Origin of the sequence: Bacillus sp. NTK071 (genome assembly GCF_017303315.1) — a bacterium.
GTDB lineage: Bacteria > Bacillota > Bacilli > Bacillales > Guptibacillaceae > Guptibacillus.
This window is the reverse complement of sequence record NZ_JAFKOI010000012.1, coordinates 1-57671: the sequence shown is the minus strand read 5'-3', so window position 1 is coordinate 57671 and position 57671 is coordinate 1. Positions and strand designations below refer to the sequence as shown.

General features: G+C 40.3%; 56 protein-coding genes and 1 riboswitch (1 of these 57 running past the window's edge). Of the genes, 43 read left to right on the top strand and 13 right to left on the bottom strand.

Features of this window, described 5'->3' with window-relative positions; all coding sequences use genetic code 11:
• From gvpN to sat, 10 genes are all read right to left on the bottom strand, one after another.
• On the bottom strand, positions 1 to 497 hold the 5' portion of the coding sequence (gvpN, locus tag JI666_RS16165; RefSeq protein ID WP_206893729.1) for a gas vesicle protein GvpN. Its footprint begins 418 nt before the window's first position; 497 of the gene's 915 nt are visible here — the first part of the coding sequence; it begins with the start codon at positions 495 to 497; its stop codon lies beyond the left edge, outside the window.
• 21 nt (positions 498 to 518) lie between these two features.
• The gene (gene gvpO / locus JI666_RS16160; RefSeq protein WP_206893727.1) at positions 519 to 785 is read right to left on the bottom strand and encodes a gas vesicle protein GvpO; all 267 of its coding nucleotides are present in this window, start codon (positions 783 to 785) and stop codon (positions 519 to 521) included.
• 63 nt (positions 786 to 848) lie between these two features.
• Positions 849 to 1109, bottom strand: a complete 261-nt coding sequence (gvpJ, locus tag JI666_RS16155) for a gas vesicle protein GvpJ (RefSeq protein ID WP_206893725.1) — start codon at positions 1107 to 1109, stop codon at positions 849 to 851.
• A gap of 18 nt (positions 1110 to 1127) precedes the next feature.
• Positions 1128 to 1589 carry a gas vesicle protein GvpQ gene (gene gvpQ / locus JI666_RS16150; protein ID WP_206893716.1) on the bottom strand — a complete coding sequence of 154 codons (462 nt, stop codon included), beginning with the start codon at positions 1587 to 1589 and terminating at the stop codon, positions 1128 to 1130.
• Positions 1590 to 1623: 34 nt separating this feature from the next.
• Positions 1624 to 2097, bottom strand: a complete 474-nt coding sequence (gvpT, locus tag JI666_RS16145; RefSeq protein WP_286170890.1) for a GvpT/GvpP family gas vesicle accessory protein — start codon at positions 2095 to 2097, stop codon at positions 1624 to 1626.
• Between the two features lie 37 nt (positions 2098 to 2134).
• Positions 2135 to 2395 carry a gas vesicle protein GvpJ gene (gvpJ, locus tag JI666_RS16140; RefSeq protein WP_206893715.1) on the bottom strand — a complete coding sequence of 87 codons (261 nt, stop codon included), beginning with the start codon at positions 2393 to 2395 and terminating at the stop codon, positions 2135 to 2137.
• 572 nt (positions 2396 to 2967) lie between these two features.
• The gene (locus JI666_RS16135) at positions 2968 to 3678 is read right to left on the bottom strand and encodes a TspO-related membrane protein (RefSeq protein WP_524535772.1); all 711 of its coding nucleotides are present in this window, start codon (positions 3676 to 3678) and stop codon (positions 2968 to 2970) included.
• A 137-nt stretch (positions 3679 to 3815) separates the two neighbouring features.
• Positions 3816 to 4418: an adenylyl-sulfate kinase gene (gene cysC, locus JI666_RS16130; protein WP_206893798.1), complete on the bottom strand. Its 603-nt coding sequence runs from the start codon at positions 4416 to 4418 to the stop codon at positions 3816 to 3818.
• 26 nt (positions 4419 to 4444) lie between these two features.
• Positions 4445 to 6205 carry an SLC13 family permease gene (locus tag JI666_RS16125; RefSeq protein ID WP_206893708.1) on the bottom strand — a complete coding sequence of 587 codons (1761 nt, stop codon included), beginning with the start codon at positions 6203 to 6205 and terminating at the stop codon, positions 4445 to 4447.
• Between the two features lie 20 nt (positions 6206 to 6225).
• Complete coding sequence (gene sat, locus JI666_RS16120; protein WP_206893706.1) at positions 6226 to 7383, bottom strand: sulfate adenylyltransferase; 1158 nt, start codon at positions 7381 to 7383, stop codon at positions 6226 to 6228.
• A gap of 203 nt (positions 7384 to 7586) precedes the next feature.
• On the opposite strand from sat, the gene JI666_RS16115 reads away from it, so the two are divergent.
• From JI666_RS16115 to JI666_RS16095, 5 genes are all read left to right on the top strand, one after another.
• The gene (locus JI666_RS16115) at positions 7587 to 7997 is read left to right on the top strand and encodes a ferritin-like domain-containing protein (protein ID WP_206893703.1); all 411 of its coding nucleotides are present in this window, start codon (positions 7587 to 7589) and stop codon (positions 7995 to 7997) included.
• Positions 7998 to 8077: 80 nt separating this feature from the next.
• Positions 8078 to 8261: riboswitch (cobalamin riboswitch) on the top strand.
• A 310-nt stretch (positions 8262 to 8571) separates the two neighbouring features.
• On the top strand, positions 8572 to 9555 hold the full coding sequence (locus tag JI666_RS16110; RefSeq protein WP_206893702.1) for an ABC transporter substrate-binding protein: 984 nt from the start codon (positions 8572 to 8574) through the stop codon (positions 9553 to 9555).
• Entirely contained in the window at positions 9518 to 10579 is a 1062-nt protein-coding gene (locus JI666_RS16105) for a FecCD family ABC transporter permease (protein WP_206893701.1), read from the top strand. Before JI666_RS16110 ends, JI666_RS16105 begins: the two co-directional genes overlap by 38 nt.
• 2 nt (positions 10580 to 10581) lie before the next feature.
• Positions 10582 to 12057 (top strand): bifunctional ABC transporter ATP-binding protein/adenosylcobinamide amidohydrolase, encoded by a 1476-nt coding sequence (locus tag JI666_RS16100; protein ID WP_206893695.1) that lies wholly within the window; start codon positions 10582 to 10584, stop codon positions 12055 to 12057.
• 246 nt (positions 12058 to 12303) lie between these two features.
• On the top strand, positions 12304 to 13365 hold the full coding sequence (locus JI666_RS16095) for an NAD(P)H-dependent flavin oxidoreductase (RefSeq protein ID WP_206893692.1): 1062 nt from the start codon (positions 12304 to 12306) through the stop codon (positions 13363 to 13365).
• 108 nt (positions 13366 to 13473) lie between these two features.
• Here JI666_RS16095 and JI666_RS16090 read toward each other — a convergent pair whose 3' ends face one another.
• Complete coding sequence (locus tag JI666_RS16090; protein WP_206893689.1) at positions 13474 to 13638, bottom strand: Fur-regulated basic protein FbpA; 165 nt, start codon at positions 13636 to 13638, stop codon at positions 13474 to 13476.
• Between the two features lie 310 nt (positions 13639 to 13948).
• On the opposite strand from JI666_RS16090, the gene JI666_RS16085 reads away from it, so the two are divergent.
• From JI666_RS16085 to JI666_RS16075, 3 genes are all read left to right on the top strand, one after another.
• Positions 13949 to 14383: a bifunctional adenosylcobinamide kinase/adenosylcobinamide-phosphate guanylyltransferase gene (locus JI666_RS16085; RefSeq protein ID WP_206893688.1), complete on the top strand. Its 435-nt coding sequence runs from the start codon at positions 13949 to 13951 to the stop codon at positions 14381 to 14383.
• Positions 14384 to 14555: 172 nt separating this feature from the next.
• Complete coding sequence (locus JI666_RS16080; protein WP_206893687.1) at positions 14556 to 15764, top strand: M20 metallopeptidase family protein; 1209 nt, start codon at positions 14556 to 14558, stop codon at positions 15762 to 15764.
• 20 nt (positions 15765 to 15784) lie between these two features.
• Positions 15785 to 17374 (top strand): ABC transporter substrate-binding protein, encoded by a 1590-nt coding sequence (locus JI666_RS16075; protein ID WP_206893686.1) that lies wholly within the window; start codon positions 15785 to 15787, stop codon positions 17372 to 17374.
• A gap of 111 nt (positions 17375 to 17485) precedes the next feature.
• Here JI666_RS16075 and JI666_RS16070 read toward each other — a convergent pair whose 3' ends face one another.
• Positions 17486 to 17653: a hypothetical protein gene (locus JI666_RS16070; protein WP_206893685.1), complete on the bottom strand. Its 168-nt coding sequence runs from the start codon at positions 17651 to 17653 to the stop codon at positions 17486 to 17488.
• 310 nt (positions 17654 to 17963) lie between these two features.
• On the opposite strand from JI666_RS16070, the gene JI666_RS16065 reads away from it, so the two are divergent.
• The 14 genes from JI666_RS16065 to JI666_RS16000 all read left to right on the top strand — a co-directional run bounded on the left by JI666_RS16065 (position 17964) and on the right by JI666_RS16000 (position 35473).
• Positions 17964 to 19076: a YARHG domain-containing protein gene (locus JI666_RS16065; protein ID WP_206893684.1), complete on the top strand. Its 1113-nt coding sequence runs from the start codon at positions 17964 to 17966 to the stop codon at positions 19074 to 19076.
• Positions 19073 to 19915 carry an N-acetylmuramoyl-L-alanine amidase family protein gene (locus JI666_RS16060; protein ID WP_206893682.1) on the top strand — a complete coding sequence of 281 codons (843 nt, stop codon included), beginning with the start codon at positions 19073 to 19075 and terminating at the stop codon, positions 19913 to 19915. The genes JI666_RS16065 and JI666_RS16060 overlap by 4 nt, the downstream gene beginning before the upstream one ends.
• 386 nt (positions 19916 to 20301) lie before the next feature.
• Entirely contained in the window at positions 20302 to 22050 is a 1749-nt protein-coding gene (locus JI666_RS16055) for a solute:sodium symporter family transporter (RefSeq protein ID WP_136946784.1), read from the top strand.
• 18 nt (positions 22051 to 22068) lie between these two features.
• Positions 22069 to 23088 (top strand): inositol 2-dehydrogenase, encoded by a 1020-nt coding sequence (gene iolG / locus JI666_RS16050; protein ID WP_206893680.1) that lies wholly within the window; start codon positions 22069 to 22071, stop codon positions 23086 to 23088.
• Between the two features lie 81 nt (positions 23089 to 23169).
• A complete protein-coding gene (gene iolB / locus JI666_RS16045) occupies positions 23170 to 23982 on the top strand; it encodes a 5-deoxy-glucuronate isomerase (RefSeq protein WP_206893679.1) in 813 nt (270 codons plus the stop codon).
• A gap of 48 nt (positions 23983 to 24030) precedes the next feature.
• A complete protein-coding gene (gene iolC / locus JI666_RS16040; protein WP_206893797.1) occupies positions 24031 to 25029 on the top strand; it encodes a 5-dehydro-2-deoxygluconokinase in 999 nt (332 codons plus the stop codon).
• A gap of 18 nt (positions 25030 to 25047) precedes the next feature.
• Positions 25048 to 26508 (top strand): CoA-acylating methylmalonate-semialdehyde dehydrogenase, encoded by a 1461-nt coding sequence (locus tag JI666_RS16035; RefSeq protein WP_206893677.1) that lies wholly within the window; start codon positions 25048 to 25050, stop codon positions 26506 to 26508.
• A 55-nt stretch (positions 26509 to 26563) separates the two neighbouring features.
• Entirely contained in the window at positions 26564 to 28483 is a 1920-nt protein-coding gene (gene iolD, locus JI666_RS16030; protein WP_206893675.1) for a 3D-(3,5/4)-trihydroxycyclohexane-1,2-dione acylhydrolase (decyclizing), read from the top strand.
• Positions 28484 to 28495: 12 nt separating this feature from the next.
• Positions 28496 to 29389, top strand: a complete 894-nt coding sequence (gene iolE / locus JI666_RS16025) for a myo-inosose-2 dehydratase (protein ID WP_136946790.1) — start codon at positions 28496 to 28498, stop codon at positions 29387 to 29389.
• A gap of 11 nt (positions 29390 to 29400) precedes the next feature.
• Positions 29401 to 30441 carry a Gfo/Idh/MocA family oxidoreductase gene (locus JI666_RS16020; protein WP_206893658.1) on the top strand — a complete coding sequence of 347 codons (1041 nt, stop codon included), beginning with the start codon at positions 29401 to 29403 and terminating at the stop codon, positions 30439 to 30441.
• A 120-nt stretch (positions 30442 to 30561) separates the two neighbouring features.
• Entirely contained in the window at positions 30562 to 31557 is a 996-nt protein-coding gene (locus JI666_RS16015; protein WP_206893653.1) for a LacI family DNA-binding transcriptional regulator, read from the top strand.
• Between the two features lie 213 nt (positions 31558 to 31770).
• Positions 31771 to 33168 (top strand): cell wall-binding repeat-containing protein, encoded by a 1398-nt coding sequence (locus JI666_RS16010; RefSeq protein ID WP_206893652.1) that lies wholly within the window; start codon positions 31771 to 31773, stop codon positions 33166 to 33168.
• 63 nt (positions 33169 to 33231) lie between these two features.
• Complete coding sequence (locus JI666_RS16005) at positions 33232 to 34590, top strand: cell wall-binding repeat-containing protein (RefSeq protein WP_206893637.1); 1359 nt, start codon at positions 33232 to 33234, stop codon at positions 34588 to 34590.
• A gap of 715 nt (positions 34591 to 35305) precedes the next feature.
• A complete protein-coding gene (locus JI666_RS16000; protein WP_206893632.1) occupies positions 35306 to 35473 on the top strand; it encodes a hypothetical protein in 168 nt (55 codons plus the stop codon).
• Positions 35474 to 35519: 46 nt separating this feature from the next.
• Here the strand turns inward: JI666_RS16000 and JI666_RS15995 are convergent, their stop codons facing one another.
• A complete protein-coding gene (locus JI666_RS15995; protein WP_206893631.1) occupies positions 35520 to 36425 on the bottom strand; it encodes an LCP family glycopolymer transferase in 906 nt (301 codons plus the stop codon).
• Between the two features lie 227 nt (positions 36426 to 36652).
• Here JI666_RS15995 and JI666_RS15990 point away from each other — a divergent pair, with 227 nt between their 5' ends.
• The 21 genes from JI666_RS15990 (at position 36653) to JI666_RS15890 (ending at position 57240) form a co-directional block, all read left to right on the top strand.
• A complete protein-coding gene (locus tag JI666_RS15990; RefSeq protein ID WP_206893630.1) occupies positions 36653 to 37417 on the top strand; it encodes a tyrosine-protein phosphatase in 765 nt (254 codons plus the stop codon).
• 242 nt (positions 37418 to 37659) lie between these two features.
• Entirely contained in the window at positions 37660 to 38400 is a 741-nt protein-coding gene (locus JI666_RS15985) for a YveK family protein (protein WP_206893628.1), read from the top strand.
• A complete protein-coding gene (locus tag JI666_RS15980; protein WP_206893627.1) occupies positions 38390 to 39091 on the top strand; it encodes a CpsD/CapB family tyrosine-protein kinase in 702 nt (233 codons plus the stop codon). Before JI666_RS15985 ends, JI666_RS15980 begins: the two co-directional genes overlap by 11 nt.
• Before the next feature lie 107 nt (positions 39092 to 39198).
• Complete coding sequence (locus JI666_RS15975; RefSeq protein WP_169525286.1) at positions 39199 to 39351, top strand: hypothetical protein; 153 nt, start codon at positions 39199 to 39201, stop codon at positions 39349 to 39351.
• Positions 39352 to 41175 (top strand): polysaccharide biosynthesis protein, encoded by a 1824-nt coding sequence (locus JI666_RS15970; RefSeq protein ID WP_206893626.1) that lies wholly within the window; start codon positions 39352 to 39354, stop codon positions 41173 to 41175. It begins immediately after the preceding gene.
• Positions 41176 to 41381: 206 nt separating this feature from the next.
• Positions 41382 to 42002 (top strand): sugar transferase, encoded by a 621-nt coding sequence (locus JI666_RS15965; protein ID WP_206893624.1) that lies wholly within the window; start codon positions 41382 to 41384, stop codon positions 42000 to 42002.
• Positions 41999 to 42868: an NAD-dependent epimerase/dehydratase family protein gene (locus JI666_RS15960; RefSeq protein WP_206893622.1), complete on the top strand. Its 870-nt coding sequence runs from the start codon at positions 41999 to 42001 to the stop codon at positions 42866 to 42868. The genes JI666_RS15965 and JI666_RS15960 overlap by 4 nt, the downstream gene beginning before the upstream one ends.
• Positions 42865 to 43335, top strand: a complete 471-nt coding sequence (pssD, locus tag JI666_RS15955) for a PssD/Cps14F family polysaccharide biosynthesis glycosyltransferase (protein ID WP_206893614.1) — start codon at positions 42865 to 42867, stop codon at positions 43333 to 43335. The genes JI666_RS15960 and pssD overlap by 4 nt, the downstream gene beginning before the upstream one ends.
• Positions 43332 to 43814 (top strand): PssE/Cps14G family polysaccharide biosynthesis glycosyltransferase, encoded by a 483-nt coding sequence (gene pssE, locus JI666_RS15950; RefSeq protein ID WP_206893613.1) that lies wholly within the window; start codon positions 43332 to 43334, stop codon positions 43812 to 43814. Before pssD ends, pssE begins: the two co-directional genes overlap by 4 nt.
• 116 nt (positions 43815 to 43930) lie before the next feature.
• Positions 43931 to 45082, top strand: a complete 1152-nt coding sequence (locus JI666_RS15945) for a glycosyltransferase family 1 protein (protein WP_206893612.1) — start codon at positions 43931 to 43933, stop codon at positions 45080 to 45082.
• Positions 45069 to 45641 carry an acyltransferase gene (locus JI666_RS15940; RefSeq protein ID WP_206893611.1) on the top strand — a complete coding sequence of 191 codons (573 nt, stop codon included), beginning with the start codon at positions 45069 to 45071 and terminating at the stop codon, positions 45639 to 45641. The genes JI666_RS15945 and JI666_RS15940 overlap by 14 nt, the downstream gene beginning before the upstream one ends.
• The gene (locus JI666_RS15935; protein ID WP_206893610.1) at positions 45595 to 46725 is read left to right on the top strand and encodes a glycosyltransferase family 4 protein; all 1131 of its coding nucleotides are present in this window, start codon (positions 45595 to 45597) and stop codon (positions 46723 to 46725) included. Before JI666_RS15940 ends, JI666_RS15935 begins: the two co-directional genes overlap by 47 nt.
• The gene (locus JI666_RS15930; RefSeq protein ID WP_206893609.1) at positions 46700 to 47923 is read left to right on the top strand and encodes an O-antigen ligase family protein; all 1224 of its coding nucleotides are present in this window, start codon (positions 46700 to 46702) and stop codon (positions 47921 to 47923) included. Before JI666_RS15935 ends, JI666_RS15930 begins: the two co-directional genes overlap by 26 nt.
• Positions 47898 to 48779 carry an ATP-grasp fold amidoligase family protein gene (locus JI666_RS15925; RefSeq protein ID WP_206893608.1) on the top strand — a complete coding sequence of 294 codons (882 nt, stop codon included), beginning with the start codon at positions 47898 to 47900 and terminating at the stop codon, positions 48777 to 48779. Before JI666_RS15930 ends, JI666_RS15925 begins: the two co-directional genes overlap by 26 nt.
• Positions 48780 to 48815: 36 nt before the next feature.
• Positions 48816 to 49379 carry an acyltransferase gene (locus tag JI666_RS15920; protein WP_206893607.1) on the top strand — a complete coding sequence of 188 codons (564 nt, stop codon included), beginning with the start codon at positions 48816 to 48818 and terminating at the stop codon, positions 49377 to 49379.
• A gap of 2 nt (positions 49380 to 49381) precedes the next feature.
• The gene (locus JI666_RS15915; RefSeq protein ID WP_206893605.1) at positions 49382 to 50830 is read left to right on the top strand and encodes a lipopolysaccharide biosynthesis protein; all 1449 of its coding nucleotides are present in this window, start codon (positions 49382 to 49384) and stop codon (positions 50828 to 50830) included.
• Positions 50831 to 50879: 49 nt separating this feature from the next.
• Positions 50880 to 51977: a glycosyltransferase family 4 protein gene (locus tag JI666_RS15910; RefSeq protein WP_206893603.1), complete on the top strand. Its 1098-nt coding sequence runs from the start codon at positions 50880 to 50882 to the stop codon at positions 51975 to 51977.
• Between the two features lie 425 nt (positions 51978 to 52402).
• Positions 52403 to 53779: a UDP-glucose dehydrogenase family protein gene (locus tag JI666_RS15905; RefSeq protein ID WP_206893602.1), complete on the top strand. Its 1377-nt coding sequence runs from the start codon at positions 52403 to 52405 to the stop codon at positions 53777 to 53779.
• Positions 53754 to 54779: a GDP-mannose 4,6-dehydratase gene (locus JI666_RS15900; RefSeq protein WP_206893600.1), complete on the top strand. Its 1026-nt coding sequence runs from the start codon at positions 53754 to 53756 to the stop codon at positions 54777 to 54779. Before JI666_RS15905 ends, JI666_RS15900 begins: the two co-directional genes overlap by 26 nt.
• A gap of 269 nt (positions 54780 to 55048) precedes the next feature.
• Positions 55049 to 55936, top strand: coding sequence for a UTP--glucose-1-phosphate uridylyltransferase GalU (galU, locus tag JI666_RS15895; RefSeq protein WP_206893598.1), 888 nt, complete (start codon positions 55049 to 55051; stop codon positions 55934 to 55936).
• Between the two features lie 224 nt (positions 55937 to 56160).
• Entirely contained in the window at positions 56161 to 57240 is a 1080-nt protein-coding gene (locus JI666_RS15890) for an acyltransferase (RefSeq protein WP_206893597.1), read from the top strand.
• Positions 57241 to 57671: the final 431 nt, after the last annotated feature.

Below are 57671 nucleotides of genomic sequence, written 5' to 3'. Positions count from 1 at the left end.
GAAAAAGCGGGATGAACCTTAATAAAAGGTTCCGTTAACTTCGATCCATAAAGAGGAAGAATGCCTTCTTCAATAATGGAGAGAAAAAGATTATTCGTTGTAGGCTGTGACCTGGTGAACTCATCATAGACTAGCGTGTAGCCGTTTTTGACAGCTTCTAATAGCCGACCATCTCGCCACGTTTCAGTCACACTTTCATCTTTCTTATAAACAGACCTTACATACTGATCGATCACTTTTTTACTCGTATAGCCTGTGAAATCACCAATTAAATCCTTGTTATTTAATTCGTGATTACCATGCATCAGCATAACCGGTCGCTTCCTTTTCTTCGCTAAAGCAAGAGCAAGAGAGGTTTTACCGGCCCCAGAAGGACCAATGAAATGGACAGGATAACCTGATTTCAAATATTTAAGAGAGCGAGAGAGCAACTCCTTCGTTTCCTTATCCTGTATTAGCTCACGAGAGTTCTTGATCCTATTCGTTAAGACCGTCACGTCAGATACCTCCTGCTCTTCCTACATTTCCTGTCCAATGGCACTTCTGTATCGAATATCTTTTCTTGAGAAGGACGTTACTTCTTTCTCCTTATTTAGAAGAACTTCATACGTTCCGAGCATTTCATCTTTGGCATATTTCTTCATATATTCTTTTTCTTCGATAACCTCTGCAATGACTCTCCAGCCTTCGTTTTCATTGACTTCAACCGAAGTAATCTTATGGAGAGGGGCGATATGATTATTGAAAAAATCGGCTACATTCGTCATGATTTCTTTAATTTCCATCGTGTCCTCCTGATTAAATAGGGGAGATGACCACAGGGGCCACTCCGCTATCTACTTTTTAACTTAAATACTGAACTGAGCACTTCGTTCATTCTTCTGATTCGCAAGGCCTTCTTCCTGAACGTCGTCACGAAGTAGTCCAACTGCCTCCGCATAGCGTAACCACGTATCCACACTTGCGATAACCACCCGTGCTTCAATGGTTAGAATTTCAATACCGACAACCGATACGCGAGCAAACGCGTCAATGACAATCCCCTTATCAAGAATGCGGTCAATCACCTCTGCAAGGCTTGAACTATCTGAACTTTTTTGAATAGCCATGTTCATTCTCCTTTCGTATTAAGAAGTCATGCTCTTAATGTCTTTAGATGATTTGATATTTTCAGAACTTTTTATTTCAGTAGAGCTCTTAATGTTCATAGAACTCTTTAGATTGGTCGCACTTTTGATACTTCCAACACCTTTGATTTTGTTTCGACTCTTATTGGATGAAGAAACTTGTTCTTGGAACGCTTCTCCGGCCTCTTTCGCATTGCCTAGTTTTTCACGAACCAATAGAAGGACGTCTTGTACTTTCTCTTTGGCATCTTCTGCTTTCGAATGAACCTTATCAGCATTTTCTTCCTTTGTTTGCTCTAATTTCTCAGCAGCATCGGTAACTTTCGTTTGAATGCCTTCTTGGACATTGTCCTGAAAATCATCGACAACTTTTTCTTTCACTTTTTCCTTCACCTTATCTTTCACAGGTTCAGGTGCATGTTCCATTACTTTTTTGGCGATTTTCTTGCCCGGATTACTCATCCAATGCCTCCTTTAGGGAAGGGAAAGACGTCGCTTACTTTGAATCCACAAGACTCGATAACATGTTCTCAATGCGATCAAGTCGCTCATTTAAGTTTTTATTCTCTTCCTTAATTTCTTCAATTTCTTCGTTCGATTGGGAAGAAGGTTGTTCCGTTTCCTCGCTTTTCTTTCTTGGTGATAAACGACCTTCGTACTTGCTCATGTATCCTGTCGCTGTTTGCCTTAACGTAATAAGAGCTTGTTCCGTAATGAATTCCTGAGCCGTTCTTCTAATCTCCTGGCCAGCGTTTCGAACCGCTTCCGACTTGCCGATGCTATCAACAACCTTCTTGCTCGCACCAGGACTCGATAATAAACCGATCCCTGCACCAACCACGCCACCAAGAATGGCGTAATTAACAGAAGGTCGTTCGCCGTTGTCTCCCTGAGTTTGTTGTTCGCCTTCCGCTGGTTGCGAAAGGATTTTGCTGTTTGTGTTTTTATCTTCGTTTTCAGTCATGGTCATGATTCACCCTCGTCTCTTTTAAAATGTAGAACTTTCTTTAAATGCTGAATTGTGGTGATCGCTCATTTTCCTGTTTCGCTAGACCTTCTTCCTCAACCTCATCACGAAGAAGTCCAACAGCCTCGGCATAACGTAACCACGTATCCACACTTGCAATAACCACCCGAGCTTCAATGGTTAGAATCTCAATCCCAACAAGAGAAACTCTTGCAAAGGCGTCAATGACGATGCCTTTATCTAAAATGCGATCAATCACTTCCGCAAGACTTGAGCTATCTGAACTTTTTTGAATACTCATCCTTTCACTCCAATCTGTTCATTTGTTCATGAATGTGTGTTCTAAGCCTTTTGACCCGTTTTTTCTCAGTTGCTTGGGCTGTGAATTAAACGGAATATACCTTGTTCTATAACCGCTCAAACCACCTCAAAATCAAAATTGGAAGAAAGAAGCATTTATTATCCATCTTTTAAAGAGAGGGGATCACTTTTGTAATAAAACTTTCCTTATAACACCTGGGTTTAAGCAAGAAATGGGACGTGCATAATGTCAAATATTACGAATTCTTTACAAGTGAAAGTGAATTCATTTGATAAATTCCATTCATGCCTGGATATAGTAAATAAGGCTCTATGGTGGGGGTCGAAGCTAAAAAAGAGGGGAGGAGTAGTCTTCTTTTCTTTAAGTGGGGTCAGGCTCGGGCCTGACCCCACTAAAAGACAAAAACACAAAAAGTGTCCACCTCAGGCGGACACTTTTTCTCATTCTCATCTGTTGTTTATGCTCTTTAAAACCTTATGTAGCAATGGTTTGATGGTTAAAGCAGTAAGAGGGGGGTCAGGCTCGCACCTGACCCCCGCCGCTTCACAGCATCAAACCGTCTCCGCACGCATTCTTCTCCCACGAATTTCCCGATATACCTTCCATATAATAAACACGCCGATCCCAATCATAACGATGCTAAGCGTATACGTAACCTGCACTGGTTTATCATCTTTCACAAAAATACCGAAGTATCCCCAAAGAAAGACGAACGGATAAATTAAATCATCATTATAAAGACTAAAGTAAACGGCAAGACCGCCGCCGATGATGAGCATAATAATCGTCCAGGCAAGTTCATTCAATCCAAAGATCAAATCAACGCCGTTTGCATTTGCGACGATAAAGGTATCAACAATCGTCGCAATCGAAGTCCAGGCGAGATAGAAAGAGAAGGGAATAATAAAGAAAGAAGAGCGTTCAGGATTTTGAGTGATTAACGCGTAAAGAACGGAAAGCGTAATTAACGAACCAGCGATAAAGAGCAGTGAAGCCGTTGTACCAACAAGCACTGAAGTACCTGAAAGCAGCATGCTTAGTGAAAATAAAAACGAGATTTTCTTATACAACTCTTGATCACATTCATCTGCCGTAAACTGCCGAACGAGTGAGATCAGTATCAACAGATAGATTAAAAACCAGATGGAGAACGTAAATCCAGCAGGCGCGAAAATGACATCATCGCTTCCTCCCATATCACTAGCAAAAACGAGCGATGAGATAAGCAAATAGACGAATGCGGCTATATTCACAAGCTTCATAATCAAGATGAATTCCTCCTTAAAAAGTCTACTTACAGATAAGTTACCCTTATTGTTCGCATTCTATTAAGAAAGAATAAAGAAGAAGGGGGTCAGACAGGGGTCTGACCCCCTTCTAATGACCCCCTCCTAAAGTCCTACTCCAAATACCCATTCACCTTCAAATATCCTACAATAGCGTCCACCGCTTCCTCCACCGTTTGCTTCTCTGTATCAACCACAAGCTCGGGAGATACAGGTGCTTCATATGGGGAGTCAACTCCAGTAAACTGACTGATTTCCCCTTTGCGTACTTTCTCATAAAGTCCTTTCGGATCGCGCTTTTCGCATGCTTCTAGACTTGCTTTGACGTAAATTTCTACAAATTCGCCAGCAGGGAATAGGGATCTCACCATATCTCGATCACGCTTAAAAGGGGAGATAAAAGCCGTCAACGTTACCATTCCTGCGTCCACAAATAAGCGCGACACTTCTCCAATTCTTCTGATGTTTTCAATCCGGTCATGATCCGCAAAACCGAGGTCGCTGTTTAATCCATGCCTTACATTATCTCCATCTAGTCGATACGTGTGAACGCCTAAACCGTATAGCACTTTTTCAAGCTCAACTGAGATCGTTGATTTCCCTGAACCGGATAGTCCGGTGAACCAGAGCACAACACCTTTGTGCTTCTTTAATGCTTCTCGATCACTTTTCATTACTTTTCCTTCATGCCACGTTAAGTTATTATCCTCCAACAGTTAACACCTCCTACTGATCACAATCCTTAGAACCAGAAGACCCGAACAATAACGACGGTTACGACCATAACGAGTAAAGTCAATGGAAAACCGATTTTAATAAAATCTTTAAAACGATACCCACCGGCGCCGTACACAATCAGGTTTGTTTGATACCCAATCGGCGTCATGAAGCTTGACGATGCAGCGATGGCAACAATAATCGCGAGCGGGATGAGATCAATTTGCATCGTTTTTCCGACTTCCACCACAATCGGAAACATGAGAACCGCAGCTGCACTGTTCGTCATCATCTCAGTGAAAATGTTTGTCAGAATATAGACGCAGAGAAGCACAGCGAAAAGGCCGAGCGGGCTAGATAAGGCCATTAGAGCGTGGGCAATTGACGTGGCAACGCCTGAATTCGTTAGCGCCATTCCGATTCCAAACGAGCAGGCAATCATCAAAAGCACATGCCATTGAATAAGACTTTGAACTTCACTAGGCGAAACGAATTTGAATAGAAAGAGGAGCAGCGTTGTGATCGCCATCGCCGTAAACATCGACAAGAAACCGACCGTCACAAGCCCAATCATGACAGCAAGCAGCGCAATCGCTAACCAGCCTTTCTGCATTTGTTTAGGCGTAATTAACTTCTCTTCAAGTAACGTAATCGAATAAAAGTCAGCGGAACGTTTCTTTTTACTAAATTCGTCTCCCGCAATCATCAAGAGAACGTCGCCTGGCTTCAGAATAATGTCTCCGATTTTTGCTTTCAATCGATCGTGCTGCCGGTGCACAGCGATAACCGCCGCTTGATGCTGGCTTCTGAAATCTGTGTCTTTTATTTTCTTAAAAAGAAGCGACGAATGATGCGTGACAACCGCTTCAACAAGTCGGTGATCTTCTGGAAAATGAGTACCACCGCTGCTCTGGAGCTCAAGCCCTTTCACACGCTGAAGCTCCGTAATCGTTGAAATTTCTCCAGTAAAAAGGAGAAGGTCATCTTCATGCAAAATGGTTGTGCTTGAGACCGGGGCAATCGTTTCTCCCTCACGTAAAATACTAACAAGATAAACGCCTTTTAAACTTCGAAGTTTCGCTTCTCTTACCGTTTGATTTAAATAAGGAAAATCACGCGTAACGAGAACCTCTCCTGTAAATTCTCTTAACGTCTCTGACTCAGTGATGGAGCTCACGTTGCGATCTGGCAATAACGCTGAGCTACAGAAAATCAAATAACCAAGCCCGATCAGTGTAATCGGAATCCCGACCGCGCTAAGCTGGAAGAAAGAGAACCCGCTATGTCCGTTTTCTAATAAAAGTCCGTGAACAACGAGGTTCGTTGACGTTCCGATCAGCGTGATTGTTCCGCCGAGAATGGTAGCGTAGGAAAGGGGAATCAGAAATTTAGATGGAGAAATCCCTTTTTCCTCACACCATTTCTTTACCATTGGCGTAGCTGCCATCACGATCGGCGTATTGTTCACAAAGGCAGAAATAAGCGAGATCGGAGGGAGTAGCTTCGCCATAATATGATGATTGGAAGAGGCTCCTTTAAGTAATCGTTGAAGTGCGCGATCGACGATACCGCTTTTTTGAATGGTGCCGGCCACGATAAACAACAACGCAATCGTCAGCATCCCTTCATTCGAAAAGCCTGACATCGCCTCTGCCGGTGTTACGATGCCTGTCACCATGAAAATCATAAGCGTTGAAGCAAGAATGACTTCTGGACGCTCTATTTCGCAAAGCAATCCGACTAACATCAAAATCATTGTCATTGATACAAAATAGAACTCAATCATTGTAGATGCACCATCGCCTATTATTTTTCTTCATTTTTACGATTCATTTCATCCATTAATACCTCAATAACTTCAGGTCTCGAAAATTCTTTAGGAGGTATTTGTCCATTTTTTAACATCGCCCGAACCTTCGTGCCACTTAAATGGATATGGAAGTTCGCTTCATGAGGGCACGTTTTCGCTGTCGCCATACTCGCACACGTAATGCAATAAAAGGCATGTTCAAATGCCATAATTTCAATGCCAAGCTCCTCTTTTGAAAACTGCTCGAAAATTTTCTGAGCATCATACGTGCCGTAGTAATCACCAACACCGGCATGATCTCTCCCGACAATAAAATGAGTGCAGCCAAAATTTTTGCGAACAAGACTATGAAAAACAGCTTCGCGTGGGCCCGCATATCGCATCGCAGCTGGAAATACCGACAGCATTACGCGGTCCTTTGGGTAATAATTCTTCAATAGAACGTCATAGCTCTTCATACGGATTGGAGCGGGGATGTCATCTTTCTTGGTGTCACCAACGAGCGGGTGAATCAAAAGGCCGTCCACTGTTTCTAGAGCGGTTTTCTGAAGATATTCATGCGCGCGATGGATTGGATTTCTTGTTTGAAACGCAACAATGGATTTCCATCCGAGCTGCTGGAAGCTCTCTCTTAACTCAGCGGGCGTTTGGAAATTCTCACGCAGCTTTTCAGGATGCTTAAGGAGCGTAATCGGACCTGCAAGATTGTAATCTTCTTTTTCCAACGTTTTCTGAACGCCTGGATGATCAGGATCAGCTGTTCCATAAACAAAAAAGGCCTCTGCTTTCTTGCTATATTCATACATTTCTTCAACGTTTAGTAATCCATAAATCTTCCCATCCTCCCCCTTTAGGGAGACGGTATCACCAGGAGATAGCGTTTCGATAATGTTTTTTGAAACAGAAAGCGTAACAGGCAGGCTCCAGATTGTCCCATTTTCGAGCCTCATTTCTTTTAGAACATTCACGTAATCCGCTTGTTTCATAAAGCCTGTTAATGGACTGAATGCACCCGTCGCAATGAGGTATAAGTCAGATAAAGTCCAGGAGTTTATGGTGATAGACGGATACCATGCTGCTTTTTCTAACAGGGATTTTATTTCAGTATCTTCCGCTATGCGGTTAATGAGTTGTCCGCCATGTGGTTCAATCACTGAGTATTTCTCCTTTCTTCATGATGCAATTGTTGCTATTAGCATATGAGTGAAGGAGGAGAGAAGAGCGGGCGAAAGGAGAAAATGGGGAGTCCACTATAACGAACGGGGTCTGACCCCTCTCTGACCCCCTCTCCTCATTCACCAAATCATAGGCATTCATCATACACTGTGCTATCACGTGTTCATAAGGAGAGAAAATCATGTATCCGTACTACCGCACGCTTGTAGATGATATCGCCACCGCCATTAACGGAGAGTACAGTGCTATTCAGTGTTATAAGAAGCTCGCCCAGCTCGCCCCTAATGAAACCGAGCGAAATCGCATTAAGGAAATTAGGAAAGAGGAGAAAATGCACCTGCAAGCTTTCAAAAATATTTATACGCAACTAACTGGTCAACAACCTTCTCCTCAGCTGACTGAGGAATGCCCAGATGAATACAGAGCAGGCATTGATTTCGCTTTTAACGACGAACAAAAGACGGTCGATTTTTATCTGGATATTGCAGATCAAACAGAGGATCCCTTCATTAAAAAAACGTTCAAGCGAGCAGCTGCAGATGAGCAAAATCACTCCGTCTGGTTTTTGTACTTTGTAACGAAGAGAAGATAGTAAAATGGTCGTGTGGGGTCTGACCCCTGTCTGACCCCCTTCCCACTATCACCCCCATAAGGTATAATGAAAGCTGCAATTACATATCAACCGATTCAGGTGTCTTCATTAGGAAGACTTAAAAGGGAAGCTGGTGGAAATCCAGCGCGGTCCCGCCACTGTAAATGGTCGTAAGCTGCAATAACCACTGTTCGCACGGCGAATGGGAAGGAGCAGCGCGCGTTAACCATGAGCCAGGAGACCTGCCTTGAGTCACAAGCACGAACAACCTACGAGGATAGGGATGTGCGAACGGATTCAGGTGTTGTACGAATCAACAACCTATACTTCCATTCGGCCATCTCCATGCTCGTGCGTGGGGATTTTTTTGTTTTATTGAAGGCTTTCTTAAGCCTTGTTGGTGTGAAAGAGGTTTGGATAAAAACCACACTTAGCTGATTGGAGCGGAAATCAACCACTTTTCAGCAACAATGTGTACGAAAAATTCCCTACGTAGGAGTAAAGCATAAGAAAACGAAGGCTTTTGCCACTTGGCACTAAGTTGAGTTTTCTAAAAACAGGAGGAGAAACACACATGAAAAAGCTCTATTCATTACTCGTCTTACTTTTCTTAGTTACAGGAATTATGGCTGGATGTGGGTCTAACCAGGCTCAGGAAAACAATAACGAAGGAAATACCAATACAGAACAAGCTGAGAAATCTGAAGATAGCGCTTTCCCAGTTACCATCACAGACGCTCTTGACCAGGACGTAACAATTGAGAACGATCCAGAGAAAATCGTCTCCCTCATTCCAAGTAACACCGAAATTCTTTTTGCGCTCGGAGCAGGAGAAGAAGTTGTTGGCGTAACGGATTTCGATAATTATCCAGAAGAAACGGCCGACATTGAGAAAATCGGTGGGATGGAATTTAACATTGAGAAAATTATCTCTCTTAAGCCAGACCTTGTTCTTGCTCATGCTGCAAGCGCAGCTAGTGCTGAAGCTGGACTACAGCAGCTTCGCGATGCGGGGATTACTGTTCTTGTCGTAAATGATGACACGAGTTTTGAGGAAGTGTACAAGTCGATGGAGATGATCGGAAAGGCAACCGGTGAAACGGAAGCTGCTGAAACGACGATCGCAGATATGAAGAAACGCCTTGAAGAGATCCAATCAAAAGCAGAAACGATCAGCGAAGATGAGCAGAAAGACGTCTTTGTCGAAGTCTCACCTGCACCGGAAATTTACTCGCCAGGTAAAAACACGTTCATGGATGACATGCTAACGCTTATTAACGCAAAGAACGTAACGCACGATCAAGAAGGCTGGAATCAAATCGATTCTGAAGCGATTATAGAAGCAAACCCGGACGTCATCATCACAACATACGGTTACTATTCTGAGAAACCAGTTGAACAAGTGTTGAGCCGAGATGGCTGGCAGGATGTCACGGCTGTCAAAGACGAGCAGGTCGTTGACGTTCACTCTGACCTTGTGACGCGCTCAGGTCCTCGTCTCGTTGAAGGAGTAGAGGAACTTGCAAAAGCGGTTTACCCGGATGTTTTTGCGAAATAATCGCTTCATCGCTTATGTGATCGCGGCAGCATTGCTGATTGGAGCGATGCTGCTCGGCATTTCAATCGGAACGGTATCTGTGCCCGTACTCACGATTCTGCAGTTAATCGGAACCGAAGTGCTACATCTTCCTTCACTCGGAAAAACGGACCCGATGTTCACAACGATTGTAATGGACATTCGCCTGCCGCGCGTGATCTTAGCAGGTCTTGTTGGTGCGTCTCTTGCGATAGCAGGGGCTGCCTTTCAAGGTCTCCTTCGCAATCCGTTGGCCGATCCGTATGTGCTCGGTGTGTCATCCGGTGCTTCAGTAGGAGCGGTGCTCGTTCTCTTTTTCAACATATCGCTCCCATTCATCGGCATTTTCACCTTGCCAGTGATGAGCATCACGGCTTCAATCATTACCATCTTTCTCGTGCTTTTCTTTGCACGGCAAATTGAGCGATCGATGCGTGTTGAAACGATCATCCTAACAGGAATTGTGTTCAGCTCCTTTCTTGGCTCGCTCCTTTCCCTCATGATCGCACTAACAGGAGAAGAGCTCCGCCAGATTATCGGCTGGCTGCTCGGAAGCGTCTCGATGCGAGGGTGGGAGTACATTGCAATCATTCTCCCATTTTTCGTTATCGGCGCTGCGATTTTGCTTTTCAGCAGCAAGGAACTGAATGCGATGTCGTTTGGCGAAGAACGCGCTCAGCACATTGGGGTGAACGTCGCACGGCGAAAACTATGGATCTTAATCGGGGGCTCGATTTTAACTGGCGGTGCAGTGGCGGTTTCTGGAACGATCGGCTTCGTAGGTCTCGTGATTCCGCACCTTACCCGGCTGTTATGGGGACCGGATCACAGGCACCTCCTACCGCTGTCGATTTTACTAGGTGCTGCATTTCTCATCGTGGCAGATCTCATTTCAAGAACGATCATCTCACCAACAGAGCTCCCAATCGGCGTTATCACGTCTTTAATCGGTGCGCCGGTGTTTGCGATCATTTTAATTCGAAGACGTAAGGAAAGAAGAGGATAAGTATGCTTAGCGTGAATTCTGTAACAGGAGGCTATCCCGGTCATGACGTGCTGCACGACCTTTCATTTGAAGTGAAAAAAGGCGAGCTCCTCGGAATCGTGGGGCCGAACGGGAGCGGGAAGACGACCATTTTCAAAATGGTTAGTGGGATTTTAAAGGCGCAAGCAGGAGAGATTCTGCTAAAAGAAAAGCCGATCGCGAGCTACTCTGCGAAACAGCTAGCGAAAGTGCTCGCCGTCCTGCCGCAGCATGCTGAACAGGCCTTTCCGTATACCGTCAAAGAAACCGTCTCCCTCGGTCGCTATGCGCACCAGACCGGTTGGTTCCAAATGTGGAGCGAGCGTGATGAAGCGGTCGTGCAGCAGACGATGGAGCAAACCGGGATCGCTGCCTTTCAGGATAACTACGTGAATGAGCTATCCGGCGGCGAGCGCCAGCGCGTTTTCCTTGCTCAAGCGCTCGCGCAGGAGCCTGAGATTCTGTTGCTTGATGAACCGACGAACCATCTTGACCTCTCTTATCAGAAGGAACTGCTTGATTTATTGAAAAAATGGACGCGCGAGACGGGACTTACCGTTATCTCGATTTTTCATGACTTGAACCTTGCCGGGCTATACTGCGATCGCCTTCTTCTCCTTGAGGACGGTAAAATCAACCTGCACAACAAGCCGAACGAAGTGCTGAACGAAGAACGCATTCAAGCTGTGTACCGGACGACTATTGAGAAGCATCCGCATCCAACCGTTCCCAAACCGCAAATGCTTTTATTACCGGAAAAAGATGCGGAGGAGCTAAACGATCTTATTATTGACGACCGATATCTAAAGCTTACCGATGAAATGATCACGCTAACTGCGCCGTTCCCACTCCGCACGATGTCTTCAGGTGTCGTAGGCTCTGGAACAGGATGGTATAGCATATTCGTGAATCGACACGTTGATAAAAGTTACAACTGTCCTAACCACCAAGAGGAAATGCGATCGTTTCTACAGGATCATAGCATCGATCCAACTGAAACCGTCGGCATGATGACCGCCGTTCAGCTCGAGGATGTTTCGTATCGGCACATCGATCACGAAGACATATCTGTTTTTATCGTCGTGACAGCTGGCGGCGGCAATGCAGTTGACGCATCAAGAAGTAAGGATCATGACTTCAATCCTTTACCAGGCACAATCAATACATGGATTTTCGTGAATGGCACCCTGACCGACGAAGCCTTTATTCAATGCATTATGACCGCAACCGAAACAAAGGCGAAAGTCATGCAGGACCAGGGAATCAAAGACTCGCTCACAGGAACCATTGCAACCGGAACACCAACAGATAGCATTCTCATTGCAGCAACGCAGAGAGGCGCACACCATCCATTCGCAGGTACCATCACAACAGTGGGTAAGCTGGTTAGCGAAGGTGTGTACATGTGCACAATCGATGCGCTTCGTAAGCATAAGAGGAGGGGTCAGACAGGGGTCTGACCCCTCCAAAAGACAAAAGCATGGAAATGTCCGCCCCAAGCGGACATTTCCATGCTTTTTGTTCATCACTACTACCAACCACTACTCTCACTTCGCCACTGCGATACGCCCTTGAAACATGTTCCAGAATGCATGAAAGGCAGTTGTATTAATCAGTTCTGAATATATAGGAAAATTTGGTGGAACCCGCCTCACTAACAATAGTATGCTAATGGTAAATCGATTATAAGATCTAGGAGGAATGGTATGTGGAATAAAACAGATTTAACAAGCATGTTACAAATCGAGTATCCAATCATTCAAGCCCCGATGGCTGGAGGTCCAACCACTCCGCAATTAGTTTCAGAAGTTAGCAATTCAGGTGGGCTTGGGATGATAGGGGCAGGCTATTTAAGCGCTGATCAATTCAAAACGACGATTCAAGATGTTAAACAACGAACAAAGCTTCCGTTCGGAGTGAACTTATTTGTTGTAAAAGAAGAGAACATCTCAGAAGTAGAATTACATAAGGGTTTCCAAACACTAGAACCCTTTCGTAGTGAGTTAAATCTATCGAACGAACTACCAGAAATTAAAAATTCATTAGAAATTGAACGACACATTGAAGTAATCATCGAAGAAAATGTCCCAGTGTGTTCCTTTACGTTTGGTATTCCTGCTCAATCGATTATCAATCGACTAAAAGAAAACAAAATAACAGTTATTGGCACGGCCACTACGGTTGAAGAAGCGATAGCTGTGGAGAGAGCTGGCATGGATGCGGTAGTTGCACAAGGAAGTGAAGCGGGAGGTCATCGTGGATCGTTCTTGGGTGATAATAAAGGGGGTCTCATTGGTACGATGGCCCTTGTCCCTCAAATCGTTGATCATGTGAAGATCCCAGTCATCGCTTCCGGTGGAATCATGGACGCAAGAGGTTTTTCTGCGGCCAATATGTTAGGAGCAGAAGGTGTCCAAATGGGTACTGTCTTCCTAACAACAAGAGAGAGCGGGGCACATGATCTTCATAAAAAAGCGATTATGGATGCAACAGAAGAGAATACCGTTCTAACAAAATCCTTCTCCGGCAAAGAAGCACGAGGAATTGAGAATGATTTTATCCGTCTCATGAATGAAAATGCCTTTATTGCACCTTATCCTATTCAAAATAGCCTAACAAAACCAATCAGGAAAGAAGCAGCTAAACAAGGAAATGCAAATTTCATGTCGCTCTGGGCAGGCCAAGGCACAAGGTTGAATAAAGAGACGACGGTTAAGCAACTGTTTGAGGAACTAGTTTCTGAGATTGATAGGAAGTTAAATGGATGAATGCAATACAATAGGGGGGTCAGGCTCGGGCCTGACCCCACAAAAAGACAAAAAGAGCTCAAAGTCCGCCTCAGGCGGACTTTGAGCTCTTTACTATTTATTCATCTGTCATAGTACTTGTTTACATTGTTCATTAGCATACTTTTTCTCAAGCTCAGTTAACGTGAGCTGATGAAGCTTCGTTAAATCTTTGCGATTGTCTGGTGTATTCAGTAGCTTACGAATGAGGTAGGTGCGTCGATCGGTCATGCCTTTACGGAGTTGTACGCCCATATACACAACCTCCTTCCATTACAATCTTGCTGAATCTAGGATAACGCGTTTTGATGCTATTGTGTGTTAAGAAATTGTGAAGAATGTAACAAGGGGTCTGACCCCTCTCTGACCCCAAAAGACGCTCACCATCGTAAATAAGAAGGAAAAACGCAAGCCAACATTGAATTTGATAGGCAATATTAATTTTCATAGATTCTCGCTATTTCTTAGCATCTACCGATGAAGCGGTCGTACTGGTAATGGCTCATTCCGAATGGTTTAGGAACGAAACGAAATTAGAACTGCATGAACGAAGGAGAGAGATGCGATGCACTTCGTTACAGGAGGCGCCAATAACGGCAAGGCGAAATGGGTGAGAGCATTCTATGGATTAACGGAAAATCATTATTGGAAATCGCCAAGCGATAAGCCGAAGATCCCCATTGATGTGAGTCGCTTTTATGGCAATGTGGTCGTTCTTGAAAGGATGGAGGAATGGATTCAAGCCCTCACAGCAGATGCGAGTCTCGAGGAGTGTCGAGCAATTTGGCGTTCGTTATTAGGCATTTGGCAGTCGTGGGAAAATGAACACAAAGACCGAACCGTTGTGATCATCGGCACTGATATCACTCAGGGGATTGTCCCATTCGAAAGAGAAGAACGTGACTGGCGTGACTTAACAGGCTGGGCTTATCAAGATTTGACAGAAGCAGCGGAACGCGTAGATGTAATTTGGTATGGATTGAATCAGCAGTTGAAATAAGGGGAGGGGGGTCAGACAGGGGTCTGACCCCCCAAAAAGACAAAACCTCATCAAAGTCCACATATCGCGGACATTGATGAGGTTATTTTATATTTATTTGAAAATTTGGAATTTAATTATAATTGAGGTACCATTAATGGCGACTACATTCAATTCAGGGAGGAGTCCGACGATGAATGATTTATTCCAGAAGCTTGAGTTGCTTTATCCTGACCTTGTTGAAGTAAGAAGAGATTTGCACATGTATCCTGAGGTTTCTTTACAAGAAGTGGAGACCCCAAAGAAAATCGCGCGTTACCTCGAGAATCTCGGTGTTGAAGTCAGAACAAACGTAGGTGGAAATGGTGTGGTTGGTACGATTCGAGGGGGAAAGCCAGGGAAGACCATTGCGCTCCGAGCAGATTTTGATGCCCTACCAATTCAAGATGAAAAAGATGTACCGTACAAGTCTAAAGTTCCAGGCGTCATGCACGCATGCGGACACGATCTACATACCGCAGCACTCCTTGGCGTTGCAAATGTGTTGAGTCAGGTGAAGGATGATCTCGAGGGTGAAGTTGTTCTAATTCATCAGTTTGCGGAGGAAGTAGCGCCTGGAGGAGCGGTAGCGATGATTCGGGATGGCTGTTTGAATGAGGTCGACGAGATTTATGGTGCGCATGTTTGGGCTGACCATCCCATTGGTCATTACTCATTTCATGAAGGCTATACGATGGCAGCTGCGGATACGTTTGACATTACGATTTCTGGAAAAGGAGGGCATGGCGCAATGCCGCACCAGACGGTTGACCCGATCGTCGTTGCGAGCCACGTCATTCTTAGTCTACAGCAAATTGCTAGCCGCATAACAGATCCTCTAAAATCCATTGTCGTGACAATCGGTGCGATTCATAGTGGAGATGCGCACAACGTGATACCAGATCAAGCCATCCTAAAGGGAACCGTACGAACCTTTGATAAAGACGTGCGTAATCATGCAGAACAATTGGTTCAGCAAATAAGCGAGATGACGTGTCGAACGCATGGTGCCGAGGCGCATGTAACGTACAACCGTGGCCACATGGCGCTTTATAATCATAAAGACCAGACCATTAAAGCTACTGCTATCGCGAAAAAACTTTTCGGCGCTGAAAATGTTTCTAACAAGGATCCAATCATGGGAGCGGAGGATTTCTCTTTTTATCTAAATGAAGTACCGGGAACATTCTTTTTTGTGGGTGGTCGAAATCCTGATCTTAACGCCATTTATCCTCATCACCATCCCAAATTCGATGTAGACGAACGAGCCATTCTTGGGATTGGCAAAATGTTTCTGTCTCTTGTTTTCTCTAAAATGGTTCTCTCAGAATCGATTAAAACGAGTCATTCAACGAATCACTAAATTCTGCTGGAGGTGTCTGTTTGAAACAATTCAATTTTCTTATTCTACTAATCGTAGTCGGGATAAGCCTTGTAGGATGTTCCTCTAATGCTGGTACTAGTTCAGACGAGAAGCAAACAACATTAATATACGGTAGAGGTGGAGACTCTGTCTCACTTGATCCGGCTGTTGTCACAGACGGTGAATCGTTTAAAGTGGCCGATAACATTTATAACACGCTTGTCCAATTTGGTGATATGGATACAGAAGTTCACCCAGATCTTGCTACCGATTGGGACGTTTCTGATGACGGTCTTCAGTATACATTTCAGTTGCAAAAGGATGTAACCTTTCATGACGGAACAGCTTTTAATGCCAAAGCGGTCGTCTTTAATTTCGAGAGGTGGATGAATCCAAAAGAAGACCAGGCCGAGCCTTTTGCTTTTTACCGGTCGATGTTTGGGGGATTCAAAGGGGATGAAGATCATGTCATTAAAGAAGTGAAAGCAACAGAAGACTACACTGTACAAATAACATTAAACCGACCCCAGGCTCCATTTCTGAAAAATTTATCGATGACGCCATTCTCGATAGCTAGCCCTAAAGCGTTAGTGGAAGAGGGAGCAAATTACGGGCAAAACCCAGTTGGTACAGGTCCCTTTGTTTTCAAGGAATGGAAGCGAAACGATAAGATTGTTTTAGAGAAAAACGAAGACTACTGGGTGGAGGGGTATCCAAAACTAGAGCGCGTGATCTTTAAATCCCTACCGGACAATGCCGCGCGCTTAAACGCATTGAAAACAGGGGAAATCGATATGATGGATGGTGTTATGCCGAGCGATGTGCCTCAAATAGAAGAGAATGCTGATCTTAAAACATTTACTCGTCCATCAATAAATATAGGTTATCTCGGACTAAATGTGACAAGAGGCCCTCTTGAAAATAAAAAAGTAAGGCAGGCGCTAAATCACGCTGTTGATAAAGATGCCATCATCGAAGCCTTTTACGAAGGACAGGCAGAACCAGCTAAGAATCCAATTGCACCTTCGATACAAGGATATAACGATGAGATCGATCCATACGAATATGATCTAGACGAGGCAAAAAGCTTATTAGAAGAAGCGGGCTATCCGGACGGGTTTAATATGGAACTATGGGCAATGCCCGTCTCTCGTCCCTATATGCCTGATGGCCAAAAAGTAGCGGAAGCGATTCAATCAAGCTTTAAGGAAATAGGCGTTAATGCGACCATCAAAACCTATGAATGGGCAGCGTACGTTGAGAAAGTTATTGGAGGAGAAGCGGATTCTTTCTTGTTGGGATGGACTGCACAAAATGGAGACGCAGATAATGTCCTCTATACGCTTCTTGATAAAGAAATGATAGGAAGCAGCAACTCCTCTCGATACGAAAGCGACGAATTGCACAAGCTTCTAGTAGATGCACAATCAACAGTGAATCAGGAAAAAAGAAATGAACTCTACAAACAAGCTCTAGAAGTCATTCACGAAGATGCTCCGTGGATTCCACTCGTTCACTCCACCCCAGTCGTTGCAGGAAAGAAAAACATCGAAGGATTTAACCCCCACCCCAATTCAAGTGTAGAATTAATGAAGGTTGAGTTTAACTAAAGTTGTGGAGAGGGGAGGGGGGGTCAGACAGGGGTCTGACCCCCTCCAAAGACAAAAGCACCGCAATGTCCGCCCCAGGCGGACATTGCGGTGCTTTCTTTACTTACAATCTTACAACACTAATTTACACTCTATATCCCTTGCATACATTCTTTCTAGTTCAGTCAATGTCAGCAAATGAAGTTGCGTTAAGTCTTTTCGGTTATCAGGTGAGTTTAAGAGCTTGCGAATGAGGTAGGTTCTACGATCAGTCATGCCTTTACGAAGCTGTACGCCCATCAACAAACCTCCTTTCTTTGTTAGGTTTTTCGGTTATTCATCAATGTATTTGTCCCTTCTAGATGTAAACAATTTGTGAAGACGTTCAAGTGTGAATAGAGTGCCACAATCGTTTCCTTTTCTTACAGAGTTCCTCATTCTAGCTCATTTCAAACTAACTTAAACAGTTTAGGTAGTAGTAAAAAAGTAGTGTGGGGTCAGACCCCTCTCTGACCCCCTCTACCCCACTCTTTAGTGCTATCTCCAACAAACGTCCCATATAATGGTTGAGTGAAATTTCTCAGTATCATTTATAAGGGGGCGTAAGGTTATGGGTCACTGCAACAACTGTGGGGAGAAATTACATAAGAATCAAGAATTTTGTACAGGATGTGGAAGCAAAGTAGATCATCAGCAGGAGAATGCACCTCCTTCTGGGGTTAGGAGAAGAGGCACTTCAACCAAACGTAAACCTGCGATCTATATCGGTTTAATCCTTCTCATCGGTTTGCTTGTTGGCGGTGCCTTCTATATAGGTGGCAAATTTAGCTCCCAAAAGGCATCGCCTGTATCTAGTGATCAAGAAGCTCTAAAGAGTCACAAAAAGACGCCTGAAGAGAAAAGTAAAGAAATCGCAAGCCAAAACGAAGAAAAGGAAACTTCAAAAGGTAAAGAAGAAAAGAATGAAGAAAGGAAAGAAGAGAAAAAGGAGACGGTAGCAAATCCCAAGATTCTAGACATTGAGAGTGCAACAGAAGAGCTTAACAAACTATCAATTCACACAAATGGTAGAGACATTTCTTTAGGCGACTGGAGCATAAGGAATATTAATGGCAAACTAACTATTCAAGCAGATGCCATTCCATCCGATAACTTAGAACGTATCTTTGCTCTATACGACCAAAACAATCTGGCTCCGATTAAAAAATGGTCAGTAGAGGTGCTTCATGTTGTGCACGAATTAGAAAAACAGATGCAGTTAGATTGGAGCATCAGTGTTGGAAATGACTGTGTGCCACAGTATCCTTTAACCCTCCCTTCAGCTGTTCTAAGAGACTATTCTGGTTCATGTGGTTATTCGATCCCTATTTTAGAAGCTTATGATTGGAATGATATTACTTTATTTGTCGATGAAAACGTAATGTCCGACTATGCTACTCAAGACTTCGAGTACACCGATCCCTACAGTTCCTTTATCCTTCCGAACAGTGACGTTATCAAACTACATGAAAGTGATCTTTCCTGGTTTAGTGAAGACGAACTGCGATTAGCTAGAAATGAAATCTTTGCTCGTCACGGATATGTGTTCAAATCAGATGAATTAGAACGTTACTTTTCAGACCAAAGCTGGTATTACCCTGATCCGTATTACGACGGCTCATTAAGTAGTATTGAAGACTATAACGTGAAGTTAATTGAAAAAATGGAGGAACAATATAAGTGAGTTTCAAAAGAAAAGCAGGCATACTAGTTAGCGCGTTAATACTTATTAGTCTTTTCTCAACCTTTTTTATCCTAAAGGAAGCAGCAAATTCTTCAGTAACCAACAAGGTTGTAGGTAAGGAAGCAGCAAACCTTACACATATAAGAGGAAGTGATGGGAGTAAGAAGAGCACAAGGGAGAAGGATGAGACCCAAGCGGTCACTCCCTCTCCTAAACCATTCTTAATTGTTATTGATCCTGGACACCAAAAGCATTCCAATCTTGAAAAAGAACCAATTGGTCCAGGAAGAAATGACACCAAGAGTAAAGTTTCTTCAGGCACTTCTGGTGTGAGTACAAACAAGCCCGAGTATCAACTAACGCTCGAAGCCGCTCTCATCTTAAAAGAATTACTGGAAGAGCGGGGGATCGACGTTATATTAACAAGGGATAAGAATGAAGTGGATATAAGTAATAAAGAAAGAGCAGAACTCGCTAACCACCATCATGCAGACTTGTTTATTCGCTTGCATGCGGATGGAGCAACGGATCAACATGCCAAAGGATTTCATATCCTTACCCCAGCTGAGGGCCACCCGAAGTTTGAACAGAGCCTACAAGCATCCAAAGCAATCATCACGACTGTTCAAAGTGATATGAGTATTGATACGAACGGCCTTTCATTTAGAAGCGACATCACAGGCTTTAATTGGTCAGAAGTTCCGACAACCCTTATTGAGATGGGCTTTATGACGAATCCAGAGGAAGATGGGAACCTTTCAAACCCAGAGTATCTTCGCAAACTCATGAGGCATATAGCGGATGGAATTGTTGTTTATAGGAGTCAGGCTCGTGCCTGACCCCTATTATATTCAATTCCTATTATTCAGAAAAATTAGAAAAACATCTTGCGAACTAAGTTAACCTGTTTTATACTAAAACAAGTTAAGCGCTTTCTTTCAATTACATAGAAAGGGTAGAAGTGGTTCTATTTAAGTGAAAAGAGTAGAAAAAGCCGGTGATCAACTCCAAAGGAACAACATGGGAACATAATAACAACATCTAGGAAAACAACCAAACGGGCATGCCGTTTTTTTTCAACCTCAAGGTAAGCGCTTACCTTGAGTGCTGGTGCTAGAAACGCAACAGATAAACAAGTCAAAACAAGTATATTAAACGAATTCTTTCTCAATAATTTTGAAAGCCCTTACAAAAATCAAAGTATGAGAAAAGGAGGATGTACTGAATGATCTGGATTATATTAATAAGCTTTCTTGCGTACACGGCCATTGTTGCATGGGTGTCATGGTACAAAACTCGAAAAACAGATTTAAGTAGCTCTGATGGGTATTTTCTTGGAGGGAGAAGTTTAACAGGCATTGTTATTGCGGGATCTCTAGTCTTAACGAACCTGTCGACTGAGCAGATGGTAGGGCTGAATGGACAAGCCTTTGGAGAGTCGATGGTCGTGATGGCGTGGGAGGTTACGTCGCCGATCGCACTTATCTTTATGGCATTTATCTTTTTGCCGCGGTATTTAAAAGCTGGGATCTCTACCATTCCAGACTTTCTGGAACAGCGATATGATTTACGCACTCGACAAATCGTATCGATCTTATTCCTACTCGGCTATGCAGTAGCCTATCTTCCAACTGTTCTTTACTCAGGTGCACTCGTTCTAGATAGCATCTTCTCGCTATCTAGCATCGGCGGGATCAGCCAGTTCTCGACCGTCATGCTTGTTGCACTTGCGATTGGGATCATTGGGTGTTGTTACGTTATCTTTGGTGGTCTTCGAGCTTGCGCCATCAGTGACACGATTAATGGAATCGGGCTGATCATCGGTGGTTTTATGATTCCTTTCCTTGCGCTTTTTGCTCTCGGTGGTGGGAGTTTAGTAGAGGGAGTGGACAAGCTCCTTCATGCAAATCCAGCAAAGTTGAACGCAATCGGAAACCACGAATCCTCAGTTCCATGGACAGTACTTTTAACCGGTCTACTATTCAATAACCTTTTTTACTGGTGCACAAACCAGGCAATTATTCAGCGTACGTTAGGTGCTAAGAACCTTGCTGAAGGTCAAAAAGGCGTATTGTTCGCTGGTTTCTTCAAAATTTTCGGCGCATTCTTTCTCGTTCTACCAGGAATTATCGCGTATCTCATGTATGATGGCGGACTAAAAAATTCTGATATGGCTTACCCTGCGCTCGTAACGGACGTGCTCCCTTTAGCGCTATCTGGTTTCCTTGCAGCCGTATTATTCGGAGCGATTTTAAGCTCATTTAACGGTGCACTCAACAGCTCGATCACATTATTTACACTTGATATTTATCGTCCAATATTCAAACCAGAAGCGGAGGAACGAGAGCTTGTAAAAGTTGGGCGAATCTTTGCAGGTTTTCTTGCTGCGGTAGCCGTCGTCGTAGCACCATTCATCATTTTTGCACCATCAGGCTTGTACTATTACTTGCAGGAAATGTTCGGGTTCTACAACATTCCAATCATAGCCATGGTAGTCGTTGGATTCTTTAGCAAACATGTCCCGGCAAGTGCACCGAAAATTACGATTCTTGTTCATATCGCGGTGTACGCACTGTCGAAGTTTTTCCTTGGGAACGTGAATTTCCTATATGTACTATCCGTGCTCTTCCCACTAAATGTGTTTGTTATGGTGCTTGTTGGAAAGCTTCGTCCGAGAGCCGTTGCGTATGAATTGTATGACTCTAAGAAAGTAGATCTCAAACCGTGGAAGCACGCAAAAGTATTTTCAGTGTTCATTCTCGTCTTGATGATTGGCGTGTATGCGTTCTTCTCACCAATCGGTGTGGCAAGAGGTAGCGGAGACTATTCCTCCATGTCATTTGTCTTTATGCTCGCAACCCTCATCTTAATCGGAGGAGTATTCTGGTTCTGGAGAAACACAGCAATGAAGCAGAAAAAGTTAGAACAACACAATGAGAAAGCAACCCCATCACTTAAGCAATCCTCGATTTAAAGAAAGGAGTTTTTATCAATGGAAAAAGTTAACGTAGGAATTATTGGGGGAGGAAGAATCGGTCTCCTTCATGCAGCAAATATGCTTCAATCAGCACATTATTCGTTGAAGCGTATCACTGATATCTATACGGAGCACCTTGCTGGCACAGTCTATGAAAAAGAAGCAACGATCTCTACGAACCCTGATGACATTTTCAATGATCCTAACATTGATGCCATTTTTATCTGCTCTTCAACCGATACACACGTTGATTTTATAAAAAAAGCGGCACGCTCAGGTAAGCACATATTCTGTGAAAAACCGATTAGCTTTGATATCGACGCAACGCGTGAAGCTTTAAAAGTTGTTGCAGAAGAGGGCGTTCACTTTCAAGTAGGTTTTAACCGTCGCTACGACAAGCATTTCAGAAAAGTGTATGATACCGTTCGAGATGGAAAAATCGGTAAGCCTCATGTAATCAAAATTACGTCACGCGATCCTGAAGCACCACCTGAAGAGTACATTCAGCGCTCTGGCGGGATGTTTATGGATATGACGATTCATGATTTTGATATGGTAAGGTACCTGGCAGGAAGCGAAGTGGTCGATGTGACTGTAAAAGCAGCCAATCTTGTCCATCCGAAATTTGCCCGCCACAATGATGTGGATACCGCTATCATCACGCTAACGTTTGCCGATGGCAGTCTTGCGGTAATCGACAACAGTCGCCAGGCCGTCTATGGATATGACCAGCGCATCGAAGTGTTTGGAGATCTCGGTGCAGTTTCAGCTGAAAACGAAGGAAACACAACTGTTCGAATCAGTACAAAAGATAGCATAGCTGTAGAACATCCGAAGTACTTTTTCCTTGATCGGTACAAAGAAGCGTATATCGAAGAAATTAATGATTTCGCGCTAGCCATTACAGAAGGAAAATCTCTTACATGTAGCGGAGTAGATGGCCTTCATGCCGAAGAACTAGCTTTAGCAGCACGCCGTTCATGGCAGGAAAAAAGAACGATTTCTCTAGCTGAGTTAAAACCCGTTCACAATTAATTGAATTTTTAAACGATGTGATGTAGACTATTATCTAAATAAGGAAAGCGCTTACTCTAATTCTAGAAAAGGAGTGTTACGATGTCTCAATTGCTAGTTAAGCCTTCAAAGCCAACGAAAGAAGGTAATGTGCTCAGTGTGAGTCCTGAATCAGCAGGATGGGATTACGTTGGCTTTGATGTTTATTCATTAAAAAAAGGTGAATCGATACTGCGTCTAACAGAAGACAAAGAGGTTTGTCTCGTTCTTCTCAGCGGAAAAGCGGACGTGGAGACGAAACACGAAGCCTTTCATAGCATCGGTGACCGTATGAGTGTGTTCGAGAAAGTACCACCTTATTCAGTTTATGTACCTGACAATGATCAGTATCGCGTCACTGCCCTAACGGATCTGAAGCTAGCGGTATGCAGCGCACCCGGGAAAGGAACGTATAGTGCTCGCCTTATTTCTCCAGAAGACGTTGGAGTAGAAGACCGTGGGCATGGGAAGATGGCGAGGAAAATTCATAACATCTTACCAGAACAAAAAGAAGCGGACAGCCTGTTAGTTGTTGAGGTGTTTACACCTGATGGCAATACATCGAGCTATCCACCGCATAAGCATGATCGTGATAATCTACCGAATGAATCATACTTAGAGGAAACGTATTACCATGAAATCAATCCGGATCAAGGCTTTGTGTTCCAGAGAGTGTATAACGATGACCGAAGCCTCAATGAAACGTTGAGCGTAGAAAATGGCAATGTAGTGCTCGTACCAGAAGGATATCACCCCGTTACTTCTGTTCCTGGGTATGAATCTTACTACTTAAATGTCATGGCTGGTCCAAAGCGTACGTGGAAATTTCATAATGATCCAGACCACGAATGGTTGTTTGAAAATGTAATGAAATAAGTGCGCCGTTAAGATAAGCGCTTAACCTAACTTGTTGGAGGTGTGATGATGTACAACCTTGATTTTAAGCAAGGCCGTCCGATCGACCTTATCGGACTGGGAAGACTCTGCATTGACCTTAATGCAAATGAAATCAATCGTCCGATGGAAGAAACGTCTTCATTTACAAAGTATGTTGGAGGATCGCCAGCAAATATTGCAATCGGAGCTTCACGACTCGGATTGAAAAGTGGTTTTATCGGAAAAGTCTCGAGCGATCAGATGGGGAACTTCATTCTTGATTATCTTGAGCGAAACAAAATTAATACAGAGGGTGTCGTAAAGGATCAAACCGGTGCTGTTACGGGACTTACGTTCACAGAAATCAAAAGTCCAGAAGATTGTAGCATCCTCATGTATCGCGATAATGTCGCAGATTTGAAGCTTGAATCGACGGATGTTTCAGAAGACTACATCAAACAATCGAAATCACTTTTGATTTCAGGAACTGCTCTTTCACAAAGCCCGTCTCGAGAAGCGGTCTTTCTTGCACTCGAATATGCACGTAAGCACGATGTCGTTGTCATTTTCGATCTTGATTATCGTCCATACAGCTGGAATTCAGCGAAAGAAACAGCGGTTTACTACAACCTCGCAGCTGAAAAGTGTGACGTGATTATAGGAACAAGAGAAGAGTTCGACATGATGGAGCAATTTCAGCAGGAGGAAACGAACGATAAGCGAACGGCAGAAAAATGGTTCAGTCACAATGCGGAAGTTGTGGTCATTAAGCACGGTGGAGAAGGGTCGATTGCATACTCGAAAGATGGTAGCTCTCACCGAGGTGGCATTTTCAAAACGAAAGTACTGAAAACGTTCGGAGCAGGTGATTCCTATGCCTCAGCCTTTATTTACGGTCTTCTACATCAATGGGACCTTTCAAAAGCGATGAAATATGGAAGTGCTTCAGCGAGTATCGTGATTTCGAAACATAGCTGTTCAGAAGCGATGCCAACGACAGAAGAAATTGATGAAAAGATAGCAACATCAGAATTTCAACCAGTTTAATTTCAGGAGGGAAAAACGATGACAAAAACAGCTGTTCAAACCGTTAAAAACTTTGTAGGTGGCGAATGGATCGATGCGAAGACGAAGGACTACCAGGATGTATTCAACCCAGCAACAGGTGAAGTGATCGCACAGGTTCCAATTTCAACGAGAGAAGATCTTGATCACGCAGTGGCAACAGCAAAAGAAGCATTTCTTTCATGGAGCGAAGTACCGGTACCAAAGCGCGCTCGTATTCTATTCAAGTACCAGCAGCTACTCGTTGAGCACTGGGATGAGCTAGCGGAGCTTATCACGATTGAGAATGGAAAGAATTTTAAAGAAGCGAAGGGCGAAGTGCAGCGTGGAATCGAGTGCGTTGAGTTCGCGACAGGTGCACCGACACTAACGATGGGCTCTCAGCTTCCATCAATTGCGCAGGGTCTAGAATCTGGCGTTTACCGTTATCCGATCGGCGTAGTAGGCGGCATTACACCGTTCAACTTCCCAATGATGGTGCCTTGCTGGATGTTCCCGATGGCGATTGCAACAGGCAACACGTTCGTGATGAAGCCATCTGAACGTACCCCGCTACTTGCAAACCGTCTTGCGGAGCTTCTTGGAGAAGCCGGTCTTCCTGAAGGGGTGTTCAACATCGTCCACGGTGCACATGACGTGGTGAACGGATTGCTTGAACATAAACAGGTAAAAGCGATCTCCTTCGTTGGCTCGCAGCCAGTTGCAGAATATGTGTACAAAAAAGGTACAGAGAACTTGAAGCGCGTGCAGGCGCTAGCTGGCGCGAAAAATCACTCCATCATCTTAAATGATGCGAACCTTGAAAACGCAGCAACTCAAGTATTGAACGCGGCATTCGGTTCAGCGGGTGAGCGTTGCATGGCGTGCTCGGTTGTCGCAGTTGAAGAAAGTGTAGCGGATGAGTTCATCGAAAAACTTGTTCAGAAATCAAATGAAATCAAAATCGGAAATGGCCTCGACGAAGACATTTTCCTCGGTCCCGTTATCCGTGAGCAGCATAAAGAGCGTACGCTTCAATATATCGAATCCGGTGAAAGTGAAGGCGCGAAGCTCATTCGTGACGGACGAAAGGATCAAGATATTCAGCGTGAAGGATACTTCGTTGGACCAACGATCTTTGACAACGTTACGAGTGAAATGAAGATCTGGCAGGATGAAATCTTTGCACCGGTACTCTCCATTTCTCGTGTGAAAAATCTTGAAGAAGCGATTGACCTAACGAACCAATCTCGCTTTGCGAACGGCGCATGCCTCTTTACGAACAATGGCGGTAAGGTAAGAACGTTCCGCGAAACGATCGATGCTGGCATGCTCGGAATCAACATCGGCGTACCAGCACCGATGGCGTTTTTCCCATTCTCAGGGTGGAAGGATTCCTTCTATGGCGATCTACATGCGAATGGAAAAGATGGTGTGGAATTCTACACACGTAAAAAAGTTGTAACAGCTCGCTGGGTGTAACGATCATTGCTGGACGGGCTCACCGTCCAGCTTTTTATTCAACGGAGGTGGCAGAATGAGACTCACAATGGCACAGGCACTTATTAAATTCCTGAATCAACAATACACCGAGGTTGACGGTGAACAGCAAAAGTTTTTCAAAGGCATCTTCACGATTTTCGGCCACGGAAATGTTCTCGGACTTGGTCAGGCACTTGAAGAAGATAGCGGAGATCTCGAGGTGTACCAGGGACGAAACGAACAGGGCATGGCGCATGCAGCTACAGCATTCGGAAAGCAAAACCATCAAAAGCAGCTCATCGCATGTACGTCGTCGGTTGGACCGGGAGCTGCGAATATGGTGACAGCTGCCGCTACGGCAACGGCGAACAATGTGCCCCTCTTGCTGTTACCAGGTGACACCTTTGCGTCCCGTCAACCAGACCCCGTCCTGCAGCAGGTGGAACAGCCACATGATGCAACGCTTACGACAAACGATGCGTACCGTCCTGTAAGCAAATACTGGGACAGAATTTCACGTCCTGAACAGCTTATGACCGCGATGTTGAACGCAATGCGTGTCTTAACGAACCCTGCAGACACCGGTGCAGTGACACTTGCACTTCCGCAGGACGTCCAGGGGGAAGCATACGATTACCCAGAATCGTTCTTCAAAAAGCGTGTTCACAGGTTGAACAGAAGGCAACCGACGGAAGATGAGTTGCGCGATGCGATGGCATTAATTACATCAAAACGTAAGCCGTTAATCGTTTGTGGTGGAGGCGTTCGGTACTCAGAAGCCGGCGAAGCACTTAAATCCTTCGCTGAAATCTATCAAATTCCTATCGCTGAAACGCAGGCTGGGAAAAGCGCTATCCCCAGTACACACCGTTATAATCTTGGAGGTCTTGGTGTAACCGGAACGAAAGCAGCTAATCAGATTGCACGTGATGCTGATCTTATCATCGGAGTTGGTACGAGGTTCTCAGATTTCACCACTTCCTCTAAACAGCTGTTCCAAAACAGTGAGGTCGAGTTCCTAACGATCAACATTTCAGACTATCATGCCAATAAGCTCGATGCGGTAAAAGTTGTTGGAGATGCGAGAACAGCGATTGAATTGCTTGACCGTCTTCTCGTTGATTACAGTGCAGAGCATGGTGATAGCATTCAAAAAGTGAAGGACGAATGGCAGGAAGAGCTTGACCGTTTGTATCGAATTGACTCCAATTCAGAAAACTACCAGCCTGAAATTGCCGGGCACCTTGATCACTGCCTTGAGGAGTACAAGGAAACACTCGGGTCATCGCTTACTCAGACAGCTGTTATCGGTGAAATCAATCGCTCCATTGAAGACGATGCGATTATCGTTGGGGCAGCTGGGAGCCTTCCAGGTGATCTGCAGCGGATGTGGGTGAGCCGCACGCCGAACACGTATCACATGGAGTACGGCTATTCCTGTATGGGCTATGAAATATCAGGGGCGCTTGGTGTGAAATTGGCTGCACCAGAGCAGGAAGTGTATGCGATGGTTGGTGATGGAAGTTACATGATGCTTCATTCCGAGCTCATCACAAGCATTCAGGAAGGCAAGAAAATTAACGTGCTTTTATTTGATAACGCTGGTTACGGATGTATCAACAATCTTCAGATGGGGAACGGCATGGACAGCATCGGAACGGAATTTCGTAAGCGTGATGAAAACAGTAAGAAGCTGAATGGAAGCATCATGCCGATCGATTTCGCGAAAAGTGCGAGCGGCTATGGTGTGAAAACGTACTCCGTAAGAACGATGGAGGAGCTTCAAACTGCTTTGAAAGAGGCGAAGAACGAAACAGTTTCTACACTGATCGATATAAAAGTTCTCCCGAAAACGATGACGGATGGCTACGATGCGTGGTGGCACGTTGGTGTGGCAGAAGAATCGCAAAAGGAAGCGATCCAGGAGGCATATAGAGACAAAGAACGGCAGCTTGAGAAAGCGCGCCACTACTAGAGGGGGATTTGCATGTTTAGAGAAAATGCCGTCAAGCTTGGGATTGCGCCAATCAATTGGACGAACGACGATATGCCTGAGCTTGGAGGAGATATCACCTTTGAGCAATGTGTGAGTGAAATGGCACTGGCCGGGTTCACTGGTACAGAGGTGGGTAATAAGTATCCGAGAGATCCAATTGCACTTAAAAAAGCTCTTTCTCTTCGAAAAGTGGAGATTGCGAGTGCATGGTTCAGCGCGTTTCTTACAACGGAACCCTTCGAACATACAACAGAAGCCTTTCTTTGGCACCGTGATTTTCTACATGAAATGGGCGCAGAAGTAATCGTCGTTTCCGAACAGGGAAAAAGCATCCAGGGAAAGGATCTTCCACTCTTTAAAGAAAAACCCGTGTTCACAGACGATGAGTGGGAAAAGCTCTCGAGTGGATTGAACATGCTTGGCGAGCTCGCAAACGAAAAAGGAATGAAACTCGTCTTTCACCACCATATGGGTACAGGCGTACAAACAGCAGAAGAAATTGACCGCTTGATGCAAATGACGGACCCAAATCTCGTTCACCTTCTTTATGATACAGGACACCTCTATCTATCTGGTGAGAATCCGATTCCGGTGCTGGAGCGATACCTTCCACGTATTAAACACGTTCACTTGAAGGACGTTCGAATTCCCGTCGCTCAAACGATGCAGGAAGAAGAGACGAGTTTTCTAGACGGGGTAAGAAAAGGTGTGTTCACGGTTCCGGGCAATGGCAATATCGACTTTGAACCGATTCTTCATAAAATCGGTGAATCCGATTATCGTGGGTGGTTGCTTGTTGAAGCCGAACAGGATCCAGCGATTGCGAACCCACTCGAATATGCGCTTATGGCACGACAATACTTAAAAGACACGGCTGGCGTGTAAGGGGGGATGTTATGAAGAAAGTAAAAGTTGGAATCGTCGGGCTTGGTCGTCTTGGCAAGCAACACGCTGAAAACCTCGCCTTTCGGATTCCACATTGCGAATTAACTGCCGTCTGCAGTGTTATTGAGGATGAAGTAAAAGAAGTTCAGGAAAGATGGAATATTCCATATACCTACACAACATATGAAGATATGCTACAAAATAAAGAGTTAGATGCCATTTTTATCGCATCACCTTCAGGCTTTCACTGTAAGCAAATTCAACAGGCCCTTGCTGCTGGTTTTCATGTATTCAGCGAAAAGCCACTCGGTTTGTACCTTGAAGAAGCTGTTGAGGTGCAGGAAGCGGTCGAGGCACATTCTGATAAGGTCTTCATGTTAGGCTTTATGCGCAGGTATGATAAATCATACATGGCAGCAAAAGAAAAAATTGACCGCGGTGATATCGGCAAGCCAATTTTTATCCGCTGTTATGGACTTGATCCGGCAGTAAAAATGGATAGCTTTCTGAAATTCGCTGGATCGAACTACAGCGGTGGACTATTTCTTGATATGGCGATTCATGATCTTGACCTTGCACGGTGGTACCTTGGAACAGAGGGAAAAGAAGTGTGGGCGATCGGTGGGGGATATGAGCGAAAAGAGTTCGATGAGCTTAAGGATGCAGAAACAGGTGTAGCGATGGTTCGTTTTGAGAATAATGCAAGCGGCGTCTTTCTTGCAGGGCGTAACTGTGCGCATGGGTATCATATTGAGACAGAAATTATCGGGACAAAAGGATCAATACGAATTGGCACAGTGCCGGAACGAAATCAAATCGTTCTATTTAATGAAAATGGCGCAATACAGGAATGTGTCGATGGCTTCCTTGAGCGGTTCGAGCAAGCATACAGAAGTGAGGCAGAAGAGTTTGTTAACTGTATTCTAGAAGGTCGGAAACCTGCTGTTACCGTGCGAGATGGTGTGGAATCAACGCGCCTTGCTTATGCATGCAAGGAATCATTTGAAAAGGGAGAGCTTGTTCAAAACAGAACGAACTCAATACCGGTTTAAAGTGCAGGCTGTAAAATCAGTCTGCTTTTATTTTCGAATAATCCGGCTCATAAGCCAAAAGCCTCTCAAAATGATATTATGAAAGTATACGAAACATGCGACAGAAATGAGGCAGGAACCATGAAGGCGACGATTTATGATGTAGCGAAGGAAGCGGGCGTGTCGATCGCAACCGTATCCAAGGTTATTAACCAGACAGGTAAAATAAGCGAAGCGACCAGAGTCAAAGTACTTGAGACGATGAAGGGTCTCAACTATTACCCGAGCGTTGTAGCTTCTGCGTTAACTGGGAAACGAACAGAAACTCTCGGTCTACTCGTTCCAGACATCTCAAATCCTTTCTTCTCTGAAATCGCTCGAACTATCGAAGATCGTGCGCACGATCGTGGCATGAGCGTGATAATGTGTAGTACGGACGACAATGCTGAGAAAGAGAAGAAATACATAGAATTACTGCAGCGGAAGCAGGTCGACGGTCTCATCGTTGCCTCGGGCTTTCAAGATAAAAAACTGCTCGATGATCTCAAAAGAAACAACATACCACTCGTCATGCTCTCACTCGATGATCCGTCACTTGATGTTACAACGGTCTCAGTCGATGACTATAAAGGTGGTTTCGAAGCGGCGTCTCACCTCCTATCGCTCGGACACCGAAACATCGGCATTATAGGTGAAGAGGTTCATAGCAGCAGGATGAGAATCCTAGGATTTAGAGATGCGTTTGAAGTGTACGGTGAACAGTTCGAGGAACGAAATCTGTTGAGAACTACCGCATCACTATGGAATGGATCAGAATCTGTGAAAAAGTTTCTTCAACAGGACAATCCTCCAACAGCTGTATTTGCCTGCAACGATTTGATCGCGATCGGTGCGATTCAAGGAGCAAGGGAGTTAGCTGTTAGCGTACCAGATGATTTGTCCATCATAGGATTTGATAATACGATTCTAGCTACGACGACTGTTCCTGCGCTTACGACAGTCGCGCAACCGATGGGAGACATGGGGAATAAGGTTGTAGATATATTGATTGAGGAGATTCATAGAAAAGTTGTTACAAGAGAGAGGATATTGTTTACGCCGAAGTTGATTGTAAGAGGGACGACGAAAGAGAAATAAGTAAGGGGGCAGGCAATTGCCTTGCCCCTTCTCTGTTGTCTGACCCCACCCAACATCGCCCCATTTTCGACAAAAACTCCCTATAGCGCTTACACCCATTTCTATATATAATCTTCTTAGTGTGAAAAATCGGAAGGGTGATGAAGGAGCAGGGGACGTGCTCGGTAACGGATGTGTACTAGAAAATGAGAATGATAGGGGAAAATGAAAAGAATGAAAAAACCATTCGCTATGTTATCTACAGTAATCCTTGCAGGAAGCTTAATTGGTGCTCCTGCTGCTTCAGCCTCCACTCAGGACGCGTTAACCCAACGCGTGCAGAACATGCAACAGAACGACTTTTATGATTATGGATTTCTGGATGAGAAAGAACCTAACAATAGTTTTGCTGAGGCGAATCTACTTGATCGTGACGATACAGCTCTTGGGAAGTTAACGGATAAAGATAAAGACTATTACAAAGTTGTCATCGAAGCGGATAAGGAAGTCTTTCTATTGGTCAATGCTTATACAGATGAAGAGAAGCCATCTATGCAGCTTCATGTTGATATTTATAATAGTTCAAAGAAGAAGATCGCACCTGATTTTGAAGATAATGAGTACGGATATGGTGGTATCATCGAAGCCCTTGCGCCTGGAACTTACTACTTCGCTGTCTCTGATCTAGCGAATAAAAACAATGGAGTAGAATACTATTTTTCAGCATACGCATCCACCGGTGAACCAGAAATCACACGTATCCAAGGCGCAGACCGCTACGAAACAGCAGTCGAAATCGCGAAAGAAGGCTTTGAAGAAGGCAATACACCTGAAGTTGTTCTCGCAACAGGACTAGATTTCCCTGACGCCCTTGCAGGAGCACCTCTTGCTTATCAAAAGGATACACCAATTCTATTAACGAAAACAAAATCAATTCCTGACTCTGTGAAAAAGGCGTTAACTTACTTCGGCGTTGAGCATGTGACGATTCTTGGTGGACAAACTGCTGTATCGAAAGACGTTGAAACGCAACTTAAGAAAATGAACATCACATTCGAGCGAATCGCTGGAGAAAATCGCTACGATACAGCAGCAAAAATTGCCGGTGAACTCGATCCTTATTTCAGTGACACAGCATTCGTCACATACGGTGGCAATTTCCCTGATGCCTTGTCCGTTGCATCTATTGCTGCTTTCCAAGGTAGCCCAATTCTACTAACAAAAACAAAAGAGCTTCCAGCTGAAACAGCGAAAGCACTGAAGAACTACAACGATACGTATGCAATCGGTGGAACATCGGTTATTAGTGATGCTGTTTACAAGAAACTTCCTAACCGAAAGCGTATTGCAGGAGCGGATCGCTATGAAACATCCGTTCAGGTGATTAAGCAGCTTGATGTTCCAGTCGACTTTGCAACGCTTGCAACAGGACAAGGCTTTGCTGACGCCTTAACTGGTTCAGTACTTGCTGCGAATCGCTTTGAGCCAGTCGTATTAACGAAGAAAGACAGCCTGCCAGATCCAGTAGCGAACCTTTTCCAAGATAAAGAAACGATGTTCTACACCATTCTTGGTGGCAAAAGTGCCGTTGGTCAAGGCGTAGAAGACGATATTAAGATGTTATTTGAATAAACAACTTTGGGGATCAGACGGAAGTCTGATCCCTTATTCTAATTTGCTTAAAGGGGGAAAAGAATGAGAAAAGCATTCGGATTGTTAGCTATAGTAATCCTTGCAGGAAGCTTAATTGGTGGTCCTGTTGCTTCAGCCAACACAATGAACGGTAATAATGTAGATTTTCTTTATGAGACAGAACCAAACAATAGTTTTGCTCAGGCAAATCTCCTGAATAATGGCGATACCGTCAGTGGGAAATTAACGAGCGATGACAAAGATTATTATAAAGTAGTCATCGAAGAGGATTACAATGTGTATCTACACTTAAGTGCAGATACACATGAAGAAGAATCTTCTCTGAATCTCCAAGTGGATATTTACAACAGCTCACATAAGAAGATCACACCAGATTATGTGGATAATGAGTCTGGATACGATGCTGAAACCGAAGATCTTCCACCTGGAACCTACTACTACGCTATTTACGACCTAGACAATAAAAACAATGGAGTGGAATATCACTTCTCATCATATGCCCACACTGGTATACCAATAATCACTCGTATGGCAGGAATAGATCGCTACGAAACAGCAGTTGAAATTGCCACATATCGTTATGGTAAAGGAGATGCACCTGAAGTGGTTCTCGCAACAGGACTCGACTTTCCTGATGCCCTTGCAGGAGCGCCTCTTGCTTATCAAATGGATGCACCAATTCTTCTAACCAAGACAAAATCAATTCCTGATTCTGTGAAAAAAGCGCTCAGCTACTTTGGCGTTGAACACGTAACCATTCTAGGTGGACAAACGGCTGTATCGAAAGAGGTTGAAAATCAACTTAAGAAAATGAACATCACGTTCAGCCGCATCGCTGGAGATAATCGCTACGATACAGCAGCAAAAATCGCCGGTGAACTTGATCCATCCTTGAATGACACAGCATTCGTAACATACGGTGGCAATTTCCCGGATGCGCTATCAGTAGCATCTATCGCTGCTTCTCAAGGTAGCCCAATTCTTCTAACGAAAACAAAAGAGCTTCCTGCTGAAACAGCAAAAGCATTGGAGAACTACAACAATACGTATGCGATTGGTGGCACATCCGTTATTAGTGATGCTGTTTACAAGAAACTTCCAAACCGAAAGCGTATTGCAGGATCGGACCGCTATGAAACATCTGTCCAAGTAGTAAATAAGCTTGATCTACCGGCAGAAGCTGTAGCACTTACAACAGGTCAGGGCTTTGCTGACGCATTAACAGGTTCTGTACATGCAGCATATTGGGACATGCCAGTTGTGTTAACGAGAAAAGACAGCTTGCCTACTCCAGCGGCTAACCTTTTCCAAGATAAAGAAACAACGCTTTACACCATTCTTGGTGGGAAAAGCGCGGTGGGTGAGGGCGTAGAAGACGATATTAGAATGTTATTTGAATAAATAACTTAGGGATCAGACATTGGTTTGAACCCCGATTAGATTACTACGGGTGTAACCAACCGAATACATTCCCTATTATCTGCGGATCCGAAATTAGAGGATGAGATTATTTCGTTGTTTCTACCACAATAGAACACGCCAATAACAAAAAGAAGGACAGCTCAACCACGAGCTGTCCTTCTTACTATCTCTATATCAACTTACCATTCTCATAACCAGCTTAGCCCACCCAAATATGGCGATCCAGAGAGGAATGCTTAGTGAGACGCCCCATACCATTCCTTTAGCGAAGTTGCCTTCTTCATGGTAGTGCATATGCTCAACCCCTTTTAGAGTCCCTTGGCTTACCGCAATCTAGCGAAATCTCAAGGTTTTCTTATACTTTAAATCTTTACAGAAGTAGGATCCTTTAAAGTACGAAGAAATTCATCCAGTTGAAGCAGGGTGACTTTCTTCTATTATAATTCATAGCGTTATCAAACACTGTCGTTCTATGAAACAGAACTCAACTTCTTTTGCTAGATCTTGCATTTAAACTCTATTGTTTAGTATATCCACATTCGGGTACATCTATACCAAAACAAGCATATTAATAGATTAATAATCTAAGGGAAAAGTGAATTTACTGAAAGTTTACAAAAATAATATGGAAATTACTTGAATACGGTGGTATACTCTCAAAATAGTTTACTAGATTAAAGACGGAGGATTTGAAATGAAAGGGAAAGAGAAACAAAACCCGATGTGGGGAGAGCTGCAGGAATTTGTGCAGCGGGTCGAAAAAGAACAGAGGCAGCCTGGTGAAGCGAAGCCATACATTGAACAAATTAGAAATATCTTAACAAAGAACATGCAGCCATCCACAAAACTGGAAACAGAATGAGACATGAACAAGGCCTCTCCCACGATGGGAGAGGCCTTGTTCATTTTTAGCTTATCTCAAGATGATTCTTCAACTTCTGCGTAATGGACTGTCTCTCTTGATCTGAAACAATGTAATACCAGAGATTATCGATCATCTCGCCGTGTCCTTCAATTTCAAAGGTTTCCATATCTTTACGAGCGCCTTTGTAATTCTTGAAAATATTATTCATTTCTTCAAACGTCATGTTTGTCTTCACGTTTGTACCGACGGCTGCGAGCAGTTCATCGATCTTATTAATGCTTCCAACGCTTGCGCCTTCGTCGATAATCGCCTTAATAATCTCACGCTGGCGGTCATTACGACCAAGATCACCCTTCGGATCTTCATAGCGCATGCGAGAAAAGGCAAGGGCTTCTTCTGCATTTAATTCCACTTGACCAGCTGGGAAGGAGTAGCCGTCATAATCAAACGCAAATGGGTTATCAACGGTAACCCCGTTTAAAGCAGATACAACATCTTCGAACGCTTCCATGTTAACCTTAAAGTAATAGTCAATCGGAACATCTAGGAAATTCTCGACTGTATCCATCGCCATTTCAACGCCGCCATAGGCATAAGCATGGTTCATTTTCTCAACAGTCCCCCGTCCAATGATTTCAGTTCGTGTGTCACGAGGGATGTTGAACATCATCATCGAATCTTTGTTAGGATTCAGAGTAATCATAATCATCGTATCTGAGCGACCTTGATCGTTCTCTCGTTCATCAACACCCATTAAGAGAATCGAAATCGGATCTTTCTTTTTTGTGTCTATTTTCTCCGTTCGTAGAGTTGACGTTTCGCGGCTGATCGGTTCATGCATATCGCTCGCTGTGTCTTTCACAGTAGAGTATAAATAATAGGCGTAACCTCCGCCGGCAAGCAACAGGACGCCAGCGATAACGCCAACAATGATAAGAAATTTCTTCATTTACATTCCAGCTTTCCATAGAGTAGTAGTCATGACGCGATCTGTGATAGTCTAAATTCCATTATAAGTCGAACTATTTTGTAAAGTAAATACCTACCAACAAACTCATTTTTCTGTAGGCATAAAGAGACATAATATGGTAACATAATAGGCAATTAAATGTTCTTCAAAAAGAACAGGCGTGCATATTGAACTGTTGAGACTGAATACGAAAGGAGAATGCGAGTATGATTGATATTCATTGTCATATCCTACCTGGACTAGATGATGGGGCTGCCAATACAAATGATAGTCTAGAAATGGCAAGACAGGCTGTTTCGCAAGGTATCACTCAAATCGTCGCTACCCCTCACCATAAGAATGGAAGCTTTGATAACAATCTACAGTCGATCGTAACGGAAGTGAATCTTTTAAATAAAGAATTGGCAAGAGAAGGAATTGATCTTAACATTCTTCCTGGTCAAGAGGTGCGGCTATATGGCGAAATGGTAGAGGATCTGGATATTGATTTATTAACGGTTAATAATTCAGGCGTCTACTTATTAGTAGAGTTTCCATCTAGCCACCTCCCGCGCTATGCAAACAAGCTGCTGTTTGACCTCCAGCTCAAAGGAATTGTTCCCATCATTGTCCATCCGGAACGTAACCGAGAAATCATGGAGAACCCATCGAAACTGTACCAGCTTATTAAGGAAGGCGCGCTTAGTCAGGTAACCGCTTCTAGCGTCACAGGCAGTATGGGAAAGAAAATTAAGAAGTTTTCCTTAGATTTACTATCTCACAATCTTGCTCACTTCATCGCATCCGACTCACACAACACAACAACACGTCCATTCGAGTTAAGGCAGGCATATGAGACAGTGGAGTATGAGCTCGGAATGGAGATACGTTATCTATTGCAGGAGAATCCGGAGGAAATGATTAAAGGGAAAATGATCGACAAAGAGATACCAGAGCGAATTAAAAAGAAGAAAGTACTCGGTCTCTTTTAGAACGAGAAAATCCGCTCAAACAAAATGAGCGGATTTTTTTATAGAGAAATTTCGTGTTATTTTTGTAAAGAAAACGTTTTCTTCGACAGCGTTCGACATGATTCTGTGTACCTATCTTACTATTTGCATAATTAATAGTTTTAACGTAAAAAAAAGGCTAAATTTAACTGATTTTCTGTGTTATAGTAAAACTTGTAATTCTTTCTGTATTAAAATAAATTACGAATGCGTTGGAGGCATCCATGGAAGAAACTATTAGTTTAAAAGAAATTTTTGAAGTATTGAAAAAACGCCTAATACTTATCCTACTTATTACTCTACTCGCCACAGCAACAAGCGGTGTTGTCTCTTATTTCTTTCTTACCCCAATTTATGAAACTTCAACCCAAATTCTTGTGAATCAAAATAAAAGTTCCGAAAATACAATCGATCAAAATCAAATTAACACAGACGTAGCACTCATAAATACATATAGCGTCCTTATTAAAAGTCCTAAAATTCTTGATGAAGTGAAGAATGAATTGGATCTGGAATTATCGACAGGTGCTATAGAAAGTAAAATTACAGTTAGTAACGCTCAAAATTCACAAGTAGTTCTTATATCTGTTAAAGATCCTGATCCAGAGCTAGCAGTAGATATTGCGAATACGACCACAAGTGTATTTGAAAAACAAGTTAAGGCACTTTATAACACCGATAACGTTAGTATTCTTTCAAAAGCAGGATTCGAAGGAACACCGTCACCAGTTAATCCTAACCCAGTCCTTAACATGGCGATTGCACTCGTTGTTGGCTTAATGGTCGGAGTTGGACTAGCCTTCTTACTTGAATACCTGGATAACACGATTAAAAACGAAGAAGATATAGAAAATGTTCTTGGTCTTCCTGTACTCGGTACGATTGCCGTTATTGAAGATAAAGAAGCCGGCATTTCTAAGAAAAAGTCAAAAAAGTCAGTAAGAGGTGAAGCCGTTGAGTCGTAAAGATAGAAGCGCGATTAGTGTTAGTAAAGAAAGAAGTCTACTCACGCATCAAAACCCAAAGTCGCCAATTGCTGAGCAGTATCGAACGATCCGAACAAATATTCAATTCGCAGGAGTAGAAGAAGAAATCCGTACAATTATGGTTACATCTGCTGGCCCAATGGAAGGGAAATCTACAACCATTGCAAACCTTGGTGTTGTGTTAGCTCAGCAAGGCAAACGAGTTCTAATCGCAGATACGGATCTTCGTAAACCAACCGTTCACTATACGTTCCGAGTCATGAATACGAGGGGACTTACAAATGTCCTTACCCGTCAGGCTGAGTTAACCGAAGTGACGCTAGAAACAGAAGTTCCAAATCTAGAAGTGCTAACAAGTGGTCCGGTACCACCAAACCCTTCTGAACTTCTTGGCTCAAAAGCGATGGATAACTTGATTGAAGAGGCACTTACGCACTATGACATTATACTCTTCGACTGTCCTCCGGTACTTGCGGTGGCTGACTCACAAATACTTGCAAATAAAGTTCAGGGAACGGTGCTTGTGATTAGTAGTGGAACGACAGAAAGAGATGCTGCGGTTAAGTCAAAGGAGCGACTCCAGTCAGCTAAGGGAAAGCTACTCGGTGTAGTTCTTAATAGAAAGAAAATGAAAGATGGTAGCTATTATTACTATTACGCACAAAAGTAGATAGCCAAATACTTCTAGATAGGAGTATTTTTTTAGAAAAAGACCGTGACTAAAGACGCAAGACCAAAGATACTGGTAAGCGGTTTTATTAAAAGGGGAGTGGTTGCATGAAGGGGACGGATCAGTTACCAAAGTCGATTCGAAAAGCCATTCGTTATATTAAGCAAGATGCACCGGATCAAAAGCTACTAGAAATTCAAGGGCTCCTAAACAGATCAATTGAAGAGCGAATGACGAAATCAGAAATGAGGTGCAAGTAAATGACCTATGGTAAACGGTTATCGTATCTAATTGTGATTGACTCATTGATTGTTGCTTTTGCTATCTTCATTAGTTCGTTCCTTCTCAATTACAATCATTTTCTGACATCCAAGCCGATTATTGCGAGCTCAATTGTCCTACTATTAGGACATCATTTCTTCTCTTATTCTTACAAGTTATACAAGAGAGCCTGGCAGTATGCGAGTATCGGTGAGCTCGTTGTTATTTTTAAAGTTGTCACATTCTCCGTCATTCTTGCAGCATTAGCTCAATTTATCTTGCTTCAGGATATCTACTTCCGTGCTCTCTCGATCTCATGGATGCTACATATGTTGTTAATCGGTGGATCGCGCTTTGCTTGGAGAATGTTTCGTGATACATATATGAATACGAAGAATAAAAAGAAACGCGTGCTCGTTGTAGGCGCTGGATCAGCCGGTATGATGATTGTCCGTCAGTTAAGGCAGAGTGTCGATTCCGATTTGAACCCAATTGGATTTATTGATGATGACATTCGAAAGCAGAATTTAGAGATCATGGGCGTTCCTGTTCTTGGGCCAACGGAAGACATTGTGGAACAAGTCAAGCAACTTGAAATTGATACAATCGTTATCGCGATTCCGTCTCTTTCCAAAGTTGAAATGAAACGCATCTATGAAGAATGTTCAAAGACAAATGCAAAGACGCAAATCATCCCAATGATTGAGGACTTGATGACAGGTAAAGTATCGATTAATAGTTTCCGAGATGTGAAGGTAGAAGATCTACTAGGTCGTGAACCGATTAAATTGGATACAGAAAACATCGCAGAAACGCTCACAGGAAAAACCGTTCTTGTGACAGGTGCTGGAGGCTCAATTGGCTCAGAAATTTGTCGCCAGGTTTCCAAATTCAATCCAGATCAAGTTGTGTTACTCGGTCATGGTGAGAACAGCATTTATACGATTGAAATGGAACTTCGAAATACATACGGAGATACCATTACCTTCATTCCGGTGATCGCAGATGTACAGGATCGCGAACGCATTGGTGAAGTGATGAACCTTCATCGTCCAAATGTGGTGTATCATGCAGCTGCTCATAAACACGTGCCTTTAATGGAAGCAAATCCGCACGAATCAGTGAAAAATAACGTGATTGGGACTAAAAATGTCGCTGAAGCAGCAAGTGATGCCGATGTTGATACGTTTGTAATGGTATCAACGGATAAAGCCGTTAACCCAACGAGCGTGATGGGTGCAACGAAACGTCTTGCGGAAATGATTGTTCAGCAGATGGATCAAATTAGCGCTACTCGATTTGTCGCGGTTCGTTTCGGAAATGTACTTGGCAGTCGAGGAAGCGTGATTCCGCTGTTTAAGAAGCAAATTCAAGCAGGTGGACCAGTTACGGTTACGCACCCGGATATGGTTCGTTACTTTATGACAATTCCGGAAGCATCGAGGCTTGTGATTCAAGCTGGTGCTATGGCACGAGGCGGAGAGATTTTTGTGCTTGATATGGGTGAGCCGGTTAAGATTGTCGATCTTGCGGAGAACCTCATTAAACTATCCGGTTTCTCGATTGATGAGATTGGGATAAAGTTTGCGGGTGTGAGGCCTGGTGAGAAGTTGTTTGAGGAGCTTCTTGGGAAAGATGAGGTTCATGATGAGCAGATTTATCCTAAGATTTATGTTGGGAAGTCTATCAATGCAGACCTAGATATTGTGATGAACTTTGTAGGGCAATTTGAAAGCTTGGACAAGCTGGATGTTCGTGAGATGGTTTTGGATATTGCTCATAATAGGGTGGAAGCGCAAAATCAACTGTTATATGCGAAGTAAACTACTCTTACTGATTTTCATCTAGTTATTATATGTAGGTGTTGAGTACATTCAGATTCATGTACTTAACACCTATAACAATGAGAAGTTAAGTGTAATTTAATGATAGACAAAATAGTGGGTTACTTGGTTAGTTGCTAGATTGATAGAAAACTATCTTAGAACTAGCAACTACCCAACTAACTGACTTAGAAGGAGAGTTAATTATGTATATGAAGGTTAAGAGAGTAATGGATATTGTTCTTTCTTCATTAGGAATTGTGATATTATCACCGGTTTTTATCGTTTTAATTATTGCAATTAAATTAGAATCAAAAGGTCCTGTTCTCTTTAAACAAAAACGTGTTTGTATCCATAAGAATCATTTTAATATATTAAAGTTCCGTACGATGAGAATTGATACGCCTAAGGACACTCCTACTCACTTACTAGAGAATCCGGAACAGTATATTACTAAAGTTGGAAAGTTTATGAGGAAGACTAGTTTAGATGAACTTCCGCAGATCTTTAATATTTTTGCTGGTCAGATGTCGGTGATTGGACCTCGTCCTGCGCTTTGGAATCAGTATGATCTAATTGAAGAACGTGATAAGTATGGGGCTAATGAAGTGCCTCCTGGTTTGACTGGATGGGCGCAGATTAATGGGAGAGATGAACTTTCAATTGAAATGAAATCTAAGCTGGATGGATATTATGTTGAGAATATTGGGTTTGGATTCGATGTAAAGTGCTTCGTGGGCACCCTTTTAAGTGTAATTAAGAGTGATGGAGTTATTGAAGGTGGAACAGGATCTATAATTAATGAAAAGGAGAACTCTTGTAAATGAAGACAATACTAATTACAGGTGTTAATAGTTATATAGGTTCTAGTTTTGAAAAATATTTAGGGGATTTTCCTAACCAATATTCAGTTGATTCTATTAGTCTAAGAACAGAAGGATGGAAAAAAGGTGATTTTTCAAAGTACGACGCTATACTTCATGTTGCGGGAATTGCTCACGTTTCTTCGGATCCTAAAATGGAAGAATTGTATTATAAGGTTAATCGTGACTTAACTATTGAAGTTGCAAAAAAAGCGAAACATGAAGGAGTTAGTCAGTTTGTTTTTATGAGCAGTATTATAGTATATGGAGCTAATAATAATATCATCGATGAATATACGCTTCCTAGTCCAGATAATTTTTATGGTAATAGCAAATTACTTGCAGAACAAGGGATAAAGAATTTAGAAAATGATAATTTTAGGATTGCGATTATTAGACCTCCTATGATTTATGGTAAAGGATCTAAAGGTAATTATCCTAAATTAGCAATACTAGCAAAAAAAACACCACTATTTCCATACATAAGTAATCAAAGAAGCATGCTTCATATTGATAACTTATGTGAATTCATACGATTAATGATACAAAATAAAGAAAGTGGTGTTTTCTTTCCACAAAATAATGAATTTGTTAATACAAGTGAATTGGTAGCTCTTATAGCTGAGGTCCATGGAAAAAAAGTTAGACTTGTCAAGTTGTTTAACCCAATATTGAATTTTATTGGTAGATATACAGTACTAATAAATAAGGTGTTTGGTAACTTGGTTTATTCTCAAGATTTAAGTGAATATAAAAATGACTACCGAATTAGAAATTTGCCGGAATCAATAGTACTTTCAGAAAAAATAGATGAAGGGATAATAAAATGAGAAAAACACATGAACAGAAACGTAAAAAGATATGCTTAATATCTTCTTCTGGTGGACATTATGAACAATTGAAAATGTTAGGTCCATTGTCCGAAAAAAACGACGTGTTTTGGGTGACTGAGGGTGCAGAGTATACTTCAGAAGGTGATTATTTTTTACTTCAAACAGGACTAAAAGATAAACTTTTTCCGTTGAAAATGATGGTTAACATAATTAAGACACTTAAGATATGGTATAAGGAAAGGCCGGATTATGTAATTACTACTGGAACTATGATTGTGTTACCAATGGCTTTTTTGGCAAAGATTTTCGGAAAAAAACTAATTTATATAGAAACCTTTGCTAGGGTTTATGATGGAACCAGAGCAGGGAGATTGATGTACAAATATGCTGATTTATTTATCGTTCAGTGGGAACCTTTAAAAGACATCTATCCTAAAGCTATTTATGGGGGGAGTATTTATTGATATTTGTATGTGTAGGATCAAGGGAATATCAATTTAATCGTCTTCTTATAAAACTTGATGAGTTAATTGCCGAAGGTTCTATAACTGACGAAGTTTTTGCGCAAATTGGTCAGTCTTCGTATATCCCAAAACACTATAATTATAAACGATTTATGTCAGTAATTGAATTTAAAGAATGCCAGCGAAATGCTGATTTGGTTGTGTCTCATGGTGGAACTGGAGCACTAATTGGAGCTTTAAAGATGGAAAAACAACTTTTGGCTGTTCCACGGTTAGCAAAATATAACGAACATATAGATGATCACCAAACTCAAGTGGCAAGTTTGATGGAAAAAGAAGGATATTTGAGGTGTGTAAATAATATTGAAGATTTACTAGATGGTATTAAGTCATTTGAAAGTAATCCTATAATTAAAACTTATAATAAACCCTCAAGAGTGATAAACATCATTAATGATTTTATTGATGAAAAACATTAATATTTTTAACTATTAAGTTATTTTGAATAAATTCAGCTAAGAAATTCTTAAGTTAAGATTATCGGATATAACAGTATATTATTGTTTATATACCACTAATCAGTGGAGTGATTATTTTGGAAACTAAACGAGTTAAGATTTTAATGATTACAACTATAGATTTTGGATTCAATGGTATTACTAACGTTATTATGAATTATTTTAGAGCACTAGATAGAACAGATTTACAGATGGACTTTGTTATACAAAATCATATAAGAAGTGACTTGAAAAATGAAATCCATTCATCAGGTAGTAATGTTTATGAATTTAGAGGAAGAAATAAAAGCCCTATTTCATATGTGAATTGGTTAACAGATTTAATTAGGGAAAATAATTATGAGATTGTTCATGCTCATGGAAACAGTTGTACTCTTGCATTAGAAATGTATGCTGCAAATAAAGGTGGTGCAAGAGTACGTATACCCCATAGTCATAATAGTACTTGTAAACATCGAGTAGCACATAGGATATTAAGAAGGATGTTTAACAAGAATTATACCCATGGATTTGCTTGTGGTGAAAAAGCAGGGAACTGGTTATATGAAGGTGAAAAATTTAGTGTGATAAACAACGGTATAGATGTGGAGAATTTTATGTTCGATACTAATGTGAGAGCTGAATATCGAAAAAAGTATGGACTAACTAATAAAAAAGTAATAGGACATATTGGACATTTTACTCTTCAAAAAAACCATGACTTTTTAATAGATATCTTTCAACAACTTTATAAAATTGATAAGGATTATCGTTTGATTTTACTGGGGGATGGCTCTTTAAGACCAGATATTGAAAAAAAAGTGAAATCATTGGGACTGGTAGACGTTGTGAAATTCACTGGAGCCACATTAGAAACATCTCATTTTATGCAGGCGATGGACATATTAGTCATGCCATCGAAATACGAAGGGTTGCCCTTGACATTAATTGAATCCCAAGCTTCTGGATTACCTTGCTATGTAGCAGATACAGTTTCAAAAGAATCAAAAATAACTGAATTAGTAGAATTTATGTCTCTCGATCTCTCCGCGGAAAAATGGGCAAAAAAAATTAATTCTAGTATCCTTTATAATCGAAACAACAATAAAGACCAGATACACAAAAATTTAGTTGATTCTGGTTTCAGTATAAATAATAACGCGAAAATTCTTAAGAAATTGTATCTTTCCGATAACCTTGATAAGGATTTAGAGAAAATGATTAGGAGGCGTGTCTATGAAAAGGGATAATCAACTTGTACTATTTAAAAAATTTCTATTTAAATTACGTTTTGCCTTAATATGGGGAGGAGCTAAAAGGTCTAAATGGGTTATGGAGAAAGGTATATTCAAAAAATGCGGTAGTAACATTGCATTTCAACCAAGAATATTGCCTGCAGATCCAGAGTTAATTATCTTACATAACAATATATCTGTTGCTTCAAATGTACAATTTATTACTCATGATGTATTTAGACTAGTATTTAGCAATATAGAGAAAAAAGTTGATTTTAACTCGAACTTGGGATGCATTGAAATAATGGATAATTCAATAATTGGGAGTGGAGCTACAATAATGCCTAATGTTCGTATTGGTCCAAATGCTATTGTGGGAGCAGGAGCAATTGTTACCAAAGATGTACCAAAGGGAGTTATTGTTGCAGGAAATCCAGCCCGTGTAATTGGGACTTATGATGATTATCTTAAAAGAAGAATTTCAAGTGACATGAAGAAGTTTACTTCTCGAGAAGAAGAGGTTACAGATGCTTGGGAGCGATTTTATAAAGAAAAAAAGAATAGGAAAACATAATATGAAACGTATTGTTATTATGACACACCACATGACAAGTGGAGGATGCGAACGTGTAATTGCGCAGTTGGCAAATTGGTTCGTAGAGAATAATTTTGAATGTACGATTATGACTGAATATAATTCAGGTTCTTTTTACAAACTTGATGACAGAATTGAATTGTATTCATTGTCCGATAATAAAAATTATGAATCTAGTAATATGTTAACAATTTATCGCAAATTTAGGAAGGCAGTTAAATATAAGAATGCTGATATAGTATTAGCAATGCCGGAAAAAGTTAATGTTTGGTCAATTATTGCATTGTTAGGATTAAAAATACCAGTAGTTGTTTCTGAAAGAAATAATCCATGGCTTCATCCACAAAACAAAATAAAAAGAATTATGCGAAAGTTGTTTTATCCATTTGCTTCAGGGTATATTTTTCAAACTAAGCAAGCCGCTTCCTATTTTTCCAGAAAAGTTAAACAAAAAGGAGTAGTTTTACCAAATCCATTGGATATTTCACAAGTCCCTGAACCTTGGAAAGGTGAGAGACGTAAGGAAGTAGTAGGCGTTGGAAGATTAGAAAACCAAAAAAATTTCCCATTGTTGATTAAGGCATTTGCTGAATTTCATAGAACTCACCCTGATTATGTTTTAACGATATACGGAGAAGGTTCAAAAAGAGATGAGTTAGATCATCTAGCAGCTTCATTATTACCTCGAAACGCATACTCCTTACCAGGTAGTACTAAAGAACTTATGGAGAACATAAAAGGAGTATCTATGTTTGTGCTAAGTTCAAACTATGAAGGCTTACCAAATGTTCTTATAGAAGCTATGGCAGTAGGAATCCCAGTAGTATCTACAGATTGCCCTTCAGGAGGGCCAGGTGAATTAATAGAAAATGAAAATAATGGATTGTTAATTCCGGTCGATGATCATATAGCTTTGTACAAAGCTATGGAGAAAATTGCAGACTCCCCTAATCTTGGAGAAAAATTTAGTCATAATTCTTTAGAGATAAAAAAAACATTTGATTCTAAGTTAGTTATAGAGCAGTGGAGGAAATATCTTGAATTATGTAGCAAACAAAAATAAAGGTTTATTAGTTGAACTTTTTGCAGACGGTTGTTTCTTTATTTATTTGATTACAGAACTAATGTTTAAGCATACCATTATTGGTCAATTAGGGTTAATTTCATTTGCAGTTTCCGTTGCACTACTTATGATGTCAAAGGGCAAAATAAGAAGTAGTTTTTACTTCCCGCTGATAATGATTTTTCTGATATATAGTTTATTTATTGCTACAAGTGATTACGCAATTAGTAATAGTACTTCAATATCGATATTGCCTACAGTAACTCTAAATATATTAACTATGTTTCTGGTTTACAATTATTTAGTTTTGCGTGCAAAAGTTAACCGTACGATTAATTTATTTATCAATGCTGCATTAGTTTTTGGTGTTATTAATTTGTTAACCACACCACTTTCAAGTGGTTTTTCAAGTCGACTTGGAGGTGATAAAAGTAATATTTTGTCACTTTCTTGTTCGCTCGCCTTAGTAATGTGTTTCTACTTCTATTTAAGAGGTAAAGGGAGAAAAATTAATATGGTCAGAATTATGATACTTACAAGTATCATAATTCTGACCGGTACTCGTAAAGGATTACTTTTGGTTGTTATAAGTTCTGTCATATTAATCTATTTAATGTACCCAGGAAAAAGAACAAGAAATATATTACTAATACTGGTTTTTAGTTTTATTGGATATTTGATAATTATGAATGTGCCGATAATTTATAATTCAATAGGAGTAAGGGTTGAACAATTATTGAATTATACCTTAGGTGAAAATGTAGATGAGGCTTCTATGCTTTCGAGAATAAAATTAATTGAGGTAGGATGGGAGTATATAACAGAAAGGCCATGGCAAGGTTATGGTCTGGGCTCTTTTGTTTATTTACCATATTCTGGAGGTACGTATTCTCATAATAATTACATCGAAATGTTATTTACTGGAGGGATAATTGGTACGACATTATACTATATTTCATATTTAATTGCTGTAATAAAAGGCTATATGCTTAGCAGGAAATATGAGATTGTTTGTTTATTTGTTTCCATACAAGTTGCCTTTTTAATTATCGATTATGCATGGGTATCATACATTGAGAGAATACCATTGACTATCTTTATGTACTTGTTAGCAGTTATTAAACTAACAAACATAAATCAAGTAAGAAGTAAATACAAAGGCGTTGAGATCAATGAAAAAAATACTATATTGGATTAGTAAAAAAACAGGATTTGGATATTTGAAAAATTTAGTTCCTACAAAAGCTTACTGTTCTCTTCTTTATGAGAGGAGTATGGGAAAGAAAATAAATTGGGGTAATCCGACAACTTATAATGAAAAATTGCAGTGGCTAAAACTCTATGAGCGAAATCCTGAGCACATCAAAATGGTTGACAAATACGAGGTCCGTGAGTATATTTCAAAAACTATTGGAGATGAGTATTTAATTCCCTTAATTGGAGTTTGGGATGATTTTGATGATATAGATATTAATAGTCTACCAAACCAATTTGTCTTAAAGTGTACACATGATTCCGGTGGAGTTGTGGTTTGTAAAGATAAAAATAATTTAAATTGGGATGCTGCAAGAAAAAAAATATTAAGTAGTCTAAACAGGAATTATTATTATTACGGTAGAGAATGGCCGTATAAATTTGTGAAGCCAAGGATTATATGTGAGAAATATATGTCTGATAAAAGCGGAAATGAACTTAATGACTATAAAATCATGTGTTTCAATGGAGTCCCTCGTCTTATTCAAGTTCATAAAAATAGATATACAGATCATAGTTTGAATTTTTATGATACTGAATGGAATTTAACCCCTATTGTTCAAGGTGTGAATAATTCTCATTCGAAAATTACAAAACCAGTTAATCTAAGCAAAATGTTGGATTTGTCCAAGGAATTATCAAAAGATACGATCTTTTCAAGAATAGACTTTTATGATATAGATGGAAAAATATATTTTGGTGAAATTACTTTCTGCCCAACTTCAGGGTTCGAGAAAATTTCACCGAAAGGTTATGATGAACTACTTGGTAGTTGGATAAAGCTTCCTAATATAAAATGATATACTCCCATTAATCTAATATAAGGATGTTTATTAATGAACATAAAAGTGTTATTAGATAAATTGACAAAGAAAGTTCAAGTGAATTTCTTTTGTAAAAGTTATGAACAAAAAAGAAAATATTTAATAAAACAAGGTGCGGAAATTGGTGAGAACACAAGGATAATATCAGGTATTAAAGCGTTTGGATCAGAACCGTATTTGATTGAAGTAGGTAGAGATTGTTTGTTTTCTAGCGAGGTTCAATTATTAACTCATGATGGTGGAATTTCGGTATTAAATAATTTAGGATATTTCACCGAAAGGGTTGATAAATTAAATAAGGTAATTATAGGGGATAATGTTTTTATTGGTACGAGAGTGATAGTAATGCCCGGAGTAAGTATCGGAAATAACGTAATTATTGGTGCAGGTTCAATTGTTACCAAGAGTATTGAGAGTAATAGCGTTGTATGTGGTGTGCCAGCAAAGAAGATTATGGATATTAATGATTACTATGGAAAATGCAAGGGAGATGTCCACTATACTACCAAAATGAATGTCTCAGAAAAAAGAATTTACTGTAATAGATTGAACAATGAGTATTTTAAAAGGAAGTAAGTATGGAAAAAGTTAATGAGAAGATAACTGGAGCGATTAAATGGTCTACAATAACAGAAGTTATAGCTAAATTAATAACTCCTATAACTAATATGATTTTGGCTCGTTTGCTTGCTCCGGAAGCATTTGGAGTAGTAGCGACATTGACTATGGTTATAAGCTTTGCTGATATGTTTACTGACGCAGGGTTTCAAAAATATATAGTACAACACGATTTTAAAAGTAAGAAAGCTTTATACAATAGCACCACAGTTGCATTTTGGTCAAATTTATTAATTTCAGTATTTTTGTGGGCTATAATTGCTATTTATAGTGATCCGATATCAAATTTGGTTGGAAATCCAGGATTAGGACAAGTATTAATAATAGGTAGTGTTTCATTACCATTAACCTCTTTTTCAAGTATTCAAATGGCTCTCTTTAGAAGAGAATTTAATTATAAATCATTATTTTTCGTTCGGATAATTGGTATATGTATTCCAATTGTGGTAACAATACCACTAGCTTATATCTTTAACAATTATTGGTCGTTAGTTGCGGGAATAATATGTGGAAATCTTTCAAATGCAATTATATTAACTATAAAATCAAAGTGGAAACCTAATTGGTTTTATAAAATCGATATATTTAAAGAAATGTTTTCATTTAGTATTTGGAGTCTAATCGAATCTATTTCTATTTGGCTAACTCAATATATTGGTATTTTTATAGTCGGAAAAACTCTGAACTCATATTACTTGGGGATTTACTTAACATCAATGACCACAGTGAACCAAATATTAGCAATTATAACATCGGCTACAACTTCTGTATTGTTTTCAGTGCTATCACGCCTACAAAATGACGATGTAGAATATAAAAGAATGTTTTTTAAATTTCAAAGGTTAGTTGGTTTGTTTGTTTTTCCGATGGGCATAGGGATATTTATGTATAGCGATTTGATTACTAGAATTCTACTGGGAAGTCAATGGAGTGAAGCAGCAGGATTTATAGGAATATGGGGACTGATGAGTTCAATCTCAATTATTTTAGGTCAATACTGTAGCGAGGTTTACAGGTCAAAGGGAAAACCGAAATTGTCTTTTTTGGCTCAGTTTTTATATTTGTTAGCACTTATTCCTACATTAATAATTGCTTCACATTATAGTTTTGAAATACTGTATTATGCTAATTCTCTAGTTAGATTACATGGGGTCTTAGTTCATTTGATTTTAGTATATATTGTAATAAGGTTGTCGCCTTTTGAAATGTTGAAAAACATTGCTATACCTATCACTTGTTCTTTAGCTATGTTTGGAATTGCTATGTTACTACAAGAGATATCTAGTGGTGTATACTGGGATATTTTATCGATATTTATATGTATTATTTTTTATCTAATCTGTATAAACTTGTTTCCTTCTGTGCGAGTTGAAATATTATCAATAGTAAAGAAAAAAAAGTTTAGCTAATAGATCTCCGGAGAATAAAATAATAACCGAAAGAGTTGTGAAATATCCGATGAAAAAGAATTTCTTAGTATATTCTGATTATGGAGCTCCTTACCGTGGTAATTTCATAAATTCTATTGCCAAATTAGAGGAGCAAATTGTTTTTAATAATAACGAAATGATATATTTATTTCCTCCTAGAACAAAATCTAGAGGCTGGACACATGACATGGAAAAAAGAGGATGTAAAATATATTTTTTGAGTGGAAAAGCTTTTAAAGATATTAAATTAATTAGATTCATAATTAAGGAACACCAGATTAATAATATTTATATTCATTTTTATACATCTAAAATGTTATTAATGATTGATATTGCTCGTATAGCATTAAAGTCTAAGGTGATTATTCATTTGCACAATCAAGTTGCCAAATATAATACTTGGAAGAATTTAATTTTCAAGAAATTAATACGAGGAAAATATTTTATTGGATGTAGTAAAGCAAATACTTTAAGTGCTTTAAACAGTGGGATTAAAAAATCGCAAATCAGAACAGTTGAAAATGCGATTGACTTTTCTAGATTAGAAAAGTACGAAAATATTAACAAAAAAGACTTTGGAGTGCATGAAAATGCAATGGTGATATTAATGTTTGGTTATGCTTATCATACTAAGGGAGTGGATCTGGCAATAAAAGCTATAGAACAGCTGAGATCTCTATCATATAATATAGAGTTACTTATTAGCGTATCTTCTAATACTGATAAATTGATTGCAAACATTAAAGCACACTTTGGTGAATGCCCTAATTGGATTAAGATAATACCGCCTAGGGATGATGTAGCGACATATTATCACGTTTCTGACGTCTTCTTATCTGCTAGTCGACAAGAAGGCTTTTGTTATTCATTAGTTGAAGCTGCTTATTGCGAAACAAAGACTCTAGCAAGCAAGATACCAGCTCAATTAGAACTAGAATTGCCACATAGTATGTGGTTTGAAAATGAAAATGTAAATGATTTAATTGATAAGATAAAGAACTCATATAGAGTGTTAGAGCAAACAGAATTGTTAAAAGAACAAAAAATAAAGGTTTATGAAAAGTATGATATATCTGTTTGGGCAAAAAGGGTTTTTGAAACCATTGATTCATTTAAAAAGTTATGATTTTGAAAGAAACTAAATAAGCTGTAAAAAGGAAACTGTTTAATTTTAGCTTTTGTGTATCTTCCTAAAAAAGTACATATTAAGTATAGAAGTATAGCTGCAGGATTACTTTGGGATCAATCCATAGAATTGCAAATGAATCAAAGAATAGGCCCTCTTGGTTCTTTTAGATTATATATAAGAGCCCTCATTCAGTAATCTAATTCCATATTCAAGTATATTTTTAATTACTTATAAAATATAATTCTTAGTTCGGTAATCAATAGATGATTTTTTTGTAAATCAGCTGAAAATAGATAAATTAAATAGATACTTGTGAATCAATGTGTTGAATAGTAATTCCCTTGATATTTATGGTGAATATGAGAGTTCATTAATGTTTTTACTGGTCTTATTTGAATAAACAGTAAAGGTAGGAGAAAAATATGTATAAAATTGCTGTAGCCGGAACTGGTTATGTTGGCTTAGTTGCAGGTGTATCTTTTGCGGAAGTAGGTCATGAAGTTACATGTGTTGATATTGACGATGATAAAGTAAATCTAATGAAGTCTGGAGTATCACCAATTTTTGAAACCGATTTGGAGGAGTTAATGCAGAAGAATTATGAAAAAGGAAGAATCAGTTACACGACAAATTATTCTTCTGCATACAAAAATGCAGATGCGATATTTATAGGTGTAGGAACTCCAGAACAATCTGATGGTTCTGCAAATCTTTCATATATAGCTACTGTTGCAAGACAAATTGCTGAAACCATAGAAAAGGATTGTTTGGTGGTAGTGAAATCTACAGTTCCTGTGGGTACAAACGATAAAGTTGAGCAGTTTATTAATGATTTTCTTGTTAATGATGTAAAAGTAGAAGTAGCGTCAAATCCAGAATTCTTAGCACAGGGCTCAGCAGTACATGATACGTTGCATGCTGAAAGAATCATTATTGGTACAGAAACTAAATGGGCAGAAGACTTATTAACTAACATATATAAGCCTTTTAACATACCAATCGTTTCTGTTAACAGAAGGTCGGCAGAAATGGTTAAATATGCTTCAAATGATTTTCTTGCACTAAAAATTTCTTATATGAATGACATCGCCAATCTTTGTGAATTAGTAGGTGCAGACGTTCAGGATGTAGCAAAAGGAATGAGCTATGATGAAAGAATAGGTAGCAAGTTTCTAAATGCAGGTATCGGTTTTGGCGGTTCATGCTTTCCTAAAGATACAAAAGCTCTTGAATACCTAGCAAGACAAAACGGCTACGAGCTAAGGACGGTGAAGTCTGCTATCAATGTCAATACAGATCAGAAAACAATACTATACAAAAAAGCTAGTAATCGACTAATAACATTTAGCGGTCTTAAAGTAGCTGTACTAGGATTAACCTTTAAACCAGGTACAGATGACTTAAGAGAAGCGCCCTCACTTGAAAACGTACCTTTATTATTAGATCAAGGTGCAGATATCTATGCATTTGATCCTGTTGGCGTAAATAACTTCGCTAAGTTGTATCCAGAAGGTTCTAATAGAAAAGGCAGCATAACATATGTTGATAGTGTAGAGGATGCATTAAAAGATTCCAATGTTTGCTTTATCTTTACTGAATGGGGAGAAATTAAAACCATGACTCCGGAATCTTATAAGAGTTTGATGAGAACTCCTCTTGTCTATGATGGTAGAAACCTTTATCCAGTTGATGAAATGAAAGAAGCCGGAGTTGAATACCATTCCATAGGTAGAATGCCAGTATATAGAGAAAGTGCTAAGGAGTCGAGAAATAATGAGCTTCAAGCCTCTAGATATTAATAAAACCTATCTTGTGACTGGAGTAGCTGGTTTTATTGGATTCTATTTATCTAAAAAAATACTGGAACAAGGGTGTAAAGTAGTTGGCGTTGATAACATTAATGACTACTACGATGTGAACCTAAAACATACTCGTCTAGAGTACCTTACACCTTTTGAGACTTTCACTTTTGTAGAAGGAGATATTTCTGACAAGAATATAATTACTACTATTTTTGAAGAATATAAGCCGAACATCGTTGTGAATCTAGCGGCACAAGCCGGCGTACGTTATTCAATTGAGAATCCAGATGTTTATATTCAAAGTAACGTTATTGGTTTTTATAACATTCTTGAGGCATGTCGACATCATCCAGTGGATCATCTTGTTTATGCATCTTCTAGTTCAGTTTATGGTGCCAATAAAAAAGTTCCATTTGAAGAGACGGATTTTGTGGATAATCCGGTATCACTATATGCTTCTACGAAGAAGTCAAATGAGTTAATGGCTCATACATATAGCCACCTATACAACATTCCAGCTACAGGACTTCGTTTCTTTACAGTCTATGGCCCAATGGGGCGCCCGGATATGGCGTACTTTGGATTTGCGAATAAATACTTTGCTGGTGAATCGATTAAAGTGTTTAACAATGGCGATTTTGACAAGGATCTCTATCGTGACTTTACGTTTATCGATGATATTGTCATTGGTATTGAGAGATTACTTAGCAATTCACCAACGGAAGAGGTGCCACACAAGGTTTATAATATCGGAAATAATAGTCCTGAGAAATTAATGGTATTTATTAAAACGTTGGAGAAGTGTTTGAGTAAGGCAACTGGTAGAGAAGTTGAGTTTAAGAAAGACTTCGAACCGATCAAGCCAGGTGATGTTCCTGCTACATATGCTTCTACAAATGCATTACAGAAAGCAGTAGGGTTTAAACCTGAGACTTCAATTGAAGAAGGTCTGCAGCAGTTCGCTGATTGGTATGTGAATTATTATAACGTTAAGTAATAATTCATTTTAGCTAATTAGAAGAACGTAAAACTTAACTTTAGATGATTTGCGGATACTCAGTAAGTTTGATTTCACCCCCTATGTAGACAGTTGATATGAATAGTGATCACTGCTACATAAGGGGGATTTCTTTTATGTTTATGGGAATATTTTGAGGATATGGGTTTAAATAGTTTAGATTAATATATTCGATGCTATATTAAAACTCTAATGAAACAATAGTTACATAGATTTTATTCTTTATAAGACAATTGGGGGACTTACTTATGAAAGTGAAAAAGGCGATTATACCAGCTGCTGGACTAGGAACAAGATTTTTACCAGCTACAAAAGCACAACCAAAAGAAATGCTACCAATCGTAGACAAGCCAACGATTCAATATATTGTTGAAGAAGCAGTAGCTGCAGGAATTGAAGATATCATCATTGTAAGTGGTCGTGGAAAACGAGCAATTGAAGATCACTTCGATAAGTCTTATGAGTTAGAAGAGACACTAACAAAGAAGCAGAAGGATAAAATGCTTGAAGAAGTGAAGGGTATCTCTGACCTTGCGAACATTCATTATATTCGTCAAAAAGAGCCTAAAGGATTGGGACATGCGATTGGGTGTGCTAGTCGTTTTATCGGTGATGAGCCATTTGCGGTTTTATTAGGTGACGATATTGTCCGTTCTGAAAAACCATGTATTAAACAATTGGTGGATGTCTTTGATCGCTATAGAAGCTCGGTTGTTGGTGTACAGCAAGTAGCCGATCAGGATGTTTCAAAGTATGGTGTGATTGCACCTAAAGGTAGTGAGTTGGAAGAGAGGACGCTTCCTGTTGAGACATTGGTTGAAAAGCCGGCAGTTGAAGATGCTCCTTCAAACTACGCGATCTTAGGACGTTATGTACTTACTCCAGAAATTTTTGAGATTCTTGAGACATTGCCTACTGGTGCCGGTGGTGAAGTGCAATTAACGGATGCGATTAAGGTTTTGAATGAATCTCAAGCAGTAATCGCTCATGAGTTTACGGGGGATAGGTATGATGTAGGAGATAAGTTCGGTTTTATAAAGGCAACTATTGACTTTTCACTTGAGAGAGAGGATCTTCAGGTGAAGGTTATAGATTATTTAAAGAAGGTTGTAGAAAAAGAAATGGTTTCTCTATAGTGCCAATACAGGTTGTTTCAATGAGACCGTTTACGATAAATTAAAAACCTAATGACACTTACATATCAATATGAGAATTGTTGCTTTTTAGGTTTTTAACTTCTTGTAAATTATTGTTTAATTTTTGCATCTATTAGGAGTTTTACTTTGGTGATTTACTCTAATGAATAGGGAAGAATACAGCATTTAACATTTGTATCATAGGCTTTAGGAGGGCACGTTTGTTGACAAAAGTAAAAATTAATAGAGATTCTAATTTCGAAGTGTTGCGCATTATTTCAATGTTTATGATAGTTGTTTGGCATGTTTGTTTGCATGGAGTGGAAAATTACGTTGATGTTTCTGAATTTGCTGGGGGATTAAACCAAGCTTTTTATTATGGAATTAAGTCTTGTACAGTTATTGCAGTAAACATTTATGTTTTAATTAGTGGATATTTTTTGTGTAATTCTAATTTCAAGTGGTCAAAAGTAATTCGGCTAATTTTAGAAACATTAACATTTTCAGTTGGCATATACATTGTTTTAATGTTTTTAAGTTTGGCAGAATTCTCATTAAATTCCTTTTTGACATCTTCTTTCCCAATATTCTTTGGGAGTTATTGGTTTGTTTCAGTGTACGTAGTATTATATTTACTGTCTCCATATATAAATATAGTTATTAAAAATTTAACGCATAAGTCCCATTTTAATTTGATAATATTACTATTCTTAATAAATTGTGGTTGGCAGTTTATTTATAGTGATATTAATTTAGGAGTTTATAATGGGTACGGATTGTTTCATTTTATCTTTCTTTATATTTTAGCTTCTTATATAAGGTTTCATGGTTTTATAATTAAAGATTATAATAAATTCCAGTGGTTAATAATTTTTGTAGCTATGGCTTTAATTAACATGATTTCTAACTATATAGTTTCAGGTAGTATAGGCAGATTGTACTCTTATAACTCACCTTTAGTAGTATTAACTTCATATAGTCTATTTATGGCCTTCAAAAATATTCATCTGAAAGCAAGCGTGGTTAATGTAGCTTCTAGTTATGTATTTGGGATCTATTTAATACATGAGCACCCTATGATAAGAGATATATTGTGGGGAAAGCTTGGAATAGTGGAACAAATATTATACAGATCAAGTAAGTTATTCATTCTTGATATCGTCATCTTTGGTTTAATTGTATTTATGTCATGCTGGGTATTATCATTATTAATTATGACAATTGTTGATTTTATTTATGATTACATCATTAAACTAATTAATTGGAAAACTATTAGTAATAAAACCACAATTGATTTAAAGTAAGTAACCTGCGAGGCGGTGTCAATTACGGTTTGAGATTCCATGATTTCAACGTAAACTAATCCCCAAGGGCTTGGAATCAACCTGAATCGCGGGGACGCTTACGGTTCTCGTGATTTATCTCTAGACTGATGTTATGTAAACAATACTCATAGAAAATCAGATGAACTAAACCATTTTTAATTAATTCACCTGATTTTTTTGTAAGTGACTTGGCTGATACGTCTTGTTATGTGTTTATGGATAAAGATTTTTTATATAAGTAGTTTCAGTGTCATGTTAATAGTTTAAGCTAATGTAAGTACTTTGATAAGAAAGAGCCATGGGGACAGGTACCATAGCCGTCAAGCTAATGGAAACATAGAGTATGAAATGATCGTTCTGTTATGGTTTGTTCAATATTTTTCCAGTTGAGATCCCATCCACTTTGTATT

Excerpts from the sequence above, each read along its gene's own strand:
- JI666_RS16020 (WP_206893658.1), top strand. The coding sequence starts at position 29,401 with ATGAAGAAAGTAAAAGTTGGAATCGTCGGGCTTGGTCGTCTTGGCAAG.
- JI666_RS16080 (WP_206893687.1), top strand. The coding sequence starts at position 14,556 with ATGAATGATTTATTCCAGAAGCTTGAGTTGCTTTATCCTGACCTTGTT.
- JI666_RS16095 (WP_206893692.1), top strand. The coding sequence starts at position 12,304 with ATGTGGAATAAAACAGATTTAACAAGCATGTTACAAATCGAGTATCCA.
- JI666_RS15925 (WP_206893608.1), top strand. The coding sequence starts at position 47,898 with ATGAAAAAAATACTATATTGGATTAGTAAAAAAACAGGATTTGGATAT.
- JI666_RS16000 (WP_206893632.1), top strand. The coding sequence starts at position 35,306 with ATGAAAGGGAAAGAGAAACAAAACCCGATGTGGGGAGAGCTGCAGGAA.
- JI666_RS15935 (WP_206893610.1), top strand. The coding sequence starts at position 45,595 with ATGCTTGGGAGCGATTTTATAAAGAAAAAAAGAATAGGAAAACATAAT.
- JI666_RS15995 (WP_206893631.1), bottom strand. The coding sequence starts at position 36,425 with ATGAAGAAATTTCTTATCATTGTTGGCGTTATCGCTGGCGTCCTGTTG.
- JI666_RS15910 (WP_206893603.1), top strand. The coding sequence starts at position 50,880 with ATGAAAAAGAATTTCTTAGTATATTCTGATTATGGAGCTCCTTACCGT.
- iolD (WP_206893675.1), top strand. The coding sequence starts at position 26,564 with ATGAGACTCACAATGGCACAGGCACTTATTAAATTCCTGAATCAACAA.
- JI666_RS15990 (WP_206893630.1), top strand. The coding sequence starts at position 36,653 with ATGATTGATATTCATTGTCATATCCTACCTGGACTAGATGATGGGGCT.
- JI666_RS15915 (WP_206893605.1), top strand. The coding sequence starts at position 49,382 with ATGGAAAAAGTTAATGAGAAGATAACTGGAGCGATTAAATGGTCTACA.
- JI666_RS16115 (WP_206893703.1), top strand. The coding sequence starts at position 7,587 with ATGTATCCGTACTACCGCACGCTTGTAGATGATATCGCCACCGCCATT.
- iolB (WP_206893679.1), top strand. The coding sequence starts at position 23,170 with ATGTCTCAATTGCTAGTTAAGCCTTCAAAGCCAACGAAAGAAGGTAAT.
- JI666_RS16035 (WP_206893677.1), top strand. The coding sequence starts at position 25,048 with ATGACAAAAACAGCTGTTCAAACCGTTAAAAACTTTGTAGGTGGCGAA.
- pssD (WP_206893614.1), top strand. The coding sequence starts at position 42,865 with ATGAGAAAAACACATGAACAGAAACGTAAAAAGATATGCTTAATATCT.
- JI666_RS15960 (WP_206893622.1), top strand. The coding sequence starts at position 41,999 with ATGAAGACAATACTAATTACAGGTGTTAATAGTTATATAGGTTCTAGT.
- gvpO (WP_206893727.1), bottom strand. The coding sequence starts at position 785 with ATGGAAATTAAAGAAATCATGACGAATGTAGCCGATTTTTTCAATAAT.
- JI666_RS15900 (WP_206893600.1), top strand. The coding sequence starts at position 53,754 with ATGAGCTTCAAGCCTCTAGATATTAATAAAACCTATCTTGTGACTGGA.
- JI666_RS15975 (WP_169525286.1), top strand. The coding sequence starts at position 39,199 with ATGAAGGGGACGGATCAGTTACCAAAGTCGATTCGAAAAGCCATTCGT.
- JI666_RS16015 (WP_206893653.1), top strand. The coding sequence starts at position 30,562 with ATGAAGGCGACGATTTATGATGTAGCGAAGGAAGCGGGCGTGTCGATC.
- JI666_RS16005 (WP_206893637.1), top strand. The coding sequence starts at position 33,232 with ATGAGAAAAGCATTCGGATTGTTAGCTATAGTAATCCTTGCAGGAAGC.
- galU (WP_206893598.1), top strand. The coding sequence starts at position 55,049 with ATGAAAGTGAAAAAGGCGATTATACCAGCTGCTGGACTAGGAACAAGA.
- JI666_RS16110 (WP_206893702.1), top strand. The coding sequence starts at position 8,572 with ATGAAAAAGCTCTATTCATTACTCGTCTTACTTTTCTTAGTTACAGGA.
- JI666_RS16135 (WP_524535772.1), bottom strand. The coding sequence starts at position 3,678 with ATGAAGCTTGTGAATATAGCCGCATTCGTCTATTTGCTTATCTCATCG.
- iolG (WP_206893680.1), top strand. The coding sequence starts at position 22,069 with ATGGAAAAAGTTAACGTAGGAATTATTGGGGGAGGAAGAATCGGTCTC.
- JI666_RS15940 (WP_206893611.1), top strand. The coding sequence starts at position 45,069 with ATGAAAAGGGATAATCAACTTGTACTATTTAAAAAATTTCTATTTAAA.
- gvpJ (WP_206893715.1), bottom strand. The coding sequence starts at position 2,395 with ATGAGTATTCAAAAAAGTTCAGATAGCTCAAGTCTTGCGGAAGTGATT.
- iolE (WP_136946790.1), top strand. The coding sequence starts at position 28,496 with ATGTTTAGAGAAAATGCCGTCAAGCTTGGGATTGCGCCAATCAATTGG.
- JI666_RS15985 (WP_206893628.1), top strand. The coding sequence starts at position 37,660 with ATGGAAGAAACTATTAGTTTAAAAGAAATTTTTGAAGTATTGAAAAAA.
- gvpT (WP_286170890.1), bottom strand. The coding sequence starts at position 2,097 with ATGACCATGACTGAAAACGAAGATAAAAACACAAACAGCAAAATCCTT.
- JI666_RS16090 (WP_206893689.1), bottom strand. The coding sequence starts at position 13,638 with ATGGGCGTACAACTCCGTAAAGGCATGACCGATCGACGCACCTACCTC.
- JI666_RS16070 (WP_206893685.1), bottom strand. The coding sequence starts at position 17,653 with ATGGGCGTACAGCTTCGTAAAGGCATGACTGATCGTAGAACCTACCTC.
- JI666_RS15905 (WP_206893602.1), top strand. The coding sequence starts at position 52,403 with ATGTATAAAATTGCTGTAGCCGGAACTGGTTATGTTGGCTTAGTTGCA.
- JI666_RS15970 (WP_206893626.1), top strand. The coding sequence starts at position 39,352 with ATGACCTATGGTAAACGGTTATCGTATCTAATTGTGATTGACTCATTG.
- JI666_RS15965 (WP_206893624.1), top strand. The coding sequence starts at position 41,382 with ATGTATATGAAGGTTAAGAGAGTAATGGATATTGTTCTTTCTTCATTA.
- JI666_RS15920 (WP_206893607.1), top strand. The coding sequence starts at position 48,816 with ATGAACATAAAAGTGTTATTAGATAAATTGACAAAGAAAGTTCAAGTG.
- JI666_RS16125 (WP_206893708.1), bottom strand. The coding sequence starts at position 6,205 with ATGATTGAGTTCTATTTTGTATCAATGACAATGATTTTGATGTTAGTC.
- JI666_RS16010 (WP_206893652.1), top strand. The coding sequence starts at position 31,771 with ATGAAAAAACCATTCGCTATGTTATCTACAGTAATCCTTGCAGGAAGC.
- JI666_RS16085 (WP_206893688.1), top strand. The coding sequence starts at position 13,949 with ATGCACTTCGTTACAGGAGGCGCCAATAACGGCAAGGCGAAATGGGTG.
- JI666_RS16055 (WP_136946784.1), top strand. The coding sequence starts at position 20,302 with ATGATCTGGATTATATTAATAAGCTTTCTTGCGTACACGGCCATTGTT.
- JI666_RS16065 (WP_206893684.1), top strand. The coding sequence starts at position 17,964 with ATGGGTCACTGCAACAACTGTGGGGAGAAATTACATAAGAATCAAGAA.
- iolC (WP_206893797.1), top strand. The coding sequence starts at position 24,031 with ATGTACAACCTTGATTTTAAGCAAGGCCGTCCGATCGACCTTATCGGA.
- JI666_RS16100 (WP_206893695.1), top strand. The coding sequence starts at position 10,582 with ATGCTTAGCGTGAATTCTGTAACAGGAGGCTATCCCGGTCATGACGTG.
- gvpQ (WP_206893716.1), bottom strand. The coding sequence starts at position 1,589 with ATGAGTAATCCGGGCAAGAAAATCGCCAAAAAAGTAATGGAACATGCA.
- gvpJ (WP_206893725.1), bottom strand. The coding sequence starts at position 1,109 with ATGGCTATTCAAAAAAGTTCAGATAGTTCAAGCCTTGCAGAGGTGATT.